We start from the raw sequence: 56568 nt of genomic DNA on the forward strand, positions 1-56568 counted from the left end.
CCATGCGAGTTCGTGCAGGAGCCGCCCCACTGGTAGAGCGTCCCGAGCTGCTGCATCGCCCAGGTGATGGCCTTGCGCGCCTTCGGATCGGCGTCCTTGGGGATCGAGTAACCCTTCGGGACGCTCCCCCCGGGGATGCGGCCGAACCCGGAACCGTCCTGGCCCGGCGCGCAGCCGGTCATGGCCGACTGCTTGTCCTGGTCCGTGTCCTTGCCGTCCGCGTCACCGCCGCCGGGGAAGCTCTTGGCGATTGTGCCCTGCAGCGCGGTGGCGAGCTTTTCCCACTGCGCGTAGGCGTCTGGCAGGCCGGACTTCTGCACGGCTTGGGCGGCCTGGGTGACGGTCATCTGCTGCCACCCGCTCACTTTGAGCAAGTGCTTGTAGAACTGCTCGCTCGCGTAGGTGGGGTCGCGGATCTGCTCGGCGCTGCCCCAGCTCTGGGAAGGGCGCTGCTGGAAGAGGCCGAGGGAGTCGCGGTCGCCGTAGGCGAGGTTGCGCAGTCGGCTCTCCTGCATCGCCGTGGCGAGCGCGATGATCTGTCCCTTCTTGGGGACGTCGAGGGAGAGGCCGGCGGCCACGACTGTCTGGGCGTTGGGGACCTGCTCGGCGGGCAGGTCCAGGCCCTCGACGTGCACGTCCTTGCCGGAGGCGCCGTCGAGGATCTTGGTGACCTGTTCGGCGACCTTGTCGCTGTCGATGTCGCTCAGGCAGCTGCTGAAGGAGCCGCTGCTCTGCACGGCGTCGGCCGAGGAGGCCAGCATCATGCCGGTGCCGGCGATCAGGATCGGGGAGAGGAAGACGACGCCGATGCCGGCGGCGAGCCCTTTCAATCCGAGCGGACCGCTCGCCGGTCAGCGGTTTCGGGCATGGGTGGGTAGCGAGACGTCATGAACGTGTCCTTGGGGGTGCGGTGTCCGGCATACCGCGTGCGCGAGGCGTCTCGGAAGGGCGCAGCAGCCGGGGTGGGCGATCGGGACGGGCCGGTGCGGGGCGAGTTGCCGCTCGCTCCGCGTGGCCGGGCCGTGAGCTAGGTGTGCCGGGGCAAGGGGTACCTCCGTGAGGCGTGGCAGGGGAGTGGCCAGCGGCGGTGTGCGCCGGGCGGTTCAAAAACAGTAGGCGCGGATCGGCGGTTGACCAAAAAGTCGGCGTGAGGTGCCGGAAACCGGTACCTCGGCAGGGCACTTCTTGGGCGTCGGCGGTTTCGCCTCTACAGTTTTTGGACTCCCCTCGCCCTCCTCGGTCTGCGGCCCTGGGCTTCTGCATGCCCACTTCCGGCCCGCGAGGACTCCTGCGCGAGGCGGCTATTTCCCTCCGCGTTTCCGCAACCCGAATCGGGGTTCCTCTTTGCCTTTTTCCCTTCACCAGGGCGACGCTCTGGCCGTTCTCTCCGGCCTTCCGGACGGCTGCGTCGACTCCGTCATCACCGACCCGCCGTACAACAGCGGAGGCCGGACCGCGAAGGAGCGCACCACGCGCTCCGCGAAGCAGAAGTACACCTCCGCCGACGCCAAGAACGACCTCGCCGACTTCACCGGCGAGAACATGGATCAGCGGTCCTACTCGTTCTGGCTGACGCAGATCATGACCGAAGCCCACCGCCTTACCAAGACCGGCGGGACGGCCCTGCTGTTCACCGACTGGCGCCAGCTCCCGACGACGACGGACGCGATCCAGGCGGCCGGATGGCTGTGGCGCGGTGTCCTGGCCTGGCACAAGCCGCAGGCCAGGCCCCAGAAGGGCCGGTTCACCCAGAACTGCGAGTTCATCGTCTGGGCCAGCAAGGGGCCGATCGACGGCTCCCGCAACCCCGTCTATCTGCCTGGCATGTACTCGGCTTCGCAGCCCTCTGGCGCGAAGCGCCAGCACATCACGCAGAAGCCGGTCGAGGTGATGCGCGAGCTGGTCAAGATCAGCCCCGAGGGCGGCACGGTCCTCGACTTCTGCGCCGGCTCCGGCTCCACGGGCGTGGCCGCCCTGCTGGAAGGCCGGGACTTCATCGGGGTGGAGAAGACCGAGCACTACGCGTCGATCGCGGCCGACCGGCTCACCGAGACGATCCGCGCAACCCTCACGCAGGACGACGTGGTTCTCACCGCCTGAGCCGCGTCCTTGCCCGTCGCCAAGGCGACCAGCTCCCACGCGCAGCCGTAGGCGAAATACCGCCCGGAGGAACGTGCAATCCGCCGGCGGCGCCGCGCGAGGGCGCCCCCGCACTTCCCTCATTCCGCGTCTCGTAGGAGGCCGAACTTCTCAATGCCCGAATCCGCAAAACCTGCCGACGATGGAGAGTTGGAGCCGATTCGTATTCCGGATCCACAGCTGGAGGGAATCGAGGCGAGCGTGCGGCGGCTCATGGAGCAGTCGGCGCAACAGGCTCAGCAGCTCGACCACCTCGCGTCCGCCCCGTCGCCGAGTGGATCACCGTTCGCCGCGTTCGGCATGCCGGGACTCGGTGGCCCGCCGGCCGCCGCTCCACCGGAGCCCCGCCCGATCCTGGAACTGGACGGCGAGGAACGCGAGGACGAACTCGACGCCCTGTCCGACTGGGTCGACGACTTCTTCCTCCCGGTCTACGGGGCGGAGGTTACCACCGCGGCGCCCTGGTGCCTGCAGTGGCAGGAGCACGACGATGTCGTGGCCTGGCTCCATGCCTTGTGGCTCGCCTACCAGCAGCACAAGGACCCCGAATCCGGGCTCTCCGGTCTGTTCGTGTGGCACCGGGATTTCCTCACCCACGCCGTCGCGGCGATCCGGGCACCGGGCGGCCCGCTGTCGGCCTGCATGACCTCTCCCGACCGGCCCGCACACCGTCTCCTGCCCGGTCCGCCGCCGTCCGTACGGACGGAGACGGCGGCCACGGCGCAAGCCGCTGACCAGGACGAGCCGGCGTCATGACCGCGGGACAGGGACAGCCCGCCTTCGGACTGAGCTTCGATCCGCGCGCGCTGACCGATCTCCTTCAGGCTCCCAGCGACATACGCGACCTCACCCTTGCCTACCTGCAGGAAGTCGTGAACGCGCAGCGCTTCGGGCTGCGCCTCGACGGTGACCTGGAGGGCTGTCGAAAGCTGTTCGTGGACTCCCGCAAGGACTGGCGCGTCGTCTACGCCGTCCGCCCGGCGCCCGCGGAGTCCGCCCACCACAAGGAGATCCACGTCGTCGCGATCCGGCCGCGCGCGGGCAACGATGTCTACGACGAGGTCGGCCGCCGTTTGGGCATGACTCGCCGGCCGCTGAGCGCCCGCACCCACGCGGCACGCTCCCGTTCCCCGCAACTGGCCGCCCGTGCGCCCGTGCCCCGGCCCGGTCCGCCGCCCACTGCGCCACCGGGTCTGCCCCGTCCCGCACCGAACCCCGCGCACCATCCCACCCGCTGAACGCACGGAGCGTCGCCTATGCCCCCTGAACCCGCGCCGACATCCTCCCGGCGTGCGGTCTCCCCGCTCGACCATCGCCTCGAAGCCGCCACCGGGCACGACATCGACACCCTGTGGGCCTACCGCGACCGCGGCGTCCTCGACGAGCAGCACGCCCAACTGGTGGACCGGCACCGGAAGCTGGCCAAGACCCAGACTGGCGTCATCTTCCATCTGCGCCTCCTCAACCGCCTGTCCAGCGGCGAGTTCGACGTCGACGGCGCTCTGTTCACGCGTATCGACCGCACCGTGGACCAGTTGGAAGAGGCTGCCGACGCGCGGGACGCCGCTGCCCGGGATGTGCTCGCCGCCCTGGAGCCCATCGAAGCCGCAACAGCGTCCGTCGCGCAGCAGCTCTCGACGGACGACCAGGCGGCGCTGCTCGCCATCGCCGGCGGCGCCAAGCTCTACGAACACCTGCTGACCGGCCGGATGTCCGTCACAGCCGCCTCCGGCACCCGCGTCCCCCACACCAAGCTACGGCGGCTGGAGGACGCCGGCCTGGTCGCCCGGGACACCGGCCACCCCGTACACGCCGGCCAGCCGGTCGCGCTCACCGACGCCGGAAGAGCCGCGCTGTCCGCCGCCCGCCGGGCCCCCACGACGCAGACGCCGAAGGTCCCAGCTCGCCCCGGCACATCGCCGTCCACTCCGGCGCGGCGGCGCTGAACTCCACCGAAAGGCCCCTTGTTGTCTCCCACCGAACCGGCGCCGGTCCGGAAGTCCATCCCCCAAGTCGACTTCGATCTGGACGACCTCGACGCCGGCGAGGAGAGGTACCTCGACTTCTACCGCAAGGTCGGCGTCCACGAGGACATGCTCGTCCCCCTCGCCGAACATCACGACGGTCCGCACAGCTACTACGTCCTGTTCGACCGCACCGCGACCTGGGGACACCCCGGCATGCCCCAGGTGCTCGCCGTGCATCTGCAACGGGACCACGAGAAGCGGACGTTCAGCTTCGAGAAGGCCCCGCTGCCGCTGCCCGCGATGGCGCAGTCCTGGCTCATCCACCGCGGCTGCCCGCACGATGCCATCGGCCTCGACCCCGAGCTGGGCCCGCCGCCGGCTGACGAGGCCACGCGAGCACTGGAGCGACGCCTCGCCGGCGACGGCGACCACTACGCCATGGGCTACTCCTACACCAGTGACGACCCGGACGACATGGTCGTCGTCGTGGCACTGCGTGCCTTGGACGAACGCGCCCCGTCGCCTTTCCGCGTTGTGGTCGAAGAGGTCGACACCGACACCTGGACGCACACCCTGCGCGAGGGCGGCTTCGACACGGTGGGCGAGGCCCTGCAGTGGTGCGACGACCGGCTCACCGGCGAGGCCGGCCCTCTCCCGCCGGTCCGCCCGGCAGCCGCCGCCAGCCGCCTGGCCGGTGTGGCGAAGGCCCCTGCCCTGCGCCCGCCCGGCCGTTCGCGCTGAGCGCTCAGCCCGACGCGGGCGGCGCAACATAGCCGACGATCGCCGGTTAGCCAAACCGGCGATTCTCCGGACTCTTATACAGCCGCCGGGACAACTCCGCGGCGCCCTTCCACACATTCCCCACGCCTTCACGGAGGCTTCTTCCGCATGCGCTCCACCCGAATTGCCATATCCGCCGCGATGCTCGGCGCACTCGCTCTGCCGGTGCTGTCCGCCACCACCGCCAACGCGGCACCGACCACCGCCTCCGCCTCCGCTCTCCCCGCGAGCACCTGCTCGTCCCTCCCGCCGCTGCCGTACGCAGTGCACGCCAAGGCCGTGACCATCCGGTCCAAGGCCAGCTCGAAGTCCACGGCGCTCGGCGTGCTCTACAAGAGCCACAAGTTCACCGTCTCCAAGAAGAGCGGCAACTGGGTCTACATCACGGACAAGACGACCGGCGTGAAGGGCTGGGTCTCCGGCACGTACGTGTACCGCGACGTCCGTATGTGCCTGGACTGACCGGACTTCAGCACGTCCCGGCAAACGGCTGATCGCCAGTACGGGGCCCCACATTCCCTACGCATCGGCCTATCCAGAACAGGAGATCCCCCTTGTCCGACGGCATGTCCGAGGATTCTGCGGATGTCGTGGGCGTGCTCACCGAACGGATCGAAGCACGCTTCGACATGGGCATGGACCAGTTGAAGGCCGCGGTCGCCGCCGCGCCGACCGCGAACCCTGACGCCACCGACGTCGTCAAGTGGCACGGCCTTCTCGTTGAGGCCCAGGCCGTGCTGGAGCGCGCGGAGGACGACCTCCTCGCTGCACTGCATACTCAGCCCAGCGAGGTCGACGACCCTACGATGGGCCTCGCTCACCGGGTGAACGCGGCCGTCACGGCCCGCGACGGCCGGGCCCTGGTCGTGCGATGGCTCCTCGACCCGGACGCCCCAGGGAAGAAGGACCTCGCCGCAGAGCGCCTCGCCCGTCTTCGGCCCCGCACCGGGCCAGCGGTGCAGACCAGCGCCCCCAACCGGCCTGCGAGTACAGCCGCACCGGCGACGGCGTGGCGGTCGACGAGGGCCGCCCGATGAGCCGGGACAAGGCCAGCACCATGGACGGCGACCTGCAGAAGGTCTTCGGGAAGCCGGTACCCGAGCTGTACGAGGCGGCTGCCGGCCACGATGCCTCGCCAGCGTTCACCCGTGCCCTGGAGCTGCGGTCCTTCCTGGCGCTCACTGAGGAGCAGGTCGCCTGTGTCCGCGACCGCGTATACGCCGACATGGATCCCGACCGCGACATGAGCGAACTGTCGGCCGACAGGCTCCGCTTCGACGCGCAGTGGCTGGACGCGGCACTGGAGGCCCGCGACGGCTACCGCGCCGCCCTCGGCGAGCTGCTGCGCACCATGCCCCCGCCTGCGCAGCAGGCCCGGTCCGTCCGCACGGCACCGCTCAGCGCCACCGCAACCCTGCCCCCGTCCGCTGCCCCGGCACCCCCGCGTGCCGGGGCGGCCCGGGCCCGCCGACCGTGAAAGCCCTCGATTGCCCCACCCCACGTCCACCGACATAGCCGGACGCATCGAGGACCTGTACGGCGCACCGCTCGCCGACCTCGAAGCCCACGCCCAGGCCCAGCCGCCCGGCATGCTCTCCGCCCTGCTCGGCATGCACGACGATCTCGCCCTCGCCGAGCGCAGCATCGACTTCCACCGCGACCACCTCGCCCGGCTCATCCACCCCGAGCGGCAGATCGGCCCGCACGAGGTCTCCCCCTTCCTCGAAGGTGCACGCCGCCTCGCCGAAGCCGTCGCCGTCCGCGAGGTCCAGGCCAAATCGGTCGCCGCCGTCCTGCAAAGCCTGGCCCGCATCCCGGCCCCGACGCCGGCCCCGCCGATTCCCTCGCCGCCTGCTCCAGCTCCGCCTCTTGCGGCGCAGAGCCCGGCGCACAGCCGCTGACCCGCAGGCCATCCCCCTTTCGTTCACCCAGGAGTTCCTCCCTTGGCCATCACCGCTCTGCCCCCTGACACCGACGCCGACATCGCCCGGGTCACCGAGGCCCTGGCCATGATCACCCCGCGCTGGAACGTGAGGATCCTCCTGGCCCTCTCCGGCCCGCCGCTGCGCTACAGCGAGCTGGCGGCCAAGGTGTCCTGGCTGCAGAACGGCCAGCTCCACCCCAAGCTCAAGGCGCTGTGCGACGCCGGACTCGTCGAACGCACCGAACACACCTCACGGCACGTGACCTACGGCCACACCAACCGTGGTGTTGCCCTGCTGCCGGTCCTGCCGATGATCGTCACCTGGGCCGAGGAACACCTGGAGAAGGCGGACCGCACGCTGCCCGCGATCGAGCAGATCGAGGACAGCCTCACCCTGCTCACCCGGCGTCACGCCGCCGCCATCCTGTGGGTGCTCAAGTCCCGCCAGGAGGTCAGCGGGCGGGCCCTGGCCCGGATCGTGATGCCCAGCAGCGACTGGACCAACATCTACCCGCCGCTGCGGCAGCTGGTCGCCGACGGCCTCGTCCACACCAAGGGCACCGGCCGACCCTACCGGCTCTCCGCAGCAGGCGACGGCTTGAGCCCCGTTCTCGGCACCCTATCCGCGTGGGCCGCCGGGCAGCCCCTCGACCAGGCGGCCCGGCACCCGGTCTGGGGGCACCCGCAGGCGAAACCCGCGCCGAGGCCGTGGATCAGCAGCCAGTCTCGGCCGGCCCCCACGGCGCTCCCACCCGCTCGGACACCCCAGTCTCCTCCGGTCTGGCACAACGGGGATCTCTTCTCGCACGCTGCGACCGCCCGCCCGAAGGCAGCCGTCCCGGCGGGAGGCCCGCGCCGATGAGCACCCCCTTTACCTCTGCCGAAGCGCAGCGCGCTGTCGAACTGCTCGCCTCGCGGCCCTTGGTCCGCCTGGTCACCGAGATCGACGACAACGGCGCCATACCGCCGCGACGGCTGGCCGGCACCCTGCCCGACCTCTCCACGCACCAACTGCGCAGCGCATCCGGCACGGCCCGCACCCACGGTCTCATCCGGATCGCGCCCGGCACCGGTCTGGAACTGACTGAGGCTGGGATGGAGTTGGCCGGCCTGTACGACGCGATGGCCCGCTGGGCCCGGCGTCACGCCGTCCCGGCCCCCGTCTGCGAGTTCAGCAGCCGCATTCGGCACGTCCTTGCCCTGTTGGCACCATCGCTCATCACTGAGCGCGCCGACGGAGCGGAGGCGGGCCTGGCCCGTCTCCGCACGCTCCTGATCCAGTGGCTGGCCGACAACCTCCAGGTGGCCAGGGTGTCCGAACCTGAGCCGGTCGCGTGAGCGAAGCGGTCACACCCCGGCACGCGCGCCACACCGACGGGCTGATGCGCAGCATCTACCTACCGCGCACGACGGACGCGTTGGCGTTCGCGATGTCCACCTACGGCATCCCGCTGCTCGTCCTGGCCACGACGCGCTCCGCCGCGCTGACGGGCGCAGCCTTCGCCCTAGAGTGGATCCCGCGGCTGGCTGCGTTCGGGTGGGCCGGATCGGTTGTCGACCGGCGCGGTGCTGCGATGGTCTTCCACCTGGCCTCCCTGGGCCGGGCGCTGGCCCTCGCCGCCGGCGCGGTCCTGCTCCACCTCCACCCATCCGGCACTGTGGCGAGCGCGACCGTGATGGTGCTGGCGGCGACGACCGGCGTGCTCACCGAGTTCAGCTATATCGCGGCCGAGACCGCGGGCGCTGCCGCTGGCCGCCGAACAGGACGGCGGGCCCACCGTGTCCAGGCCGTCCTGCTCGGTATCGACCAGACGGCGACCCTGGCCGGTCCGGCGCTCGCCGGGGTGCTCCTGCTTGCCGGTCCGCCGTTGATGCTCGCGGTGATCACCGTGCTCTCGTTGCTTGCCGCGCTGCTTGCCCTGCGAACTCCGCACTCGCCCGTGGCACCGGCCCGTGCGCCGAAGGGGAGGTTCAGGGCCGGACTGCTCACGGGGTGGCGCACCATCCGCTCGCTTCCCGCGCTCGGCTGGCTCGTGACCGGGCTGACCCTGTCGAACCTGGCCACCGGCCTTCTTCAAGCGGCCGGTCCCGTGATCGTCGTCAAGCACTTCGGGCAGTCCACCACCGCAGTCGGCCTCGTCTGGTCCGCCGCTGCCGCAGCGACGCTCCTCAGCGTCACGCTCTGCCGGTTCGCGCTCGACCGCCTCGGCCTGTGGCCGGTCGGCGCCGCCTGCGCCGCCCTCGCCTCGCTCGGCTGTCTCGCCGCTGCCCAGGCTCCCGACTACCAGTCCTACCTGGTCCTGGTCGCGGTCCTCATGGCGGGCGAAGGCGGCATGACGGTCGTCCTGCGCACCCTGCGCGCCCGCCTGATCCCTCCGGAGAAGTTCGGCAGCACCCTGTCGGCGACCATCCTCATCCTCCTGCTGCCCTTCCCCGTCGCCGGCGTGCTCACCGCGCTCACTCCGCCCGCCGCGCTGGGCCACGTCATCACCGTCTGTGCCGCGCTGCAGGCCCTCGGTCTGTTCTGCGCCTTCGCCCGCCTGCGAACCGATCCCGCCCTGCGCACCTGACCCTGCTGCGTCCCCAGCCTGTGGAGAACTTCATGTCCATTGCCGCCCTTGGATCGCACCGCGCGACTGGTCGCACCATCACCGAGCAGTTCCACGCCTTCGACGCCCACAACCCGTACGTCTACCGGGCCCTGGAGCGCATGGCCGCTCGCCGCCTGGCCGCCGGCGCAACCCGGGTCAGCTTGAAGGACCTGTTCGAGGACCTGCGCCGCCAGCTCCCTCATGGGGTCGCCGGACTGAACAACAACTACACCGCCCTCTACGCCCGCCGCCTGATCAGCGAACACCCTCACTGGGCTGCGGCGTTCGAGCTGCGCCGCCGCCGTGCCGCCTGAGACACCCCTCTCTTGCCTCGTCCCGCCGTCCACCGATACGGAGAACCTCTTCTTGTCCGCTCGTCCTCTCGTGCTCGTCGTTTCTCCTGGCGACGAGACCTACCGCGGCTACTGCCTGGAGCAGGTGGCCGCCGCGTACGACGTCGTCCTGCTCACCGGCACCGAGCCGTCGTGGGAGAAGCCGTTCATCGTCGACCACACCGTGGTCGATCTGAGCGACCCCGCAGCGGTGCTCGCCGGCGGCCGGGCGCTGGCCGAGCACCATGACCTTGCCGGCGTGGTCACCTGGGACGAGTGGCACCTCGTCTCCACCGCCCGTCTCGCCCGCGCGCTCGGTCTGTCCTCGACGTCCGTCGAGGTGATGCGGGCCTGTCGCAACAAGGCCACCGCCCGGGCTCTGTTCGCCCGCCATGGGGTGCCCTCGGCCGCCTCGATGAGGGCGCGGACTCTACTGGAGGCCGGCCTGGCGACGATAACCCTCGGCCTGCCGGCGGTCATCAAGCCCGCGGCCTTCGCGGGCAGCATCGGAGTGATCCGCGTCGACCGGCCCGAAGAACTGCCCGCCGCGTTCGCGTTCGCCTCGGCCGGTGCGAGCCGCAGTCGCGAGGACACCGGCGTCCTGGTCGAGGAGTACCTTGACGGGCCGGAATTCTCGGTCGAATGCGTCACCCACCGCGGAGCGACCACGGCGGTCGCCGTGACCCGCAAGCACCTGGGCCCCGCGCCGTACTTCGACGAGGCCGGGCACACCGTCGATGCCGCCGACCCGCTCCTGGCCCAGGTCGCCCCGGCCGCCGCTGCTGCGGTCAAGGCCCTGGGGATCACCGACGGTGTGCAGCACGTCGAGCTGCGCCTGGTGGACGGTCGGCCGCGGTTGATCGAGGTCAATGCCAGGATCGGCGGCGACATGATCGGCCACCTTGTCCGTCTGGCCACCGGCATAGACCTGCCCCGGGCCGCCGCCGACCTCGCCTGCGGCCGAGCGCCGGACCTCACCCCGACTCGCAGCGGGGCCGCGGGCATCCGCATGCTCTACCCGGATACCTCCGGCACCCTGACCGCCCGGCACATCAACCAGCCCTTCGCCGCCCACACCCCCTGGCTGCGCCAGGTGCAGTGGATCCGCGAGATCGGCGACGAGCTCGTCCTGTCGCCCGAGGGCGACCTGTTCACCGCCCGGGCCGGGTTCTACATCGTCACCGGCCGCACCACCGCCGAGGTCACCGAACGCCTCGACACCGCCGCCGACGAGATCACCGTCACCACGAGGGCAGACCGATGAACTCACAGCCCGATTCGCACCACGAGATCGACGGCGACGTCTACGTCTCCCCGCGCCACCTCGCCTCCACCACCGGAGCCGGCGACCCCGCCCTCGCCCCGTTGCTCGACCTCGGCTGGGACCTGCGGTACGACGAGGACTCCAACGTGTACGTGAGCGCTCCCGACCGGCGCGTGCGCCTGGGCTACCTGCCCGAAGGCGAGGACGACGGGCTCTGGCGCATCAACGCCTACAAGGACTCCTTCGGACCGCCGGCGTGGGGCGTCTGCTTTAACGACCGCGTTCCCACCGAGTTTGTCCAGGCGTTCACCACCATGCTGGCCACGGCGTACGAGCAGGGGCCGGATGCTTACCTTGCTCGTCCGATCTCCGGCATCGACGAGCACGATCCCTTCCTCGCGGTCGTGCCGCTTCTGAAGCAGGGTTGGGAGATCGACCGTCCGCGCTGGGGCGTCTTCGCGGTCCAGGCCCCGGATGGGCTCGCCGGCATGGAGTTCACCACCGGCGACCTCGATCCGGAAGCCGAACTGACCACGCGCGACGCGCGCTGGCAGTTGTGGGCGGGCAAGTCCATCGACCGGCCCGTCTGGTACGCCACGGCCAGCACCGACACCCCGGTCGCCCTGCTCACCGCCGTCACCGAGTGCGTCGCCGATCCGGCTCCCCTGCCCCGGTGGCGCGAGTTGACCTCCAGCTACATCAAGGGGATGGCCCAGCTCACCCCGATCCTCCCGCCGGGCCCGTCGGCTCCCACTCCGCTCGACGTGCAGCGGGCCGTCTCCTCCCGCCGTCCGGCTGCGCTGCCCGCGGCCAGCGTCCCGCGCTGGAGCACCACCAGCCGACCGGCCCTGCCCGGCCCGCGCCTGTAGGACCAGCCAGACCTCGACCGGAGCCTCTCTTGTCCCTGCAAGCCGCCGAGTTCTTCGCCGAGCTGTGCCTTCCCTTCCACGACCACACCGTTGTTGGCAACACCTACTTCGCTGTCCCGATCCCCGATGCACCGCTGCGGATGCGGATCGACTTCACCCGCACCATCCACGCGGACACCTACGGAGGGCTGCGTGTCGCCGTCGTTCACCCGGAACGCGGCGAGATCGACGCGGTGGCGCTCAGCTTCGTGGACCACGGGACCTTCCACCGCCGCGATGAAGCCACCAATACCCGGCCGAACACCAAGCAGTACGGCACCTTCGACACCTATCACCGCCCTGGCCGCCCGCCGTGGGACGGGGCCGTCACCACCGGGCTGCGCGACGCCATCGAGCAGTACACCGCCGTCTGGTTCCCCGGCGCCTGGGCCGCGTCCAAGCCCAGGCGGGCGGCTGGCCGTACCCCGCGCAGCACTCCCACCCAGCCGGCTACCCCAGTCGTCGGCCGCACCCGCTGACCTCCCCCGACCGATCAAGGAGTCCTCTTCCCCGTGCACGCATGTCTCGTCCGATCTGCTGCTGCCCTCGCTGTCGCGGCCAGCACCCTGAGCTGGGCGCCGGCCGCGAGTGCCGAGCCCTCCGAACCGACCCCCTCGGCCTCCGCCGCTCCCGCCGCGACACCGGCTTCGGACGCGGGCAGCGTCGAGATCACTACGAAGGACACGGCCGGAGACGTCTTGCCCGGCGCCGCGTTCCTGCTGCTCGACTCCGCCGGCCAGGAAGCCGCACGCGGACAGAGCGACGTCCAGGGGAGGCTGACCTTCCCCGACCTCGCGCCGGGCGTCTACCGGCTCAAGCAGACGGCTTCCGGCAGCCCGCTCCACGAGGTTGTCAGCGATCAGGACGTCATCGTCACCCCGGGCGCGACCACACGGCTGACGATCACCGACCCGTTCAAGGCCGCCAAGGTCCTCCTGCAGGCCAAGGACGACAAGACCGGAAGGCTCCTGCCCGGCGCGACCGTGAACATCGGCACCGGCACCTCCACGCTGCTCACCCTGACTACCGGCACCAAGGGCGCCGCCTCCGGAGAACTGCCCGTGTCGAGCCGCAGGACGCAGTTCTGGGTCAAGGAGATCAAGGCTCCTGCCGGCTACGACCTCCACAAGCCGACGAAGACGTTTACCGCAGGTCCCGGCGCCCCGGTGACGGTGACCGTCACCAACGCCAAGACGGCCACCGACCCGAAGCCTGACCCCTCCAGCAAGCCGACGCACAGGCCCACCGACTCCCCGTCCAGTCCGGGCAAGCCGAACAGCGGTACCGCAGGTGCCACGCCCTCCGCCTCGGGCAGCGACACACCGGAGCCCGACTCCTCACCCGTCGCCGCGACCTCGGTCAAGGACTCCACGCAGAAAACGTCGACGGGCTCCCTCGCCCACACCGGAGCCGACGCCACACCGTGGCTGATCGGTGGCGCGGCGGTGCTGATCGCAGCAGGAGGAGGCGCTCTCCTCCTGGCACGCCGCAGCCGCACGGACAGCCCCACCGACGACTCCCCCGAGAGCTGACCCGCACTCCCCCTCCACGACTCAGAGCCCCCGGATTCCACAGCCTGGAATCCGGGGGCTCTGGCGTCCACGAACGCGGGCGGACCTCGTTACGCTGCCGCAGTGATCGACCCCTCTTCGCTCCCCGGCGATCCCTTCGAGCTGCACCTGCGCACTCCTATGACGACGAACTCTGGGACACACTGCAGGCCGACACGCTGGAGCGCTGGGACGTTGCCGTCCTGCACCGCCGACGCACCTGCGCCGCGGGGCACGAACTGGTCGGCCCCAGCGGGTACGTGACGTTCTACCGGGTGCACCTCGACCGAGGCCGCAACGCCTTCTGGGCCATGGAGGAGGAGTCCGAAGAACTGTACGAGACCGCCCAGGTCCTTCTCGATCCCGAGACGGGCTCCTTCACCGACGAAGTCAGTGAAGGACTCTTACGCTGTCTCAAGTTGATGGCACAGCCGGTCCGTCTCACTTGTCGGCGGCGGCTGAATCCTGGTTCTGGATCACTTTTAGTGCCGGGGCCACGGAGGGTCACCACAAGCGCGATCATAAACGGCCGTGGGTGATGTGTTCCTCCAGGACCTGTGGTTCCACCAGGTCGAAGGCGTAGTGATCGAAAACGCAGTGGTCGACGGCGAGTTGGTGGTCGTGCGGGCCCGCGCATCAGCGGAGCGGGCCGCATGTCCCGCCTGCGGGACGGTGTCGGGCCGGGTGCACAGCCGATACGTGCGCCGCCTTGCCGATACTGCGGTCGCCGGGCGTCCCGTGTTGATCGAGTTACAGGTCCGGCGGTTCCGCTGCCGTGACCGCGCCTGCCGGCAGGCCACGTTCGTCGAGCAGGTCGACGGACTCACGTTCCGGCATGGGAGGCGAAGCTCCGGGCTGCAGACGGTGCTGCAACAGGTAGGGATGACGCTGGCGGGCCGGGCCGGCGCCCGCTTGGCGAACACGCTCGCGGTCCGGGCGAGCCGGTCGACGCTCCTGCGGCTGATACGCCGTCTGCCGGAGCCCGAAGTGCACACGCCACGGGTGCTCGGGGTGGACGAGTTCGCTCTGCGCAAGGGACACAACTACGGCACGATCCTGGTGGACATCGACACGCGCCGTCCCATCGATCTGCTGCCCGACCGGGCCACCGCGACGGTGGCCGCCTGGCTCGCCGACCACCCCGGCGTCGAGGTGATCTGCCGTGACCGGTCCACCGCATACGCCGAGGCCGGACGACTCGGCGCCCCGGACGCGATTCACGTCGCGGACCGGTGGCACATCTGGAAAAACCTGGCGGAGGCCGTCGAGAAGACGGTCATCCAGCACCGCGCCCTGCTGCGCGAGCCGGAGAACACTGCCCCGGTCCGCGCCGCCGAGCCCCTGGAGAGCCCGGAGCTTGCGCCGCCTTCCCCGGATGAACCACGGCAGTCGGGCCGTCTGTCCGACCGGGTGCGCGAGCAGCATGCGGCCGTCCACGCCCTGCTGGATGAGGGGCTCGGCCTGCGGCCGATCGCCCGCCGACTGGGCCTGGCCCGCAACACCGTCCGTCGCCTCGCCAATGCGGCCACCGCGGACGAGCTCCTGGTCGGACGGTGGACCGGCCGGACCAGCATCCTCGACCCCTACAAACCCTTCCTGCATCAGCGGTGGTCGGAGGGCTGCACCGTTGCCCGCCGCCTGTTCGAGGAAGTCCGCGAGCGCGGCTATCCCGGCGGCGAGAGCGTGGTGAAGAGGTACGTCCAACGGCTCCGCGAAGCCTTCCCACACGACGATCCGCCCCGCAAAGCGCCGTCCGTGCGCGACGTGACCAGCTGGATCACCCGCCACCCCGACCGCCTCCACGACGACCAGGCCCAGCAGCTCAAGCAGATTCTCGCCCGCTGCCCCGCCCTTGACCGAACCGCCGAACACGTCCGGGCCTTCGCCGAGTTGATGAACGACCGTCGGGGCCAGGACCTCGGTCAGTGGATGGATGGCGTGCAGGCTGACGACGTGCCCGCCCTGCACGGCTTCGTCAACGGCCTCGGCCAGGACCTCGACGCCGTCGTCGCCGGGCTCAGCCTCCGCTACAGCTCCGGCGCCGTCGAAGGCCACAACAACAAAATCAAGATGATCAAGCGGCAGATGTTCGGCCGCGCCAACTTCGACCTGCTCCGCAAGCGGGTCCTCCTCGCGGCGTGAGGCCGTTCATGATCGCGCTTGTGGTGACCCTCCGTGGCCCCGGCACTAAAAGTGATCCAGAACCACGATTCACCCGTCGCCGACACTCACGGCCGGGGCATTTTCTCAGGGTGTAGTCGGCCCGCCGGGACCGGTGGGCGGGAGGTCCAAGTTGGCGAGCTGAAGTCACGCCCGCCGGTGGCGCGATCTGCTCCACCCCGATACCTAGCCCTCTTCGCGAAGTGATCAGACCTTGGTCTTGCGCCACGGCGCGGCGGGGTCCGAGAGCGTGTCGAGGATCAGCTCGCACCAGGTCACTGCAGCATTGACCGTCAGGCGGGCATGACGCACTCCAAGCCCAGACGGTGCGCTCGCCTGACCGTGACCGCTGCCGAAGCCCTGGTTGCGCAGTTCGGCGACGCCGACTGCGATGTTCACCGAGCCCGAAAGGATTCTCTTCACGGCCTTGCTGCCGTCGGGCCCATCAGGAGCCGAGCCAGCGTCGAGCTTCAGCGCATTCTGGACCGTGCTGATCAGGGCTGGGAGCGCCGCCTTCCGGTCGACCTCGATGTTCAGCTCCCCAAGAGCGGTCTTCGCCGTTGCCTCGATGAGCTGCTTGGCCGCGGCGATGGCCCCATGGGGATCGGTGGTCAGGTCCCTCCGAATGCGCTCCAACTCAATCGTGATGCCGGAGGCGTCGCTCAGGGTGCTGAGGTCGCGGACCAGCACTGGCGGGTTGGACCAGGAGATCCTCCCCTCCTTATCGAGAGTGCAGCCGTCCCGCTCCAAGCGGACCCTGATGTCGTCAAGCCACTTCGGAGTTCCCTGATCGTCCGGGTTTCGGTACGCGCGGATGAAGTCCTCGAAGACCAGGAGTACACGTCGAACCTGGTTCGGATCCGACCAGTCCACGCCCTCCGCGTAGAGCATGAATTCAGTCCGCCGCTGGCCTGAGTCCTGGTACTTCAGCTCATCTGGCGGGATGGGCGCGAATCCGTGGTCCTCCCACAGTTCGGCGACAATCCGGACGGTCAGGTCCGTGGCCAGAGAGCGGAAGGCGTTGCGGGTCGCCGGGCTCACCAGCTCCCGCCGTGCGGTGACGGTCATGGTCTGAAGATAGGAGCAGACCCTGACACCGTCACTGTCTTTTCCCAAGGTGACGTCTGATCCATGCCGCGCCCGTCTAACCAACCAGTCTCTGGTTGCGGCTGATCGGCCACTGGGTGGCCGTTGGTCGTGAACTTCGGCCACGGAATCTGAGATCCCACACGAGGTGGTGATCGGGCAGTTCACCGGGGGCAGACAGGAAAGATCCCGGAAAGACTGGCCAACGAGTGCGAGGGCATGTCAACGTAGACGACCTTGCAAGAAACCCCAGGTCAGAGAGGTGATTGCCCGTGACTGTAGCCCCTTCGGGCCCTGGTTTCTCCACCACCGTCGAAGCCCTGCGACTGCGGGAGTGGCAGCTCGGCCCCGGTCAGCCGACCTTGGTCATGGACCAGTTCTCCGCCGAGGACTTCCACCTGATCGTCGATGACCGCGCGGACGTGCACGTCAGCAGCAAGGACGGCAGGTTCTACCTCGGCTGGTTCCCGCTCGGCCGCCCCGACACGGACGGCGAGGGATGGAAGATCGCCGTCACCGGCACCGCCAAGGTCCGCGGCTACCACCTGTCGTTCGATACCGAGACGCCGGCCGACATTGTTGCCGCCGCCGTAGCGCGCGTGCTGGAGACCTCACGCCGCCTCTGACAGCGCGGACACCGACAGATAATGCCCGCCCTGTGAGCGAGCTGGCCGTCCGAACGGCGCCCGCTCCACCGCCCCGTTTCCCCGCACCCCAGGAGGCTGTTCGTGACGTCCCCGGAGATGACCGTCGGCGATCTCATCGACCTGCTGTCCGGCTGCGACCCGAATGCTCCGGTCCGCCAGGCCATGAACCCGTTCTTCCCGATGGCCCACCGCTTGGCGCAGGTCCTGCAGTCGGTCGACGAGACCGGCCGGACCGTCGTCTACCTCGCTGAAGGGCGTGACGAGGACGCACAGCTCGGACACCTGCCACCGGAGGTCGCCATCGAGCTGACGTGGCAGGGCCCAATTCAGGCACCCCCGCGCCGCCCCCGCCGCCGCGCCAGCGGCAACTAGATACGCACCGAGCGCTTGGAGGCGCCCCTGTATCCCGACTTCCCACTCGACTCGTCCACGCCGCGCGGCGGCCAGCCCGCGTTCTGGGTCGGCCCCCGGCACCTGGCTGGTGACGATGGGCGCCTCTACGACGTCGTCGCCGACACGCTCGCCGGCCTTGGCTGGACGAGCCTGACGATCGTCCGCGGACGTCATGAGCTGGACGAGGCCCCGGAGGACCGCCAGGTCCTGCGCAGCACCGTCCTGCACATCAGCCCAGATGCCCTGCGATGGGCCCAGTGGGGCCTGGCGGACGAGCCGTTCCACCTGGGCGAGCTGCCGATCGCCTGGCAGATCTCCGCCCGCGCCGAGGCGAGCAGCCCGCTCGCCCAGTGGTCGGCCTACTTCACCCGCGAGGTCCCCGGCGAGGCGGTGGCCGACTTCCTCGTCGCGCTCGACGCAAGCGACCAGCCCACGGTGCCCCTCGCCGGAGCCGAGCTGGTCCTGGACGCCGTCGCCGCCCACGGATGGTTCCGCGACGTCGACCAGCCCCAGGCGGCAGCGACGGACCCGACGTTCACCTCGCACATCAGCCTCGGCGAGGTCCCGCCCCTCATCCAGGACGCCGACCCGCGTGTCCTATCCGCCGAGGACGACGAGACGGGGCCGGCCGGATGGCAGGCGTGGGCCGAGCCCGCGCTCGGCGCACCGTGTCTGTGGGCGGCATCGTTCGCCGCCAGCGTCCCGCACGATCTCGTCGCCGCCTTCGCCGCCTCCATCAGTTCGACCGCACCGGTCCTGCGGCGGGTGGTGCCCGAGGCCACCCAGGAGCGCCTTCTGCGCGCGCCGGCCACCTAACGTCCCGCTCGTATCTCTCGACGATCCCAGTCCGGCACCCTCCCAGTTCGGGGTGCCGGACCTTCTTGCTTCCTGGGTGAAGGGCCGTTGGGTCTTCGATGCCCAGGATGGATTGCCGCCCTGTGACGGAACGATGCAGGATGCGACAATGCTCCCCGGCCCCGGCGCCTTTATGGTCATCGCTCTCATTGCTGCCGTGCCGATCGCGTTGACGGTCCCTTCACGCCGCAAGCGCACGGCTGCCCTCGCGGCGCAGTGGCAGGCTTTCCAGCAGCACTGCAGCTCCGGGCAGGGGCAACTCCTTCAGGTGACGCGGGGCTACCAGGACGGCCGCCGTGGCTCAAAAGCCGTCGTGACAGTGCGATACCGGGCGGCAGCAGGACGCCTGGTTGGACCTGGCACGTTCCCCAGGGCGCGTACCTGCTCGTGAACGCCTCCAGCGGCTATGGGTCGCACAGTCACAACCCGAACGTGCTCTACGTATAGCCCGGCCAGGTCCGTGCCCTGGGTACCGGGCCGAGCCGCTCGCGCCGCTCAGCGCGTCAGCCAGTGACGCGCTGCTGCCCCCGACCCATGGCGGTCGGAGGCAGCAGCGCAGGGGGGCAGGCGGGCAGGTCAGCTCGTTGCCGTGGCCTTGTCGAGGGCCTTGTCGAGGTGGCGGTCGACGAGGGCCGGGGAGCCGGAGACGACCAGCAGCAGGTTGCCGTCGCGGATCGCGGTCTGCTTGACCACGGTGCTCCGTCCCCCGGCGTTGAACGTCAGGAGCTGGCTCCACTGCTCGTCACCGCCGACGTGGGGTGCGGGCAGCTTCTGCGAGGTCACGTCAACCGGGGTGCCGCCCGCGACGACCTGATAGGTCGGGCAGCCGGTCATGGCGTCGAAGATCCGGTCGATGCCGTCGGAGAGCTTCTTCACGCTGTCGCTGTACAGCTCCTCGGAGATCTCCGAGGAGCTGCCGCCGTAGGTGAAGTCCGCCTTCGCCTTGTGCGGGAAGGCGAGCGTGCCGGCAGTCGCCGCGTCGCCGCCCAGCTCGCTCAGGGCCGGGCAGCCGATGACGCTGACGTCGTCGTGCTGGGCCGGACGCTCCGGCTTGGGAAGGTAGCCGCTGCCGAGGTCGCGCGGGTCGAGCAGGCGGGACTCGAGTGCGGCCGAGGAGAGCGCGGTCGGCTTCTGGACGGCGTCGGCCGGCTTTCCCGTACGGGAGGAGGGGGTCTGGTGCTCGGCCCCGGTGGTGTCGGTGGCGCAGGCGGGCAGGGCGAGGAGGGCGGCGGTGATGCCGAGTGCGGTGGTGGCGACGCGAACGCGCATGACGGAACTGACCCCTTGGTGCTAGGCGACGGGTGGTCAGTGCGGGCCTGCGGGCCCGGTGGGGTCGTAGGAGTGGTGGTCAGTGCCCGAGGTGGCGCAGGCAGTCCTCGAACGTGGCGTGCGTCGCGTCCGCCGGTCCGGAGTGCCGGTTGTACCAGGCGGTGTCGATGCGGGTCTCCTGCTGCTGGTGGCCTGCCCGGCAGCGCAGCCAGATCTCGCCACGGGTGGAGAGGATGAGCCAGTCCCGGTATGCGCCGCACTCGGTGCAGGCGGCCATCTCGCCTTCGAGAACGAGGGGTTGCTTCCACGGCATCATCTTGCCGTCGACCTGGTCGTGGCTCGGCACGCGCAGTTCCGGCGGGAGGAAGTCGTCCACGACGGCGGCCGGCTCGGCGGGCTCCGGCTCAGGTGCCGGCACTCCGAAGCCGGGCGGGACCTGGCCCTGCAGCCGTGCATGTAGCTCGGCGAACTGCCTCTGAGCTTCGCTCGGCTCCTCGGCCCGGCGGCGTATCCGGTGAAACACCCTGGTGTCCTCCTTTACCTCGTCACCTCGTCTTGCGCGCTTCATGATCGTGCCCCACGTCTCCGGCGGTTTCAATTCACAAAGTCCACAGTCACCTCCGGCCAGGTCGGCAGGGGTACTCGGGCTTCTCGGCTGCCCATATGACGAGTTGGCCACGATGCGTGTCTTGGTACGGAGCGGCGGCGGTGCAACGGTGTGCCCGATCACGCGTCATCGTTTCCCCCGAGCGCTCAACTTCGCGACGCCTACTGGCTCGATTCGCCTCACCTGCACCATGCCCGTCCGTCCTGCGGGTGCACGGATGCCGACGGCATCCGCATCGGATCTGGTCGCCACCGAGGTTCGATGTGGCGTACGACCATGCCGTGGATTGCGGGCGGAACGGTGGCGCTGTCCCTTCTCTCGGTGATGCGCTGAGGCCGCGTGCCGGCATCCAGCGGCCTTACCGGGCCTTACGTGATGTGTCCTCTCCGCTGCGCTGCCTGCCGGGCGCGGAGCGCCCGGTGGTCGTCCCGCGCGTTGCGGACCGGCGCCCTGCGGTGCTGGTCTCGGGCAGGTGGGAGGCGTCGGCGGGAAGGTCGGCGGTCCGCCGCATCCGCCACACGAGCACGTCGCTGACGGAGTCCGCGGTGCCGAGTTCGCGGCGGCCGGCGACGTCGGACAGAAGGACGGGCGTGTCGTGGCCGGCGGCTTCGGCTTCCGCGAGGGTCGCCGCCAGGGCGTACCAGCCGGGCTCGGCGAGGATCTGCTCGGCCAGCTCCGGCAGCGCCTCGCGCAGCAGCACGGTCTGCCGCTGGAGCATCGGTCGGCTCAGGCGTCGGCCGCGCTGGTAGAGCACGCCCAGGGGCTGGGCGGCGGCGGCCTGGTAGGCGGTGCGCAGGTGCGTGGCGGCCCGGGTAGCGGCCTCGGCCTGCTGGGCGTGTCCTTTCCTGGCGTGCCAGTGCGCGGCGGCAGTGATGAGGAAGAACAGCATGTCGATGGCCATGGCCGTGGTGGCTCCGTCCTCGCCGCGGCCGAGGGCCGGGCCGCCTTGAACGAGGTCGCGGGCGGCCTGCCGCAGGGCTCGATCGTTCCCGCGCACGGCGCGGACGTGAGCGCGCGAGGCCCGTTCGAAAGCCGTTGCAGCGTCGCGCAGTTCGCGGCGGGTGTGGGCGGCGGAGGTCTTCGCGAGGGCATCCAGGACCTCGCCGGCTGCTGCGATGTGGGCGGCGGCGACCGCGTCCTCGCCGTGCTCGACGACGAGCACGGCCTGCCACACGGCCGAGGCCGTCCCGCGGCGTGCGGCGGCCGGACTGCCCGGCCCCGTACGGATCGCATCCTCTCGCCGGGCAGCCGGAACGTCCTGCGCGTCACCGGCCCAGCGCTCGCGGATGCGGGGCAGCGACAGGTCGGGGGCCAGGCGCGCGCCGGGGTAGAACACCGGCTCGCCGTCCTTGTTCAGGTCATCGGGCAGGGCGACCTTGTATCCGAGAAGGTCGCCAGAGGGAGCGGCGCGCTTGCGGATCAGGAGGCCGGCGGCGGCGAGCCGGTCGAAGAACTCCTCGTCGCTCCTCGCGCCGGCCACCGCCCGTCGTACGGTTTCGCGCAGTTCCTCGCGGGCGGTGCGCTCGCGACCCTGCCGCTCGGCTTTGTGGCGTTCGGCGCTGGTGGGCCGTTGGGCTGCGGTGCCGTCGCCGGGTGCGACCTGGTGGAGGCCGAGTTCCTTCTCGATGAGCCGGGCTTCTGCCTGGGCGCGGGCGCCGGAGCGGTAGTCGTCGGGGCGGTGGCCGTCCTCGGTGACGAGGGTGGCGACGATGTGGATGTGGTCGTCGGCGTGGCGTACAGCGGCCCAGCGGCAGCCGGGCTGTCCGTCGCCGGGGTCGATGCCGGTGGCGGCGACGATGCGGCGGGCGATGTCGGCCCACTCCTCGTCGGACAGGATCCGGTCGCCGGGGTCGGCGCGTACGGAGGTGTGCCACACGTGCTTGGCCGGGCGGGCGTGCTTGGCGAGGGCCATCACGGGCTGGTCCAGGAGCTGCTGGAGGTCTGTGAGGGTGGCGCTCGGGTCGCGGCCGGGGTCGGGGGACATGCCGTCGAAGGAGGCGACGAGATGGGGGTCGGTGTGATCCTCGTACTTGCCGGTCTCGTAGAGGTAGTAGAGGAGACCTCTGGTGTCCGACCCGGACGGGTTGACGCTGGGGATCATGAGCCGTGGTGCTCGATCAGCCGTGTGGCGGCTTCGTGGGCGGTGTCGGCAGCACGCCGTACGGCGGCGACGGCCGCTTCGAGTTGAGGAACGTCTGCACCGGAGTTGAGCGCCTTGACTGCCTGGTTGAGATTGCTGCCGGCCCAGCCGAGCCGACGTCGGCTGTCGAACAGGGCTGTGATGACTTCGCGTTCGTCGGCGATCTCGGCGCTGGTGCGGTTGACGTCGCGGGCGGCGGCGAGCGCGGAGCGGGCGAGGAACCCGGCGACGGACAGATTGCACTGGGCGGCGGCGGACTTGATCATGGCGAACTCATCATCATTGAAACGTGTGTTGGGCTGGTGGAGGCGCTTCTTCTCGGGCGACTGGCGCGGACGCTGACGGGCGCGAGGAGCGCGCTGTCGGCGTACACGCGGCTCAGTCTGCTTCTCCTCCTGCCCTGGCTTCGATCCGCCCCCGGTCGAAGCCTCAAGGACCTGCGCCCCCCGGTGCAGGTCCTCTCCCGCTCCCGAGGGGGCGGGTTCGGCGGAAGCTACGCTTCCGCCCCAACTTGCTCGCCTCGAGACCGAGCTGGAGTCGGGATCAGGTTCCGGGGTGGTGCCGTTCTTGCGTGCGTTCGTCATCGGGATTCGGGCCTCGTGGGGCGGGTGCGCTGCTGGATGGTTGCGGCCAGCGCGAGGACATCGGCTGGGCTGGCAAGGACGCCGACCGGTCCGTCGGGGCGGTCCTGGACGAGCCAATGCCCGGTCGGCGTGAGGACGATGGCGTGTAGGAGTTGGCGGCGCACCAAGACGTCCGCCCAGGCATCGGCCTCGGCGGCCGTGGGCTCGGAAGAACGAGGTGGACGCGGAATCACGGCGTACCTCCTAAGCGGGGCGGTGGCCCGGCGTGGAACCGGGCCACCTTTATGGGAACGGGCTTTGAGCTGGGGTTTTTCCGGTTCAGCCGCACTCGGGGCAGCGCCCGACGTGGCTGTTGAGCGCGCGGGCCATTCGCTGTTTCGCCGAGGCAGCTTGCTTCGCACTGGACTTCGCCGCCGGCCTGCCCGCGTGCCGCTCAGAGTGAGCGAGCATGAATCCGATCTCTCGCTCGTACTCCGCGCGGACGGTGTCGAACTGGTGGCAGGTCTTCATCGGGCGGTGCTCCTCGTCGTCGTGATGTCCTCGTTCCGCAGCTCCTGGAGGACGAGGCCGAGTCGGTCGTTCCCGACACCAGTCAGGCCCTGGCGGCGGATGATTTCGCGCAGCTGCACCCGGGTGATCGCTCCATTGCCGTCCCGTTCGAGCAGGGCGGGAACATGGGGGCGTACCTCGTGGACAAGCTGGAGCTCGGTCTCGCCCAGCTCGCGTGCCGGGCGCTCCGTCTGCGGAGTGCGGGACCGGGCACGCTTGTCCTTGTTCTTCGTCCGGGACTTCCCGGCCGGCTTCCGACGGAGTGGGACCTTGTGTCCTCGGTCCTGGGTGGTCTCGGTCCCGGACTCGGTGGCTGTCGGTCCTCGGTCCTCGGTGCTCTCGGTCCCCGACTTCGCGAGGCTCGGTCCCCGATGAGAATCTGGGTCCTGAGCTGCTACTTCTCGCGCGTTGCGGTCGGTCCTCGTGGCCGCTGTGTCCCGCGCTGTGGCTTCTGGATCGGCGGGACCGGTCCCCGGGACCGCGCCGTCTTCAGGGGGCTTGGTCCCCGCGGTCGTTCCCGTTTCGTCACCCTTGGTCCCCGCGCCGACCTCGGCTTCAGAGTCCGCCTCCTCGGGAACCGGTCCCCGAGGAGTCCTCGGTCCTCGGCCCGGGACCGGCTCGTGGGAACCGTCGGGACCGGGGACGGGGACCGGCACATTCGATGTCGGCTGTGCGGGGACCGTGGCCGCCGATGCGCTGCTGTGCGCCAGGGACCAGGGGGAGGGGAGCGGGACCGTGGCGAGCGCGAGCGCGTGTCGCCGGGCGGCGAGCTGGTCGAGCAGCTGTGCCCGCTGGAGGGGGTCGGTGCCGACCGAGGCCCTGCCGACCGCCTTCGACAGGCGTCGCGTCAGCCGCCGGCCTCGCCGGTTCTGCTGCTGCTCGGGTGTGCGCTCGGCGAGGCGGGCGGCGAGGGTGACCGCACGGGCGGTGGCTCGGTCCCGGGTGATCTGCGCGGCGTCGCGGTCTCGCGCGGCGATGCCCAGGCGGGACAGCAGCCTTTCGCGTGCCTCGCGGCCCAGGACGGCGATCAGTCCTTTTGAGGCAGCGCCGGGTGTGCGCAGGCGCAGTTCGATGCCCATGGCCAGGTGCCACAGCATCGCCGCCATGACTGGTCCGACGAAGGCGCGGACCGTGCCGCCGATGGGGCCGCTCTCTGCGTAGGCGGGGATCACCTGCACCGTGGTGATCACCCAGACCAGCGTGCCCGGCAGGCCGGGGGCGCCCTGGACGGCGAGGTTCTGCCGTGCCATCAGCGCGGTGGCGAACAGGGCGAGTTCGGCGGCGGCGAACATGCCGGCGCGCTCGGCGGCGCCGGCCATGTCGAGGTAGTCGGCGGCGAACCGCCACGAGGTGTCGGCGCTGTAGGCGGTGCAGCCGAGGGCTGCGACGGCGGCAACCTTGACCGCCGGGCCGCCGAGACGTTTCTGCGAGCGAGATCCCCGGCGCCGGATGGTCCAGGCGGTCAGCACGAGCGCGAGGGTGGCGGGCACGACGGCGGCGAGGAGAAGAGGGAGGTCCGAAGTAGCACCGAAGGCGAGGACGGGGTGGGTCATGCTGCCTTTCCGAGAAGGGCGTGCGTCGGGGGCGACGCTGCCGGGCGGCCTGCCGGCTGCTGCGTGCCGGGAGCTGCGGGCGCGGGGGTGCCCTTGGCCTTGGAGGTCTTCTTCCGCTTCTTCTTGAGGCGGGGCACGCCGTAATTACGGTCGCGGTCGAGGACCTTGTTGGCGGCTTGCCGGAGCAGGTCTCGGGCGTGCTTGTGGCTGATCTGCAGGGCGGCGGCGAGCCGGTCGGGCTGCCAGCCCCGGACGTAGGCGTGGTCGATGACGACCTGCCGCTCGGCCTCGGTCAGGTGCACGTCGCGTCCCTGGAAGAAGGCGGTCACGCGCCGGTAGTCCAGGCGCTGGTGCAGTCCGTCGTGCAGCGGGCGCCGCTCGGCTTCGGTGAGGCCGCCCCAGACGCCCTCCTTGAGGACGTTCTCCAGGGCGAAATCCAGGCACTCGCGGCGTACGGGGCACCAGCCGCACAGCTCCTTCGCCTCTGCGATCTCCTCGTGGTCCCGGGGCCCGGGGAAGAACACGGCGTCGGCGTCTTCGACGTCCATGCCGTGGCACGCTGCGCGGGTGTGCCAGCTGGTGTCTGCGATGCCGCGCAGGCCGGTGGCCGGCGCGTCGTGGGTGGTGATGTGGCGCAAGGCGGGTCTCCGATGTGCTGCCGCGGCGGCCGGCTAGGGCGGTGCTCGGCGGGTGCGGCGTCGGGTGCCGGCTGCGGCGCGGGGCGTGCGTCGCAGCCGGTGCGGGCGGTGTCGGGTGGCGGTGCAGCGGACGGGGGTGCACGCGCCGGGTGCGCCGGTCAGGCCAGGGCGGGCTGCTGGGCCTGCTCGGCGTGTTGGGCCTGCTGGGCGGTGGCGAGATCGAGGCGGCCGGGGTGCGGGGTGGCGCGCGGGGCGGTTCCGCGGGCTCCGCCGTCGGGGCCGATCCTTCGGCGGCGGCATGGTTCGCCGGGCTGGGCCAGGCACCACTCGCACCGCACGCTCAGGGCCTCGGGCATTCCCTGCGCGACAGCGGCCTCACGGGCTGCGCGGGCGGGTCGGTAGGGCGCGAGGGCTGCTCGGGCGGCGGGCGGTATGCAGGAGCCGATCTCCCGCAGCCGCGCCTCCAGCTTCGGGTCGACTCCGTCGCGACCGCTGGTGATTGCTCGGGCCTGCGCGGGCTGGGCGGTGCCAGCGGCGACGGCGCGGCGGGTGCCGGCCAGCTCTGCGGTCCAGGCGGCCTGATCGTCTGGGTCGACGGACGGCGTGGGATCGGAGTGCCTCGCCAGGCGGTCGCGCCGGTAGCTCTCCCAGGGGCGGGCCACGTCCGCGGGCAGGATCTGGTACGGCGAGGTGCGGATGTGCTGGCGGGCAGCGACGCGGACGTCCCAGCCGTACGGGGTGGCCATCGGCACGTCGCCCAGCAGCTCGTGCCACTGGGCGAGCTGGTCGCGCGCCTCGCCTTGGTCGGTGCGGATGGTGCGGGGGTCGAGTCGGCCGATGTAGGCCAGCAGGGCTGCGATTTCGCGGCGATCCACGGTCAGCCCTCCGTTCCGGTCGGCTCGTCGAGGGCGGCAAGCAGGGCGGCGGTGTGGGCCTCCGTCCGCGTCATGCCCCCCGGTACGGCGGTGTTCTTGCCGGGCACGGCGTAGAGGTTCGGTCGGCTGGGAGCGTGCTCCCGGGCGACCCAGGAGCGCCAGTCGGCAGCCCAGGCTTCCGCCGCCCTCGGAGCATGGCCCGCCCGGTGTGCACGCCACTTCGTGTCGGCAGCCCGCAGGCCCTGCTCGCCGAGGCGATCGAGGTGTCCCTGCTGGCGGGCCCAGGTGTGGGTGGCGGAGTCGACCTGCCACTCGGCAGCCGGGAGGACGGCAGCACCACTACTGCTGTACCTCCGGTTCAAATCAGGTTCACTACGGTTCTGTGTGCCGGTAGCCGGTACATCGCTGTGCCGGTGGCCGGTACGTCGCTGCGCCGGTTTCCGCCTCGACCTGCCGGTTTCCGGTACTGCCGGATTCCGGACCCTCGCGGGGGATTCCGGCACCTCACGCGGGCGGATTCCGTACCGCCGCAGAGCCGAGAGCCGAAGCTTCGCAGGGCCCGCGGGCTCGTCTGCTGCTGTATCGCTGTCTTCCTGCTCCTGCTGCTCGCGCTGGGCCTCGGCGACCACTTCGGCGGCGAGAGGCATCCGGTAGACCGTGCTGCGCTGCGGGCCTACGAGGTCATCGAGCTGTTCCAGCTCGCCGGCCAGGAGCAGGCGCTCGACGGCTTCGCGCACCGTGGAGACCGAGGCACGGGTGCGCTTGGCCAGGCTGGACAGCGAGGCCCAGGAGATGCACTGCTCGTCGGCCACCCGGTCAGCGATCGACAGCAGGACCAGGCGCGCGGCCCCTCGGCTGGAGCTGTGCTCCCACACCCACTCGCGGGCTTCGCTGCTCATCGGCCGCTCCAGACGAGCGGGCGGGTCCGGCTGCTCGCCGGGGCCAGGGTGGTGCGGTCCGGCTCGGGGCGCTGAGGCGCCGAGGCGATGGTGGCTGCCGCGCAGGCCAGGCGGAAGCGCCTTTTGCGCAGGGCAGGAGGCATGCGATACTCCCCTTTGCAGTGTTGCCACGCTGACGCGCCCCTCGGAAGGACTCAGCGTGGTGATGGTGGGCAATCTCCGCCCTTGCCGGGGCGGGTATGCCGCTTAGTGTTCGGCGTCCGCGAGTTACCGCTCTCGGGCGCCGTCGCTAATTGCGGACCTTCGCGGTCCGGTCCGTGCTCGCGGTCTCCTCACGTTCGTCGCCGCAGGCGGGCTGCCCGGGGACGACGAACATACGCACGGACCGGTGTCAAGATCCAGACTTGGTTCTTAAACTCTGTACTGGTTGCAGAGAGTCGCCGAACGGTCGTGTGCCGCAGCCGTCCGCACAGGGCCTGGCGGGGTCCGTCCTCGCGTCGAAGCGCACCGTTGCCGCGGTTGCCCCGTACGCCGAGAGCGTGCCATTGTGTCCGAATTGGAGCGGGAATCCGGTATTCCCTGCAGCGGAAATGCGATGTGGATGAGGTGTTTCCACGGTCGCCTCCGCGCTTTCCGATCGAAGATCAAATACGGCCTGCCAGACGTGACTTATGTCGCTGGGTGAATGTGGCTTGTGCCACGTCGCCCGGCGTACTCCTGTCGGCAGAAACGGACAGGTCGCCCTGAAACAGGCGGTACGCGCCACACGGAAACGTGCTGGTGGGGAAGAACTTTCCATACGTGTGATCGGCGCGTCAAACTGGTGTTTATGGCGAGGTAGGGTGGCTGAAGTTGCGAGGAAGCCCGCCCTGGAAAGGATCATGAAAGAGTGACCGAAGGTCAGGTGAGCCCCAAGGGGCTCATGGATCGCCTAAACCGCCTGTTCGACACTGTGCACCCGCCCGATCGCGGCCCTTACAGCAACGCTGAAGTGGCCGAACTGATGGAGAAGCGAGGGCTGGGCAAGCTGTCGGGGCAGTACCTGTGGCTCTTGCGGACCGGGCAGCGCGATAACCCGACGAAGCGTCATCTCGAAGCGCTCGCAGGGTTCTTCGGCGTGGATCCCGCCTATTGGTTCGACGATGCTGTCGCCGAAAAGACCGTGCAGGAACTTGAGTTGCTCGCGCTGCTTCGCGATGCGAAGATCAAGAACGTTCTTCTTCGCCTATCCGACGTCTCTGCAGACGGAAAGGATGCCGTCCTGGGGATCGTTGAGAGCGTACGAAAATCCGAGGGGTTGCCGCCCTCAACTGGCGCGTAAACGGCTGCAGTTCAGTAAATGATCAAGGAAAGCAATGTGGTCTGCACGTAGGCTGCGCCGGCCTGACCTCTTGGCCGAGCTGAAGCTCCCGCACGTCACCAATATTCGCGACCTCAGCGACGAGATCTCTCGCCGCACGGGACGGACGGTGGTCCTAGAGCCCCGGGAGCAGGCGCCCTCAGTATGCGGGGCATGTGCCGTTACAGAGAGTGCCGTCCACGTTTTTTACGACCCGTGGACCAGCGTCCTGCACCAGGACCACATCATCGCCCACGAGTTCAGCCACCTACTGCTCGGCCACCACGAGAACCGACCGGTCTCCGCGCTGGCTCCGGCCTTCATCACCAGCGTGGACCCGGCCACCGTGCAGATGATGTTGGGGCGCACCAAGTACGACGAGGACGAGGAGCGAGACACCGAACTCCTAGCATCGCTGCTCCAGCGCCGGATCATCGACCGGTGGTTGCGCAGCGACGAGTCCTCCGGGGACGAAGTGCAGGATCGGGTGACGCACACGCTGCTGCGCCGACGGGAGGCCCGGCCGTGAAGGACCTGCTCCACCCGATCAGCCTCGTCGTCGCGACGCTCGGCTTCCTCTGCCTCCTGCGGGACGTGCCCACCCGGCGCCGCGACCCCGCCTCCGCCGCGCTGGCCGCTGTCTTCCTGCTGTCAGGGCTCTCGTTCCTGTTCTCCATCACGCCGATGTGGAACTACCTCGACCGCGTGCTCGGCACCGTCAACATCTCCGTGCCCCTCGCGCAGGGCTGCGTGGTCGCGCTCCTGGCCTGCCAACAGGTGGTCCTCACCTACTGGGGATCCCCGCCCGAGGTAGCCCGCCGGCGCAGTCGCCGCTGGCTCTGGGCCGGCTTCGCGGTGATCGCCGGGCTGCTGGTGCTGTTCGCCCTGCTGACGCCCAACGCGCCGCACCCGATCGACTTCACGCTCTACTACGCGCACGACGACTGGTACGCCGCGTACCTCACCCTGTACGTCACGGCCTACACCATCGGCGAAGTCTTTCTCGCCCGCGCCTGCTGGCGCCTGGCCCGCCGCAGCATTCGCGGGTCCGTCCGCGTCGGCCTGCGCATCGTCGCCCTCGGCGCGACCGTCACCCTCGGATACAGCGCCGTCCGCATCGGCAACGTGATCGCCGGCGCCTTCGACACCTCCCTCGCGGAATGGGAGGGCTTTGCCTGGACCTGCGGCGATGTCGGCGCCATGCTCACGCTGATCGGCTGGCTCGTGCCCACCATCAGCGACCAGGCCCAGAGCGTCCGGTACCGCATCAAGCAGTACCGCAGCTACTACGGCCTGCGCCCCCTATGGCTGGCCTTCTACAGCGAGGCACCCGAGATCGAACTGCCGATCGACAGGGTCGACCCGGCCCAGCGGCGCCGCTTCCGTCGCATCTCGATCCGGCTCTACCGCCGAGCCGTCGAGATCCGGGACGGCCGGTTCGTGATTCGCCAGTACCTCGACGCCGCCGTCCGCGAGGCCAGCGAAGCCCGTCACCGGGCCCGAGGGCTTCACGGAAAGGATCTGTCCGCGGCCGTCACGGCGGACCAGATCCTCGCCGGAATCGCTGCCAGGGCCGCCGGCGCCCGCCCGGAGCCCGACCAGCTCACCGAGTTCGCCGACTTCGAACGCCAGACCACCAGGCCCATGGACGACATCGACGCCCTCCTTGACGTCGCGCGCCACCTGCCCCGCCAGCCCGCACGGGCCCCCCACCTTGAGCGAGTCTCCGCATGACGAACGACCTCACCCACCAGCCCGCCCACGTCCAGCTCCGGGCCCTGGACCGCGGCGAGATCTCCAGCCGCGAACTGCTCGACCTACACCTCGCCCAGATAGACGCCAGCCAGATCAACGCCGTTGTCACGCGCGACGACAGCGTGGCCCGAGCCGCCGCGCACGCAGCCGACGAACGCCGCGCCCGCAGCGAGAGCACCGGCGTCCTCAACGGCCTTCCCCTCACGGTCAAGGACAGCTTCGAGACGGCCGGCCTGCGCACCACCAGCGGCGCCGAAGACCTCGCCGACCACGTCCCCACACGCGACGCCGACGCGGTCGCCCGGCTCCGCCACCAAGGTGCCGTCATCATGGGCAAGACCAACACCCCGGCGTACTGCCAGGACCTGCACACCGACAACGTCCTGTTCGGCCCCACGCTCAACCCGCACGACCCCAAGCGCACCACCGGCGGCTCTTCCGGAGGCCCCGCCGCAGCAGTCGCCGCCCACCTGACCCCCGCTGACCTCGGCAGCGACCTCGCCGGCTCCCTGCGGCTCCCCGCCCACTACTGCGGCGTCTACGGCCTGCGCCCCACCCACGGACTCATCCCAGCCCGCGGCCACATCCCCCGCCCGCCGGGATGGATCAGCAGCAGCGACATGGTCACCCCCGGCCCCCTGGCCCGCGATCCCCGCGACCTCGACCTGCTCCTCGCCGCACTGACGACGCCGTCACTCGACGAAAACAACCCCTGGAGCGTCACGCTGCCCACGGCGCAGCGCCAGATCGGCCAGCTCCGCGTGGCGGTGTGGGCCGACGACGCGAGCTGCCCCGTCGACCGCAACATCGCCGATGCTGTCGCCGCCCTCGAAGGGACACTCGCCTCCGTCGGCGCCAGTGTCCACCGCACTGCGGGGCCGGTCGGCTTCGCCGAATCCCTCCGCCTCTTCGAGCAGCTCCTCCACGCCACCACGACGGCCGCCACCGACGATGCCGCCGGCGAGGCCGAACTCGCCGCCGCCCGTGACCTGCACACGGACGACGCGAGCCCACGGGCCGCCATCCTCCGCCACCGCACGCAGACACACCGCGCCTGGCTCCGCGCCAACGAGGAGCGCCTCCGGCTCCAGCAGACGTGGCACCGGTTCTTCGCCGACGGTCAGTACGACGTCCTCATTACGCCCGCCGCTCCCACCGCGGCGATCCCGGCCGGGAGCCGTTCTCTCACGGTCGACGGCGTCGAACGGAGCTTCTTCGACCAGACCGGCTGGGCCAACCTCACCAGCCACGTCGGTCTGCCCAGCCTGGTCATGCCTATTGCGCACGGCGCTGACGGCCTCCCGATCGGTGTGCAGCTCGTAGGACCGGCCTATTCGGACCGGACCCTGCTCGTGATGGCCGAGCACCTGGCGCCCCTGCTCGGAGGGACGGCCGAGGGCGTCATCACACCATGGAGCGGATGACCTCTACGTCACCGGTGGCGCATGTCGTTTGGTGCCGGCGCGAGGCAGTGCCGCCGGAAGGTCACTTCAGTTCCATGAGGATGTCGGCGCGTGCGTAATAGTCGGCCACCGGGAGACAGTCGCGGGTGATCCTGACGAACCCCGCGTCCTCGTAGAGGTGAATGGCTGGAGCCAGCTTGGTGTTCGTCCCGAGGAACAGCCGGGCCGCACCGAGTGCCTGGGCGCGGTCGATCGCTGCGGCTATGAGTTGGCGGCCGATGCCGCGTCCTTGCGCGGCGGGGGCCACGGCCATCTTCGCCAGCTCGAACACGGCGTCCGGGTAAGCCAGAAGTGCGATGCACCCGACTGCGGTGTCGCTGCCCGGCTCGCGGGCCACGAGCATGTCGCCGCCCGGGCCCATGATGCGGCCGAACGGGTGCGGGGCGCGGTCGGGGAGCCGGTGACCGCGCCCACGATCGCGTCCTCGGTATGCCGCACCTTGTACTTCAACCACCCACGCGACGCCTGATACGGGCTGTCCAGTGTGAGCGACGTTCCGCCGTTGGGCGGCCCTGAGTCACCGGGTGGGGCGCCCACCTGTGTGGACGGCGGGGATACGTGCGGGTTGCAGGGCCCGTCAGGCGGTTCCGCAGCGGAGGATTTCGGCCCGCGTCGGACGTGGTGTGTGGTGCGGTTTCGGGGGTATTCGAGAGGCCTTAGCCGTGTTGCTCAGGACGAGGGTGGCGGTGTGGTCCAGTGGTGCCCGAAAACGACGATCTGCCACTGGCCAGCCGCCCGATCCTGTCGGCTCTGGCCTTCGCCGGCAGTGAGCCGGTGGCTGAGGCCCGGGATGCTGCCCGTGGCTTCCTGAGCGAGGTGCAGGCCGTGCACGGAGTCCCGGTGTCGGACCGTGCGATGGGCATGGTGCAGCTGGTGGTCAGCGAGCTGGTGACGAACGCGCACAAGTACGCGCCCGGCCCGTGCCTGCTGGATCTGGAGATCAGTGACGGTGCCGTGGAGGTCAGCGTGTGGGACACCGATCCGACGCTGCCGGTGGCCCAGAGCCCTGATCCGGGCCGGGTCGGGCAGCATGGCCTGGAAATCGTGATCGGCGTGTGCTGCAGCTTCGAGATGCGGCGCGAGCCGGTGGGCAAGCGCATCATGGCCGCCATCGTGCTGGCCGACGATCCCGGCGGGAACCCGGCAGGCCGCCTGATGTGACGCTGCAAGGTGTCGTGCCGGGGTGCTGCCGTGGGACAGTGTCCGAGCCGCGATCGTGGTGAAACCGGGGCGGCGATGGTCCGGGTGAACGTCCTGCTGTTCGAACCGCGCTCGGTTCTGCTGCGCGGCAACATCTCCTGCGCCAACTCTTGCGTCTTCTCCTGCACCATCTCTTGCGACCTCTCTTGCGCGAGCCTCGCCGACGCCGCCGCATCCGTGCAGGTCACCCCTAGCGTACGGGCGTGGTCGGGCTGCTGACATCCCCGTTGCGACCCCCTTTCGCCCATGCCCTGGCTGGAGTTGAGGGAGTGGGAGGGCGGGATGGGCGGCGCGGACGCTGCCGGGGATCGGGGCGCGCTCGCGGGTGTTGCGCGCCGGGCGGGCCGCCGCGCCAAGGCCGCCGACGGTGCGGCGGCCGGGGTCAGGAGTCGTCGGGGGCGGAGTCGGTGATGTGGTCGAAGCCGCGAATCATGGGGGTCAGCTCCTGCGCGGCTCCGCACAGCGTGCACAGCCGGGTGCCCGGGTGCTCTGCCGCGTCCAGGGCGCGGTCCACATCGAGCAGCGCCGCACCCTGTGGCGCTTCCTCGCAGTCCGGTGCGTGAAGGACGGAGTGGGCCGGGCCGCGTCCGTCGCGCACCTTGGCAAAGACCCACCCCGAAGGCCGGCGCTCCCCGAGGACCTCACGGACCGCCGACTGCGGCGTCTTCTCCAGGCGCTCGGTTGCGACCCGGTCGTAGTCGACGCCGTCGACGGGGCGCACGTGATCCGGGGCGCGCACCCACACCCGGTACTCGGCTGCCTCTACACCGCCGTCCTCGCGATCTCGGTACGACGGCAACCCCACGAGGTAGGCCCAACCTGTCTCTGTTTGCCGCCGCTTCCACAACCGCGCGACGACTTCCTGCAACTCGGTCCCGAGCAGGGGATCGGCGGGCAGCACGACCCGGACCGGCACAGGCTTGGGTTCGGCGTCGGAAGGCGGTGTCACCGCACCACCGTAGGCAGTGAGCCGGTCCTCCAGCGCGTCCGCGCGGGCAGCAGCTCGCCGCACAGGCCCGGTCGAGAGCACCGCCGCGACGCCTGCGGCCACTGTCAGGCCATCGGCATGCGGCTGATGGCGCTGGGCGTGGACTTCCACCAGTACCAGCGGTTCACCCAACTCACTCCGTCTGTGGGCTACTACGGCAATTCGCCGGAGCTCCGCTATTCGGTGGAGACCGGATACGCACCCAACCGGGAAGAGTTCGACTTCTGCCGCCAGTTCGTCATCACGGTGGCACTCCGCCTGACCGAGATCAATGCGCGCGCCGTACCCCCGTCGTGGAAATGACATCGGCCCGCGTGGCTGCGGTTGGTGCCGCGCCGGCGGACAAGGCGCCGGGGGAAGCTGAGGGACGGCGCCCGGGACGCCCGGCATGTCTTCGGCGACCTCGAAGTGAGCCGCGGAGATACCCTCACCCTCGAAGCCCGCTGAGTGACTGGTCCGAGGAACTGCGCCGCTGCTGAGCGAGGCGCCTGACGAGGCCCGGGCCCGCGCGGACGCGCGGGTAGCGTCTCGCTTCCCGGCGGCGCCATTCCCCGGCCGAGTGGCTGTCTGGCGTCTGCGCCGGGGACGATGGGGCGCGAGCTCGAAGAAAGGCCACAATTGTCAGTGACCCTCGATACCTTTGGGCTGATCGGGGCTTCCTGCGCCACTTCCGCAGTGACGCCGCTCAAGAGCTGTGGATGGTGAACGGTGAGCGAAGAGCAAGCTGCGGGTCACAGCCATGTCGTGCGTCCCGAACCTGTCAGGGACGTGTACCTGATGATGATCCTCGCGATGCTGGAAGAGGACTCGACTAACAAGTCGGCGCTGAGCGTGACTCTGCAAGTGGGGGGCGCCCTTGTGACTGGAGAGCTGATCAGCCACGGCAGGTGGCAAGACGAGTTCAGGGCATGGCTGGCGACCATTGGCGGTAGCTCCGACGTTCTCGCGACTGTGATCGACGCCGTCAATCGGGAGCTACAGGATCAGGATGAGGACGAGCTGATGCAGTTCCTGCACCTGAGGGACGCCAAGTTCATCACCAACTATGCAGGCAGCATGGAGGGGATCACACCGCAAGGACCTGAACGGCCGCTCTGGCGCACACGCATTGCTGAAGTCCAAGGATGGTCACTGGGGAGGCCCCAGTGACGGACACCCTTCGCATGCAATTGGCTGAGTATGACTGGGCCCTGGCCTTGGCGAGCGAGACGTATCGCGGAATGTCCTCTGACGAGCGCACGGTCCGCGCTGTCGCTGGGAAGCAACTCACCGAGCACCCTCCGAGTAACCGCACTGAGTCGACGTGTAACGGATGCGACGGGGCTCCATGGCCGTGCAGCATGGTCGAAGGCGCCATTGTCTACGTCGACCCCCACTACAACTGAGCCGCCGTAACATGCCAGTCGCGCGTGACCTCGACGGGCGAATGATCCTTCCCCATGCACGACTTGAGGCTCTCGACCGAATTGTGCGTTTGCGCTCACAAGCCATGGACGCCGGGGACCTCCCTTATCCGAACGACTGGCCGCTTCCTAGATGTATCGAGTGCCGGGGCGCGGTGGACCGGTGGGTGCGCAGTGGTGGCAACGGGTATCCCCTCACGTACTGGTTCGGTCCGTGTGGACACGGCTTCGTTGCCGAAGGGCCCTGAGCTGGTTGGCACCATCCATTGGGTGGCGCCCCCATCACCGGTGAGGTCCGCTGTCACGCGCTTGTTCCAGCTGACCGGTACGGACCTGTGCTGCTGGAGCGTGAGGCTGCCTGACGGAGCTCGAGTAGGCGGTTGGCGCAGTCGGCGCTGTGGGTGTGATACTTGCGGCGGCCGGTGCGCTGTCACCGGTGGGGCCGTGGCTACGGGCCCACAAGGCCCGCTTTCCCCCCGTGAGCGGGTCGTGCCCCACGGGGCCAGCAGGTGCACCCCCCCGTCGCCTGCCGGCCCCGTGGCCCCACGCCCGTTCTTGTCACGACTCAACCCCGGTCACCGGGCCTGGGCGGCAGTGCGGCCACGAGCGGACGACGGCACGGCTGACGTCAGGCTTGCGGTTCCGTGGCCTCGGACACTCGCTTGGCCACGTGACTTGATGCTGGGAGATGCGGCGCAGCACAGGGAAGGCGTCGTTGTCGTTGAGCTCGTTCCCTGAGGATGCCCCTGGCCTCACCGACGGCGTGCCGCGTGTCCATGGCGTGTTGCGGCCGGTCCATGGTGCGGGCACTGGTGTTGCCGCCGCTCCCACAGCCGCGCGACTACTTTGTGCTGCCCATGTCCTGGCACAGGGAGGGCGGGGGCAGCGGACCCGCACCGGCACAGGCGTGGCGGCGTCCCCGGAAGGCGTCGTCACTCTGTGACTGAATCTTGCGGATCCAGAGGACACGTGGCCGTCCGGGGGTGATGTTGCTTTTTGGGGGGCAGGCGCACGGGTGTTCGTCGTGGCGAGGCGCTGGAGGCGCTGTGGTGGATTCACCTGAGGAGGACTACGAGAGCCTGTCCGGTCACAGGCAGGAGACCCCGGAGCGGACGTGGAACATGACGCGTGGGTTCTTGTCCGTGGCCCTGCCCGAAGGCGGCGCTGAGGCGGAGGCGGTGCTGCTGGTAGTTGCAGAACTGGTCACCAACGCGGTGCGCCATGGCGGGGGTGTGGCGGGCTTCCAGCTGGCGGCCGGCCCCGGGACGGTCACGGTGTCGGTGAAGGACGCCAGTCCCGTTCCGCCGCAGCCCCGGCCCTTTGACGCGAGAGAACCGGGCGGGCTCGGCTGGCACTTGGTGCAGGAGCTGGCACTGGAAGTGCGCGTCGACATCGGCCCGGGCGGGAAGACGGTGTCCGCCGTTTTGCCCGTGCCTCGTTGACGGAGGTCACGCGAGCGGCCTGACCTGCACCTCACCAGTGTCGAGAACCACCTGTACGGCGTGACCGGCCTGAGTGAGGACCGCTGATAACGCCTGCCGCAGAGCGGCACGGATGCCCTCGTACTCTGAGTCGTGGCGTCCGGCAGGACCGAGGTCACTGCCGGGCACCCATCCCACCCTGATGGAGTCTGTATCCTGCCGCACCCGCGCAGCCCAGGGCTGTCCTTGTCGCCGGCTGATGCGACATCGAAGCCGGCGCGGGTCAGGGTCCGGCTGACATCAGCGAGCAGCGTGCCCTCAGCGTCAGCGGTCATGGCGAAAGCCTCCGTAGATCAGTGACGGCTTCAGACGCAGATACTGAAGGTCAACGCGGCCGGCGGGGGATCGTTTCGTTGTTGAGGATCGTGCGGGCGACGTCGCGGAGTTTGATGTTCAGGTCCTGTGAGGTTTTCTTCAGCACATCGAAGGCCGCCTGGTCGTCGTCGAGGTGGAAGCGTTCCATCACGATGCCGGTGGCCGTCCCGATCTCGTGGCGCGTCTGCAGGGCAGTGGTGAGCTGTTCCTCGGTGCGTGCGTAGGCGAAGGCGACCGCCGCGTGGGAGGCCAGCAGCCACCCGAGGTGTTCGCCGGCCTCGGTGAAGGCGCGGGGACGGAACGAGTACAGATTCAGCGCGCCCAGGGTCTCGTGGCGTGTGAAGAGCCTAAATCCCAGAGCGCTGCGGATACCCAGGGCGCGGGCCTGGGGCGCGTAGCGGGGCCAGCTGTCCACGCCGGTGGTGAGGTCGGGGATGCGCTGGACGGGCTGGTCGTCGGTGACCGCGTTGAAGCACGGGCCTTCGCCCAGCTCGCCCTGGATCCGGTCGCAGGAACGGACCACGTCCGCGCTGGCGGCCAGGGTCTGCACCTGGCCCCGGCGCAGGGTGAGGATGCCGGCGGCGTCGCACCCGTGGACGAGGTCCACCGCGTGGGCGGCGATCCGGTCCACGGTGGCCTGCAGCGAGTCCTGTTCGAGCAGGTCGCGGGCCATGGCGGCCAGCCGGTCGGCCATCGTCTCCCCTGTTGCGGGTGGGGAGGGACGCGGTACGCGGTCGATGGAAGTCGGTCGGGTGCTCAAGGCAGCTCGATCTCTGCCCGGACCCGTTTGCCCGCCGGGTGGGCGTCCACGGTGAGGCGGCTGACGGCCTGGACGATCCTCAGGCCCTGTCCGCCGATCCGCTGAGGATTGGGAGGCTGGGGAGCGGGCGGGTGGGGTGAGGTGTCCCAGACCGTGATCCGGGCCAGGCGGCCTGCAGCGGACCGGTCCAGTTCCAGGTGCAGGCCGCAGGGACCCGGCGCGTGCTGGCGGGCGTTGGTCACCAGCTCGCTGACGACCAGCTGCACCGTCTCGCAGGCGGAATCCATTGGACGGGCCAAGCCTGCGGATCCGGCTTCGTCAAGCAACGCGAGGGCTGCCTGGCGGGCTGCCGCGCTGGTTACCGCGCCGTCGTGCCAGATCAGGCGCCGAGGCAGCGGATCGCGGTCATCCGAGCGGTGGTGCCCATCCGACGCCTGCTTCATAAGCGGGATGGTCATGCGTGGTACCCCTTTTCGTGGATCAGAGCGCCACGTCCGGTACCTCATGTGCGCGCCCATGCCGCCGCGTCTACCCGCTCCGGCAGTCGGTAGGCCCGGCCCGTTCAGGATCGCCCCGACGCCGACGCCGACGCCGACGCCGACGCCGACGCCGACGCCGACGGCCGCGTGTGCCGCTGGCGCTCGGGTGCTGCGGGGTCGGCTGGAGACTCGCGCCGGCCGTGGGGCAGGCGCCGGGCGCGGATGAGCTGCTGGATGACCGTGGCGCTGTTGTCGGGGTGCGGTAGCAGGTCGATGGCCTCGACGCGGAAGCCGTACTCGATGAGCAGGTCCTCCCACAGCTGCGGTGCCAGGACCCACATCTGTGTCGGCAGGGGTGGGTCGTCGCGCAGCATGATCATCTGCTCGCGCGGGGCCACTTCCGTGAACGGACCGCGGCCGTGCAGGTCGGTGTGCAGGAGCGAGAGGATCAAGGGGGCGCCCGGACGCAGGCCGTCGCGCAGTGCCGGTAGCGAGCGGTGCGGGTCGATGAAGGCGAGCGTCCCGATCGCGTACGCGGCGTCGAACGGCTCGGCTCCGGCCAGGTACTCGGCCACGTCTGCTTGGACGAACTCCACGCCGTCAACGTCCGCGTGGGCGGAGACGGCGCGTTCATGCTGGGTCGGGGACAGCTCGATGCCGGTGACGCGGGCTCCGTGAGCCTGGACGAGGTGGACGGCGTGGTGGCCGGCTCCGGACCCGATGTCCAGGACCCGGCGGCCGGCGACGTCACCGAGGACTTCTGCACCCGGTCCGATCCCTTCCCAGGGCGTCCAGCCGAGCCGGTCGGGGATGGGCGGGGTGTAGGCGCGGGCCAGTTGGCGCTGGCCGTAGATCTGCCAGGCCCGGGTGTTGGTGTCCTCGGCGGGCACGGTTGCCTCCTGGGTGGGGGTGCTGGGGAGATCAGGTGTGCGTGATCAGGTAGGCGGGGCCCTCGCCGCGCCGGGCTCGTTCGAGGGCGTCGAGGCGGGCGAAGGCGCGCGGCGCCATCAGCTCCTGCCAGGTCGCGAGGTTGTGGACGGCCCACATGTCGTGCTCTGCGGGATCGAGTCGGATCCGGCCGAACTGGTCGGCGGTCAGCTGGCCTCCGTCGAAGATGAGCCCCACCTTGTTCAGTGGCAGGCGCGGCCCGGCGCGAAGGAAGTGCGTCAGGAGCAGCTTCGGCGTGTCCAGACCGAGTTCGAGGCCCGTCTCCTCGACCGCCTCTCGCCGTGCGGTCTGCAGCGGGTCTTCGCCTGGGACGTCCAGGTTGCCGCCCGGGAACTGCCAGAGTCTCGAGCCGTAGACCGAGCGGAGCTGGATCGGCCGGTCGTGTTCGTCGCGGATGTACAGGCAGCCGTACACCGTGTGGTGGGGGACGGTCTGCGCGTACTGCGTGGGCGTCATCGGCATGGGGCGGCCAGGCCGGGCAGGGCGGTGGTCGAAGGCGAGGGCGAGAACGCCGAGCGCTTCCTTGGCCGGCGGGTAGATGCTGCGGAGGTTGGCGAGCAGCTCTCCGGGCGGCCCGTCCGGGTCGATGCGCACGGTGTCCTCCGAGCTGAGCAGATCCTCGAAGGAGGGGTATGGGGTGATCCGCTGCACGATGACGTCGAGTTCCCGCCCGGTGTCCCGGTCGTGGAAGACGACCGTGTCGCCGACTGCGACGGCGCGCTTCTGCGAGGTGGCCACCCTCACTTCGATCGTCTTGCGGCCTGCTTGCACTTGGCGGTAGTACCGCCCGAGCAGGTGCATGTGGTGCTCTTGTGGTTCACCTCCGGTCGCCGGACTCGGGGCGGCTGGGATCGCCTGCTGGGTCTCGTCAGGCACGCGTGCCTCCGTTCGATGCGGTCCGTCCGTTGCGGCTTTGGGATCGCAGGCGCGCCAGGGTGCGGTAGCCGCGCTCCTGTGTTTCCGCGTCGGCTTGGGTGGCGCCGTACTGGATTCCAGAGAGGGCGTCGAGCGTGGAGTCGACGACGAAGCGTTCTTCTTCGGCTGGGGTAAGTGCGCGGCCGTAGCCGGACATGAAGGCGTCGTGGAGGCGCGGCTGTGTGGCCCAGGCGTCCGAGAGGCGGACCAGGTCGCGGATGGCCGGGCCGGGCTCGCTGCGTTCGAAGTCGATCACGGCGAGGCTGCCGTTGTCGTCCAGCAGCAGATTGCGCAGCTGGAAGTCCCCGTGTGTCGGCACGCGGTCCAGGGGCGGAACGTCTTCGGCGCGCGCCACGATCTGGCGGATGAACTCCTCGTCCCCCGGGTGCAGGTAGGGGCGGGCTGCTTCCAGGTGCCTCCCGACCTTCGCGAGAGCGGGCACTCCTTCATCCGCGGGGAGCGGTGCTGCGCTGCGGTGGATGGCCGCGGCCAGGGCGCCGATCTGGTGGAAGAGGAGCTGTTGCTGCTCGGGCGGGTGGTCGAGACCGTGCAGAGGATGGCCGGGCACCGCGGTGATGACGACGGCCCGCAACGCGCTGTCGGCGGTCACGAGGGTGGGAGTCGCTGGTCCGAGGCTCGGTACCCAGCTGCGGTACGCGCCCACCTCACGGTAGTGGAACCGCGTGTTCTGGTGGATCTTGACGTACCAGATTCCCGTTTGTGCTCCGTCGGCCCTCCATACCCGGCTGCTGTCGCGGGCCCAGGAGGCGTCCGTCCAGGTGACGATGCGCCCCACCACCTGCTCGGCGAGCTGTCGCACTTCCTCGGGCGGGAGGTCCGGGTGCGGGGACGCGGCCGTGCTCATGCCCAGCCCGTTTCGGAGTAGAGGCGGCCGGCGCGGATGCCCTCGATGGCCACCCGGGTGTAGGGGATAAGGTCGTCGGGGAGGGCGACCGGGTCCCAGAACTTCCACTGGGTGCACTTGTCCGGCTCGCGCAGTTCCGGCTCGCCGCTCCAGGTCCGGGCGCGGACGAACAGGCCCATGCGGGGCCGGTCCCCGGCGCGGTCGATGTGGTGGACGACGTGGACGAGTTCGACGTCCTGTCGCTCGATGTGCAGGCCGGCCTCCTCCTGTGCCTCCCTGAGCAGGCAGGTGATGGCGCTCTCCTGCTCGCAGTGGCCGGCTAGGACGTGCCAGGTGGACGGCGCGAACGCGGAGTCGGGGTGGCGCAGCCCGAGCAGCACCGTCCCGTCGGGCCGCTCCAGGTAGAGGTGGACGCCGATGACGTTGAGGACCGTGCCGTGCGGCGAAGCTGGGCGGCGCTCCTCGTGCGATGAGGGCCCGCTCTGCGGCGCGGTGCTGGCCGGGAGGCTGGCCGCGTGGCGCCGTACGAGGTCGCTGGTGATGTCTGCGATGCGCAGGCGGTGGAGGTCGTCGGGGGCGAACCAGGCCAGCATCACCCCTTCCGTCAGGCGAAGTTCGCGGGGATCACCGTTCCAGCGGCCGGCGTAGATGGCGATGGGCACGCTCCCGCCGGCGTCGTCGGAGGCGTACTCGGTGCCGAACGGGGTCAGGTCGGCGATGTCGAGGCCGGCTTCCTCGGCCAGTTCGCGCCGCACGGTGTGTTCCAGGGTGGCGTCCTGGGGCTCTCGGCCGCCGCCCAGCAGGGACCACATGCCCGGCTCCCAGATCCGGCCGGGGAAGTAGTCGCGCAGGTGGAGCAGGTACTCGCCGCGGTCGTTGTAGATCAGGGCGGAGGCATTGGCGGTCTGCGGTTCGGTCTCCGGCGTGAGCTTGAGCAGCTTCGCGCGCAGGGAGGGGGAGGTCACCCTGTCCACGGGCCGCCACTCGATGCCACCGACCTCTTCTTCCTGCAGCACCACCGGCGCCTCGGTCGCGGCGTGCAGGTGGAAGAGAAACCGGAGGTCGAAGTGCTGGTGGCCGGGTTCGCCTTTGCCCGGGTGGGCGTCGATGTCGTGGATGTCGATGTCGAAAAACGGGATGAGTTGCATTGGATGCAACAATCCGTCCGGCAGGGAGGACGTCATTCTGGCTGCTCCGGTGGGTCGACGAAAGGGGAGCGGTAGAAGCGGCACGGCATTGACCTGGGGTGCTGCGTATTGATTCAACAATGTTGCACCTGATACAACAGCGGCGTGAGTGCGACAGCGCCGGGTTCGGCCTCCCTTGTCCTCGCCCGGAACGTGGTTCATCTGGACCCGGCGGCCGCGGTGTTCAAGGCCATGCTCGATGGGTGGGCGAGGCAGCAGTCGGCTCGCCTTCTGAAGAGCTCGACGATCGACCCGCGGCGGCGGCTGATCGAGCGGTTCGAGGAGTTCACCGGGCTCTACCCGTGGCAATGGACGCCAGCGGAGGGCGAGGCATTCATCGCCGACTTGCGAGGTGGTCAGACGCCGATCCAGATGTCCACCGCCCGTGGCTACGAGGTCATCATCAGCCTCTTCGTCGAGTACCTGAGGGACAGTCGCTACGACTGGCTCAAGGTCTGCGAGGAGCGGTTCGGCGAGGTGCCTCAAGAGGTCTTCCACGAAGGCAACTCGGTGATGCACACGGTCGAGTACGAGGGAGACCCTCGGCGCCGACCGCTGACATACGACGAGGTCCAGGCCCTGTTCGACGCCGCTGACGCCCTGCCGTCCAAGATCCGCGGGCAGGGACGCAAGGGCGCTCTGACAGCGATGCGGGACGCGGCCGTCATCAAAACCGTCTACGCCTTCGGCATACGGCGAACCGAAGCGTCGCGTCTGGACCTCGTAGACCTGCGGCGCAACAGACAAGCGCCGGACTTCGGGAACTTCGGCTCGATGATGGTGCGCTTTGGCAAGTCGTCGAAGGGCGCTCCGCCGAAGCGGCGGATGGTCCTGACTGTCCCGGAAATGGACTGGGTGGTCGAGGTCCTGAAGCACTGGCAGGCCGAGATACGCCCACATCTGGTCCCGGGACGCCACCCGGCACTGTGGGTCACCGAGCGCGCGGGGCGTCTGTCGCCTCGGTCGATCAACTCCGCCTTCACCGCCGCGCGCGAGGCGGCCGGACTGGATCCGGATCTGGATCTGCACTGCCTTCGCCACAGCTACATCACCCATCTCACTGAGTTCGGATATCCGGCGCGATTCGTCCAAGAGCAGGTCGGGCACTCTCACGCATCCACGACGGCGATCTATATGGGAGTGTCGAACGAGTACCGCAACAATCTGCTGGAGGCGGCGTTGAAGAACCGGCTGGGCGACGTCTGGGACGTGACCGCGTGATCAAGAAGATGGGATACCACTGGCAGCTGCGTCAGCTGATGGCCGCACGCGGCATGTTCCAGACCACCGACCTGGTTCCCTTGCTTGCCGAACGCGGCATCCAGCTCTCGCGCGAACAGGTCTACCGCCTGGTCACCCAGGCCCCGCAGCGCATGAGCATGGACACCCTGGTGGCCCTCTGCGACATCCTCGACTGCACGCCCAACGACCTCATCAAGCCCGAAGTCGTCAACGTTCAGGTCCGCAAGACCGCGGGCGGTGACTCCGACGTCGCCCCGCCCGCGCAACCGCGCCGGACGGTCGTCCGCCGCCCGGGCACGTGAGTGCTCCAGTGAGCCGGCCCAGCCGGGCCAACACGCGAGTGCGTCGCCACCAGGCCGAACTGGCAAGCTGCAGAGCCGACTTGGTACGACACGTCCAGACCGTTGCCGGATCACAAATCACCTCCAGTGACGCTCAGCGCATCCTGGAGGCAGCCAACGCCTGGGAGCCTCGGCCCGCCCGAGCTCTGGCCGCCCACCTGGCCGAGCACCCTGACGCGCTCACCGCACCGATATCGCACAGCCCGGCAGCTCTTCCCAGGCTCCTGCTGGAACTGGCCGCGGCAGGGTTCGCCGTCACGAGGCTCGCCTGCGCACGCTGCGGACGCACCGACGACCCGTTGCCTCGCAACTCGCCCGTCGGGCGTCTCTGTAACTGGTGCGTCGAACGTGACCGCCTTCAGCAGTGCACCCGATGCGAACGTCAAACTCGCATCCATAGCCGTACGGCAGACGGCCCGGTTTGCCGCTCCTGCTTTCAGAAGGACCCCGTCAACCACCGTCAGTGCGACCGCTGCCAGCGACTTCGCCCCACCAGCCGGCGTCCGGACGGCACGAACCTCTGTTCCTCCTGCAGTCCTCGACCCAAACGCTCCTGCATCCACTGCGGCACCGTCGCCCGCGCCAGCACCATCACAGACGCTGGCCCGATCTGCCCCCGCTGCTACGAGCGGCCGACGCGCCCATGCGGCATCTGCGGACAGACCACGACCATCAAGATCCGCGCCACGGACACGAGCCCGGACATCTGCGAGCCGTGCTCGCGCCAGCGCATCGCGGTCTGTGAGGCGTGCGGCCATCAACGCCGAGGTGCTGTTCGCAGAGGCGGCACCTTCCTCTGTCACAGCTGCCAGCCACGGACGCCTCGGACTTGCGCTGACTGCGAGAAGTCCAAGCCTGTGACCGCGACCTACCCGGTCGGCGTCCTCTGCAGCACCTGCTACCACCACCGCCGGCGCAACCCCCGAACCTGCGTCGAATGCGGCAACACCCGCATAGCCGCGGGACGCACCTCGGAGGGCGGGGACCTCTGCGGCCCCTGCAGTGGACGCCCTGACCTGCATACGACCTGCAGACAATGTGACTACCCCGGAGACATCTATGCCAACGGCCGATGTACCCGCTGTGCTATCACCGATCGAGTCACCCAACTCCTCGCAGGAGCCGATGGCACGATCGCCCCACCGTTCCAACCCCTTGCCGATGCACTCACCCAAGCGGAGAAGCCCTGGTCGGTCATGAGCTGGCTGCGGACCAGCGCCGCGGCTGGACTCCTCGACGAACTCACCACGGAGCACACCGAGATCAGTCATGGGCTCCTCGATCGGCTGCCTCAGAGCACGGTCACCCGCAACGTCCGGCACCACCTCGTCATGACCGGAGCCCTTCCCGAACGCCACGAGACCTTCGCCCGGCTCGAACTGTGGGCAAGAGCCACCCTCGACGCCCTGCCCCCACACCAGTCCCGGATCGTCAGTCCCTTCGCAGAATGGCACGTCATCAGAGACGCACGCCGCCGAGCGGAACGCGGACGCTACACCCCAGGCGCCGCCACCGCAGACCGCGGCAACATCCGAGCCGCCATCCTCCTGCTGAACTGGCTCGACCAGCACCAGCTCACACTCCCGGACCTGCGCCAGGAGGACCTGGATCTGTGGCTTGCGCAGAACTCCACCCGACGAAATGCCGTCCACTCCTTCGTCCGCTGGCTCACGAAGCGAAGACTGACCCGGCCGCTCGAGGCGCAGCTCGTTCGTAAGGGGTTCCCTGCGAATTTCCAGACGGACGACGAGCATGAGCAACAGCTGCGGAGATGCCTTACCGACGAGGCTCTGCCCCGAGAACTCCGCATCGTGGGAGCCCTGATCCGTCTCTACGCGCTTCCCATCTCGCGCATCAAGGGGCTCACTACTTCCCAGTTCCACCAGAACGACGCGGGTGCCTTCCTCACCATCGATCGCCACCCCGTGCTGCTGCCGCCGACGCTGGCCCGGCTCATCAAAGCCCACATAGCCAGCCCGCAGGCCAGCTCGATGCTCAAGCCCCGTGCGTCTTCCGGGCCCGACTACCTTCTCCCTGGTCGACACGCAGGTCGGCCCCTGAGCGCCAGTTACCTCATCAAACGGCTGCGGAACCACGATCTGCCCACCCTTGCGGCACGCAACACGGCGATGATCACCGCCATCACCGAGCTGCCGCCGATCGTGGTCAGCGACCTGTTCGGGCTTTCGGCCTCCACGACCTTCCAGTGGGCCAAATTCGCCCAACAGAACTGGACCGACTACCTCGCGCTCCAGGAGTAGTGCAGCCATCACGTCCCTTGTGACCTTTAGCGGTAGTTGACCAGGTGTGTTCAAAGACATTTAGCCAGTTTGCTCAGAATTGGCCACCGCAGCTCGACGTCATTGCGGAGTTGCGCTGAAGCAGCCGCGGCGTTCCACCTCCTCTCGTGGGTAGCGTTGCCACGACTCAAGGAGGGGATGGCCATGGCTTCGAAGCAGAGCCGTTGGGGTGTGCTGGTGAAGCGGGATTTCCGCCTGCTTTGGATCGGCGAGACAACGAGTGGCCTGGGAAACGGCATCACCACGGTCGCTCTGCCTCTCGTGGCCGTCCTCGCATTGGGAGCAGACGCCCTGGATGTTGGCCTGCTCGCCGCGGCCGTATGGCTTCCCTGGCTGATCGTCGGGTTACCGGCTGGCGCCTGGGTCGACCGGCTATCCAGACGCCCCATCATGATCGTCTGCAATCTCGTGTCCGCGGCAATGTACGCGAGTGTGCCGGTCGCGGCCTGGCTCGACCAACTCACGCTCGCCCACCTCTATATCGCGGCACTGACATGTGGCACCTCGGCCGTGTTCTTCAACACCGCATCCCACGCATTCGTGCCCACCGTCCTCGGCGGCCAGGACCTCGCGGATGGAAACGCCAAGCTGCAAGTCAGCGAGGCTGCGACACGCGTGCTGGGGCGCAGTGTGGCTGGCTTCGTCGCCCAGGCCCTTGGTGCGGCGACGGGGCTGCTCATGGACGCTCTCACCTTCCTCGTCTCCACGGCCTGCCTGCTCAGGCTCAGAACGCATGAGGACAGGCCCGTACGCCAGGAGAAAGGGGCCAGCCTGATCCGAGAGATCGGCGTCGGCCTGCGCTTCCTCGCTCACGATCCCTACCTGCGCCCCATAGTGATCTATGGAGCCACCCTCAATCTCCTGCTCATGGGCTACCAGGCCGTGCAGGTCATCTTTCTCGTTCGGACGGTAGGCGTAGGCGCCAGCGCCGTGGGCGTGCTGGTGATGTGCGCAAGCCTTGGCGGGACACTGGGCGCCGTGATCGCAACGCGTCTGTGCCGTCGCTGGGGAACGGGACGGACGATGATGATCACGCAGGCGCTCGCCTGCCCGTTTGCGCTGCTGTTGCCACTCACCACGGCCGGCGCCGGCTTGTTGCTGTTCAGCGCAGGAGCCTTCGTGCTCGGCGTAGGCGTTGGAGTGGGCAACGTCGTCGTGGGCACCTTTCGCCAGAACTACTGTCCGCCAGATATTCTCGGCCGCGTCGCTTCCGCCTCCATGGCCACCAACCAGGGCACTATCGCCATCGGCTCTGCATTGGGCGGCCTTCTGGGCTCGGCCATTGGCATTCGTCCCACGATGTGGGTGATGACGGTACCCCTGGCCGCCTCCTGGCTGCTCCTTGCGTTGAGCCCCGCAGGCAAGGTGCGCGAACTGCCGCTCACCGTTGCTGCAGGCCGTCCTGGCCGGACAGGTGATACAGCTCCGCTGCCGGAGGTAGCCGGAGGATAGCCCGACGGCCGCTTCCCTCACTTGCCCGCGGAAGTCGGAGAGGATTTGAGAGTCGATCACGTCACCTCGCCCCCGAATACTGCAGGGTTGGAACACTGCCTCTTCCCCAGTCCGGCACGGCCTCGTAGCCGGGCCACGGTGCCACGGCCTGGGGCGGGATCCCGGTCTCCTCGTGCAGCTCCCGCAGCGCTGCTGCTGCCAGGGACTCGTCGACGGGCTCGGTGTGTCCGCCGGGGGCGAGGACCTTCCCGCTCGCCAGGTGCAGCACGTGCAGGACGCGGCCGAGCGGGTCGACGACGATCGCGCCGCAGGTGACGTGCCCGGTGAAGGTGGAGCGGCTGGCGATGTCGGCGGGCCGGTCTAGGGCCAATGCCGTTGCGTTACGGGTTTGCGGGTTGGGGTCGTTGAATGGTGATGGCCCGGGTGCCGGTTCGGGTGGGCTGGGGCCAGGTGTGGTGTCCGGCCCGTTTGAGCCGGTAGTTGGACATCTTGCGTTTGACGACGCGGGGCTGGCTGCGCAGGCGCCTGATCGGCAGGAGTCGTTCCAGCAGGTCGTGCTGGAGCAGGACGAGGGTTCTGACCAGGAGGTCAGGGGGAAAAGCTGCCCGGCGTGACGGTCACACTGCGCCGGGCGGAGCGCAGGGTCTCGGTGAAGGAGATCCGGTCGGGGTCCAGGCACCGGGTCGCGGCCGTTCTCACCATCAGCTCGCGCAGGGCTCGGTGGACCAGGAGGTGTGCCCAGATCTGCTGCAGGACGCCGTCGGGGGTCTTGCTGCTGAGGACGACGTGGGCTCCGCGTTGATGGGTCTTGATCTCGGCGAAGACGGTCTCCACTTCCCAGCGCTCCTGGTAGAGCGCGGCCAGCTGGCGGGCGGGATAGCGGCGGGCGTCGAGCAGGCTGGTCACCAGCCGGTAGCCCTCGGCGGCATGGCCGGTGCCGTCCAGCTGGTAGGCCATCACCCGCACGGTGACCGGGTCTGTGTGGGCGGGATCGGTGTGGGCGTGGATGCGGGAGAGCCAGGATCCGTCCCGCAACTGCCGGTCGACGGGCAGGATCCGGTTGGCGGGCACCCGCCACAGCAGCTGGGCGCCGGTGGCGGTGAAGGACCGCCACAACGGCACACCGAGGAACTCGCGGTCGGCCAGGACCAGTTGGCCAGGGCCGCACGAACGAGGCAGACGGCCCACCAGGGTCACTTCCCCGGTCCGGCAGCCGGCCAGCTCGGCGTCCAGTACAAGGTGTGTGCCGACCTCCACCAGGCAGGCCATCCGCACCTGGGGAAACGAGCTCTTGTCGCTGCCGCGGCTGTTTCCGGGGCGGGCGAAGGCCGCCTCATTGGCCGGGCTGTCGGCGACGTCCCAGCAGGTCCCGTCCACCGCCAGCAGCCGCAGCCCGTGCCAGAAGGAGCCCGGGGTGGCTTCGGTACCCATCGGTTTCGCGGTCGTCGTGAACAGCACCCGCAGCGGCTCCGGGCCCAGCCGCTGCCGGGCCCTGAACAGCGACGACTTCGCCGGGACATGCCAGGCGCCCAGCAGTCCCAGGCCCCGCAGCCCCTCGACCAGATGCCGCATCACTTCCAGGTACGGAGCCGGCGAGAACAACGCCAGCCCCAACACGAAATACACCACCAGCCGGGCCGGAAGCAGGCGCTTGCGTTGCTCCGCACGACCGCACGCAGCCACCACCCGATCCACCAGACCTGGCGGATACACCCAGGTCAGCAGACCTAAACCCGATAACTCAGAGACACTTGCAGCCACCCGAACCACCCCCGGGACACTGCACAGCAGCGTACGCCCGCAAGCTAACGCAACGGCATTGGGTCTAGGGCGTCCAGGAGGCCGCCGAGCTGCTCGCGCTCGTGAGGGTGGCGAGCGAGGTAGGTCTCGACGGTGGTGCGGATGTGGTCGTGCGACAACGGCATGGGGCTACCTCAGAGGTGCGTGGAGCGGGACGAGTCGAGGCGGGGTGGTCGTTCGTGTCAGCTCAGCCGCATCCCCTCCGGCGGGACTTCCTCGATGGCGGCGGCGCGAGCCGTGGGCAGGCGCCACCGCTTCCGGGCTGTCTCCGCGGCGAGCAGGGCTTGCCGCGCTCCGGGCGGGCCCCATCCCAGGAGAGCGGCTGTCTGGGCGGGGGTGGCGAGCAGGCGGGCGAAAGGGCGCCTGGTGGCGGGGTCGACGGTCGCAGGCCCGATGGCGGTGACCCGGGCGGCAAGGCGGAGCCGGGCGTTAGGCCCCACTCCGCCGTAGACTTCGCCGGTCTCGTCCAGCACCCAGCCCAGTCGTACCGGATCGGCCAGGGTGAGTTGGGCTTCCTCGGCGGCTTCGCGGTGCAGGGTGTCCTCGGGCGTCAGGTCGGTCGTCTCCACGGTGCCGCCGGGCAGCATCGGCAGCGCGCCACGGGGGCCGGGGTCGGCCACGAGGACGACCCGGCCGTCCGGGACGAAGCACCACGCCCAGGCTTGCTGCATGGGGAGCCGCTCGGGGACGGGGCCGCGGTTGAGAGGGCTGTCCCACAAAGGCCGGTAGCGGACGTGCACGTCGTGGCGGTCCAGCGCCGGGACGTCGAGGATGTGTCGGCCGTCGGCGAGTTGGGCGGTGGCCGTGTTCCCGAGCCGGGCACGGTAGGCGGCGAGCATGATCTGCCCGTCCACAGGGCGCAGCCGCTGTACCGCATCCCGGGTCTCCAGGAAGGTGAACTCGGACAGCTCCTCGCGCGGCAGGCGGATGGCCTCGACCTGGTCGGGGCAGAGGGTTCCCCCGTCGAAGACGAACCGGATCTCCCCGGGGAAGGGAGTGCCGGGCTGAATGTCGGGGTGGTGCGGGGAGAGGGAGTGGACGGCGAGCACGCCCGCCAGGGGCAGGTTTGCCAGGCCCAGTTCCTCGGTGATCTCGCGGCGGCAAGTGACGTCCGGATGTTCGCCGGGTTCGACGACGCCTCCGGGCAGCAGCCACGAGCCGTCCTCGCGGTAGGTGGGGTGCACCAGCAGGACCCGGCCGACCTCGTCGGTGATGATCGCGGCGGCGCCGACCCATACTGCGTGCCGGGATGCGGCGTGCTGTCCCGTGGACAGGGCGGCACGTGGTGTGACGTGATCCGAAGGGGAGACGGGAGAGGTCACGTAGCTCTGCCTTCCGAGACGGTGGACGGGCGAGTGCAGCGCGGGCGGGCGAGCGGTGATCAGGAGGCATCGACGTTCATCGGGCGCTGCAGCTCCCCGGGTTGGTGAGCAGGTCAGTGCTGCTGGGAACGATCGGCCAGTCCACGGTCATACGGGTGTGCTTCTTGGCGAACACGTGCGGTTCGTGGTCCGTGCCTGCCGGAGCACAGTCGGCTGTCGGACGGGCGGTGATGAGGGGGCAGCGGGCGCCGCGGTGGTTGCGCTGCCAGTGGCGTACCTGCTTGGCCATCTCCTGCGCGGCGACGTGTCCTTGGGCGCCATGGCCGTGGACGACGAACTCGTACAGGCCCTTGCCATCGTCTCCATCGCTGATGCGCTCAGTGGCCAGCCGGGCGAGGGAGGCCCCGCGGACGATGGCGGCGCCGGGCCAATGCCGGGGCGGCGGGTTCAGGACCCCGTTGTCGCCGTCGGAGTCGACCTCCAGGCGGCAGAAGCCGGGCAGGGCGCCGGCGAGGTAGAGGGTGAGGGCGTCGAAGGGTTCCTGGCCGCCGACGGTGACGTGGGTGCGTGTCACGGTCGGCTTGCTGGTGAGGGCTGAGGCGAGTTGATCAACGGGCAGCGGGGTGCCGTCTTCCCAAGACAGGTGGACTCCGGTGCCGGGGACGGTGCGACGGTTCGTCTGCCAGGCGCCGTCGCCCTGCATGGCGACGAAGCCGCAGACGATGAGCGGCTCGTCGCTGTGCAGCGTCCCCTCATCTTTGGAGAAGCCGATGGCCCAGTGGTAGCCGTGCAGACGCAGCGGTGCGATGAGACGGCCGCCCTCGGCCAGGGCGCCGATCCAGGGCAGATCCCAGGTGTCGACGGTGACCACGATGGCGTCGAATCCGCCGTCCGGAACCACACCGGCGGGCAGGTGCTCGGCGTCCGCAGTGACCACGCGGACGCGGTCGTACCCGGCCTCGGTGAGGAAGCGGGCGGCCCTCTCGGAGACGGCAGGGTCGATGTCGAGGGTGGTGACGTGCCCGGCCGGGCCGACGAGTTCGGCCATGAGGGCGGCGTTGTAGCCCCCGGAGCCAATCTCCAGGACACGGTGGCCAGGCCGAATGCGAGCGGCTTCGAGCATGTCGGCCTGTAGCCACGGTGCGGAAACGGAGCTGATCACCCGGCCGTCGGGCGCGTGGCGGGTGGGGATGATGTCGTTGGCGTACGCCGCTTCCACAGCGACGTCGGGAGCGAAGACGTGCCGGGGCACGGTGCGGAAGGCGCGCTCGACAGCGGCGGTGCGGATGTGGTTGTCGGCGCGGAGCTGCTCGACGAACTGGTGGCGAAGCTCGCTCACGCCGCTGACTTCCGTAGCCGGCGGAGTCGTCACGGCATTCCTTCCGGGGCTAGTTGGGGGTTCGGACGTGGAGCGGAGGGAGCATCGGGAGCGGCCCTGTGTCTCTGCCCGGCAGAACGGTGGCCTCGCACGGGCCGGGTGATCAGGGGGTGTCGCCGCTCATCCGGCGCTGCAGCTCCCACAGGGTCCGGAAGAGTCCTGGCTCCTGGGTGAGCTGGGCGTAGGTGCCCTCCTGGACGATCCGCCCTTCGTCCAGGACCACGATCCGGTCGGCGACGGCCACGTTGGTGAGGCGGTGCGTGATCAGCAGGATGGCGCGGTCCTTGGCCAGTTCGCGCAGGCCGGCGAAGATCCGGTGCTCTGCGCGGGCGTCGAGGGCGGCCGTGGGTTCATCCATCACCAGCAGCGCCGCCTGCCGGTGGAACGCGCGAGTGAGGACCAGGCGCTGCCACTGCCCGCCGGAGAGCTGCTGTCCGCCGAACCACTCGCTGGTCAGGAGGGTGTTCAGGCCGGAGCGGAGGCCCGGCAGGATCTCCGCGGCGCCGGACGCCTCGCAGGCGGCTAGCAGGGCCGCGTCGCTGGTGTCGCCCTGCCCGAACGTGATGTTGTCGCGCATCGTCAGCGGCAGGTACGTGAACTTCTGCGGGACCAGCGCGACGTGCTCCCACGACCCCCACGGGTGCAAGTCCGCGGTGGAGGCGTGGTCCCAGGCCACGTCGCCCTCGGTGGGCAGCAGCAGTCCGCACAGCAGGCGCGAGAGGGTTGTCTTGCCGGAGCCGTTCTCCCCGACGAGCGCCACGATCTCCCCGCGTCGCACGTGCAGGGAGACGTTGCTCAGGCTGTCCTTGGGGGCGCCGTCGTAGCGGTAGATGACGTCGCGGACCTCGAAGCGCTCCGGGGCCGTGGTCACGGGCGCGGTGCCGCGGGAGTCGGTCATGGCCTGGCCGTGGGCGTTGTCGAGGAAGTTCTGCCAGTCCTGTACGTACCAGCCGGTGCGCACCAGGCGGGCCCCGCCGTTGATGATGCCGCGCACTGAGCCGGTGGCGGTCTGGAGAGCGAATACGGCGCCGCCGCCGGCCGCCAGGCTCATCCGCCCGGAGGCCAGGAGCCACAGCAGCGCCGCCCACACCGCGGTCGAGGCGATCCCGCCGGCCACTGCTCCGGCCAGTCCCATCCAGGCACCGGTGTTCGCGGCTTGGCGTTCGGCGGCGTTGACCGAGGCGGCCAGCCGCCGGTACCGGCCGATCAGGAAAGGGCCGGCCAGGCAGGCGCGCATCTCCTCACTGGACTCCTGATAGGCCATGTGCCAGCGCAGCTTCCCCAGCATCCGGCGCCGCCCGGAGGTCTCCAGCCCGGCGAGGTAGATGAGGCGGGCGGAGCGGACGTAGGCGGCGGCAGGCAGGCGAGGAAGAGCAGGGGAAGGAGCAGAGGGTGCAGGACGGTCAGGACGGTGGCGCCTGCCGCGAGCGTGGCGGTGGCCGCGAGGACGTCCTGCGCTTCTTCGACGAGGTCGGGGGTGACCTGGGCGCCGCGGTCGGCGATGTCGTAAGCGTCGTTGTAGCCGGGCTTGTTGTTGGCGGCCAATTCCGCGCCGAGCGCGGCCTCGATCATCGTCAGCTCCGCTGCCCGGCCGAGCACCGGGCGCAGACGGCCGGTCAGCCAGACGACGGTGATGCCCAGCAGGGTGCGCAGGCCGGTGGCGGCGGCGATCACGGCCAGTTGCGGGGCGGCGTCCCACAGCCGCTCAGTGATGTCGCCCGAGGAGATCAGCGCGGTGATCGTGCCCGTGACGGCCAGGAGGCTGAGGGCAGCGAGGAGGCCGGTCCCGATCTGGCACACCAGCAGGCCGATGGTCGCGCCGCGGTCCACGCGCCAGGCCATCTGCACCGAGCGCCGCACGAGCGAGGGAAGGCGCCGCGCCATGGTGCGGGAGGTCAGCAGGGAGCCGGCCTGGAGCCTCGACTCGTCGCGGTAGAGGTATTCCTCCTCTCGAACACCGGCCTCCTGCGGTTCGTCGTCCGGCGCGGTCTTCTTGGGCGGTTGCGGCGGCTGGTCCTGCGTAATGGCCGAGCATCGTTCCCCCTAGGACGGTCGCTGCGGCAGAGTCGTGAGGTCTAACGACACGGCTGCGATATCGAACACACGTCATTCGGTCGTGCTGGGGAGCCCGCTATTTCCTGCGTCAGGAACCCCGCGGGCGCGGGATCCCTGGTCTGGCTTGGAGCGGCTGCGGGCAGGAAATGGCCGAAACGCCGACACCGCCAAACAGCGTGGGCAGCACGGGGGCATCCCGGGGCGTCCCCTCTTAGCTGGGATCTGGTTCGGCCTGCAGCAGCCTTTCCAGTTCTGTCTCGGCGTGGCCGACCGCGCCCGTCAGAGCCTCATGGTGGTGGGCGGACAGGACGCCGGATCCCAGTCCGGCCGCGGCGATCACCGCGTTGAGCGCGTCTGTCGCCCCGTCGTCCAGGGCGGACGCGGCGACGGGGTGGTGCAGTGCGTCTCGTGCGGCGTAGGCGTCGAGTCGGGCGACGCTGATGAGGGAGTCGAGTATGGGGGCGGCATGTCGTCCGGTGCGGTCCAGTTCCAGGGCTGACAGGCCCGTCCGGGTCTGGAAGGCGGCAGTCGGCGGATCGGGGTGGGCAAGGAGCTGGACGGCCTCATCAAGGGTGCGGTCGAGGTCGGGTTCAGGGACGGGGGTGTCTACGGGCCGGCAGTGGGCGTGCAGGAGGAGGGCGATGGCTCCCTCCCAAGGCTCCGTGGGCTGGGTGGTGTCGATCAGGTCGCGGGCCTGTTGGTCCAGACCCTGTTCCATCAGGGCCATGATCTTGATCTGGCGGCCGTCGAGGAGCCGGTTGCCGATGCCGCGGTGCTGGGTCATGGCGTCGGCGGCCTCGGCCCACCGGCCGATGCAGGCGAGGGCGCGGGCGCCGTCCACGAGGAGGGTGACGTACAGCTCCTGGCACACCGCGCGGTGATCCTCGTCCGTGCCGGTCAGGGTCGAGAGGTCGACGGTGTGGCCATCGATCTCGGTCTTCTCCCGCTGCCGCGCGGCGCGGTTGAGGCGGACCAGCAGGTCGTAGGCGGCCTCGCCCTGGCCGTCCCGGGTCAGCAGCCGGGAGAGGTTGACCAGCGGCATCAGCGACATGACTGCGATCGGTCCGCTCAGGCGTCCGGCGTCGGCGAAGACCTGGTGCTGGCGCCGGCACAGGTCGGCGGCCAGGTTGGGCAGGCCGACGTCGGAGGCGATGAGCGCGGCGTAGTTGAGGACCCCGCAGGCGCGGGCCACCAGGTCGTGGTGGCTCGCACCTGCGGGCGCGACGGTCAGCCCGGTGAGGTGGTTGATGCGCTCCTCCAAGGGGAGCGCGGGCGCCTTGGTGCGGCGGACCAGGGGGATGCGGCTGGCTATCGCGGGGATCATCGGCTCAGCCCTTGCGCGCCCAGTCGATGACGAGTCGGCTGTAGGGCTTGTCGACGAGGAAGCGGGCGTCGTCCGCCGTCAGCCGGTCACGCGAGTCCGCGACGGCCATCCGGAAGCCCGGCTCGGGGGCGTCGTTGCCGCCGGTCGCGTCCCAGGCGCGGATCTCGCTCACGACGCGCTCGGCGAGATCGGCGCTGCCCTCGCCGTGGCCGATCACGCCGACTTCCCAGTACCGGCCCTGCTCGTCCTCGCCCTCCCGGATGGTCAGGTATGCCAGCGACCCGCCGTCGAGGGCGGCCATGGAGCCCCACCCGAAGTGCGGGGTGAACCCGGGGCGCTGGCCCGGCAGCCGGGACAGGCCGTTGGGCAGCACGCAGGCCAGGTACAGGTACAGCCACTCCCAGGCTGAGCCCTGCCGGAACTTCACCCCGGTGTAGAGCTTGGTCTGCTGCTGGTCGAGGACGGAGCGCAGCGCGTCGCGGTCGACGTCCTGCTCGCTGAACGTCTCCAGGCGCACGTTGCCCTCGCCTGCCATCGGTACGAGGG

Annotated in this window: 59 protein-coding genes and 1 pseudogene (2 of these 60 only partly in view); 33 read left to right on the plus strand and 27 right to left on the minus strand. The window is 69.8% G+C overall.

Going from position 1 to position 56568, the window contains the following annotated elements; all coding sequences use genetic code 11:
- Positions 1-830: the 5' portion of a C40 family peptidase gene (locus OG381_RS37025; protein ID WP_327720335.1), read on the minus strand. Its footprint begins 295 nt before the window's first position; the window shows 830 of its 1125 coding nt (coding positions 1-830); the start codon lies at positions 828-830; the stop codon falls past the left edge of the window.
- Positions 831-1344: 514 nt separating this feature from the next.
- Here OG381_RS37025 and OG381_RS37030 point away from each other — a divergent pair.
- The 18 genes from OG381_RS37030 to OG381_RS37115 all read left to right on the plus strand — a co-directional run bounded on the left by OG381_RS37030 (position 1345) and on the right by OG381_RS37115 (position 15597).
- A complete protein-coding gene (locus tag OG381_RS37030; protein ID WP_112438327.1) occupies positions 1345-2100 on the plus strand; it encodes a DNA-methyltransferase in 756 nt (251 codons plus the stop codon).
- 252 nt (positions 2101-2352) lie between these two features.
- Positions 2353-2895, plus strand: a complete 543-nt coding sequence (locus OG381_RS37035; protein WP_327722641.1) for a DUF4913 domain-containing protein — start codon at positions 2353-2355, stop codon at positions 2893-2895.
- Positions 2892-3377: a hypothetical protein gene (locus OG381_RS37040; protein WP_020271124.1), complete on the plus strand. Its 486-nt coding sequence runs from the start codon at positions 2892-2894 to the stop codon at positions 3375-3377. Before OG381_RS37035 ends, OG381_RS37040 begins: the two co-directional genes overlap by 4 nt.
- Before the next feature lie 18 nt (positions 3378-3395).
- Positions 3396-4085: a hypothetical protein gene (locus tag OG381_RS37045; protein ID WP_327720336.1), complete on the plus strand. Its 690-nt coding sequence runs from the start codon at positions 3396-3398 to the stop codon at positions 4083-4085.
- Between the two features lie 18 nt (positions 4086-4103).
- On the plus strand, positions 4104-4847 hold the full coding sequence (locus OG381_RS37050; RefSeq protein WP_327720337.1) for a hypothetical protein: 744 nt from the start codon (positions 4104-4106) through the stop codon (positions 4845-4847).
- Between the two features lie 147 nt (positions 4848-4994).
- Positions 4995-5348 (plus strand): SH3 domain-containing protein, encoded by a 354-nt coding sequence (locus tag OG381_RS37055; protein WP_242436140.1) that lies wholly within the window; start codon positions 4995-4997, stop codon positions 5346-5348.
- 92 nt (positions 5349-5440) lie between these two features.
- Positions 5441-5923 (plus strand): hypothetical protein, encoded by a 483-nt coding sequence (locus OG381_RS37060; protein ID WP_327720338.1) that lies wholly within the window; start codon positions 5441-5443, stop codon positions 5921-5923.
- Entirely contained in the window at positions 5920-6363 is a 444-nt protein-coding gene (locus OG381_RS37065) for a hypothetical protein (RefSeq protein ID WP_057617377.1), read from the plus strand. The genes OG381_RS37060 and OG381_RS37065 overlap by 4 nt, the downstream gene beginning before the upstream one ends.
- 10 nt (positions 6364-6373) lie before the next feature.
- On the plus strand, positions 6374-6787 hold the full coding sequence (locus OG381_RS37070; protein ID WP_327720339.1) for a hypothetical protein: 414 nt from the start codon (positions 6374-6376) through the stop codon (positions 6785-6787).
- A 42-nt stretch (positions 6788-6829) separates the two neighbouring features.
- On the plus strand, positions 6830-7672 hold the full coding sequence (locus OG381_RS37075; RefSeq protein ID WP_327720340.1) for a winged helix-turn-helix transcriptional regulator: 843 nt from the start codon (positions 6830-6832) through the stop codon (positions 7670-7672).
- Complete coding sequence (locus tag OG381_RS37080; protein WP_327720341.1) at positions 7669-8148, plus strand: regulator; 480 nt, start codon at positions 7669-7671, stop codon at positions 8146-8148. The genes OG381_RS37075 and OG381_RS37080 overlap by 4 nt, the downstream gene beginning before the upstream one ends.
- The gene (locus OG381_RS37085; RefSeq protein ID WP_327720342.1) at positions 8145-9380 is read left to right on the plus strand and encodes an MFS transporter; all 1236 of its coding nucleotides are present in this window, start codon (positions 8145-8147) and stop codon (positions 9378-9380) included. The genes OG381_RS37080 and OG381_RS37085 overlap by 4 nt, the downstream gene beginning before the upstream one ends.
- 32 nt (positions 9381-9412) lie before the next feature.
- Positions 9413-9715, plus strand: a complete 303-nt coding sequence (locus tag OG381_RS37090) for a hypothetical protein (protein WP_327720343.1) — start codon at positions 9413-9415, stop codon at positions 9713-9715.
- Positions 9716-9767: 52 nt separating this feature from the next.
- Positions 9768-10997, plus strand: coding sequence for an ATP-grasp domain-containing protein (locus OG381_RS37095; protein WP_327720344.1), 1230 nt, complete (start codon positions 9768-9770; stop codon positions 10995-10997).
- Positions 10994-11866 (plus strand): DUF317 domain-containing protein, encoded by an 873-nt coding sequence (locus OG381_RS37100; RefSeq protein WP_327720345.1) that lies wholly within the window; start codon positions 10994-10996, stop codon positions 11864-11866. Before OG381_RS37095 ends, OG381_RS37100 begins: the two co-directional genes overlap by 4 nt.
- 29 nt (positions 11867-11895) lie before the next feature.
- Positions 11896-12384 (plus strand): hypothetical protein, encoded by a 489-nt coding sequence (locus tag OG381_RS37105; RefSeq protein WP_327720346.1) that lies wholly within the window; start codon positions 11896-11898, stop codon positions 12382-12384.
- A 33-nt stretch (positions 12385-12417) separates the two neighbouring features.
- Positions 12418-13437: a SpaA isopeptide-forming pilin-related protein gene (locus OG381_RS37110; protein WP_327720347.1), complete on the plus strand. Its 1020-nt coding sequence runs from the start codon at positions 12418-12420 to the stop codon at positions 13435-13437.
- 549 nt (positions 13438-13986) lie between these two features.
- Positions 13987-15597, plus strand: a complete 1611-nt coding sequence (locus OG381_RS37115) for an ISL3 family transposase (protein WP_327720348.1) — start codon at positions 13987-13989, stop codon at positions 15595-15597.
- A gap of 225 nt (positions 15598-15822) precedes the next feature.
- Here the strand turns inward: OG381_RS37115 and OG381_RS37120 are convergent, their stop codons facing one another.
- Positions 15823-16683 (minus strand): abortive infection family protein, encoded by an 861-nt coding sequence (locus OG381_RS37120; protein WP_327720349.1) that lies wholly within the window; start codon positions 16681-16683, stop codon positions 15823-15825.
- Between the two features lie 290 nt (positions 16684-16973).
- Here OG381_RS37120 and OG381_RS37125 point away from each other — a divergent pair, with 290 nt between their 5' ends.
- The 3 genes from OG381_RS37125 (at position 16974) to OG381_RS37135 (ending at position 18557) form a co-directional block, all read left to right on the plus strand.
- Positions 16974-17327 (plus strand): DUF317 domain-containing protein, encoded by a 354-nt coding sequence (locus tag OG381_RS37125; RefSeq protein ID WP_327720350.1) that lies wholly within the window; start codon positions 16974-16976, stop codon positions 17325-17327.
- A 102-nt stretch (positions 17328-17429) separates the two neighbouring features.
- The gene (locus OG381_RS37130) at positions 17430-17720 is read left to right on the plus strand and encodes a hypothetical protein (protein ID WP_327720351.1); all 291 of its coding nucleotides are present in this window, start codon (positions 17430-17432) and stop codon (positions 17718-17720) included.
- Between the two features lie 15 nt (positions 17721-17735).
- A complete protein-coding gene (locus tag OG381_RS37135) occupies positions 17736-18557 on the plus strand; it encodes a DUF317 domain-containing protein (RefSeq protein WP_327720352.1) in 822 nt (273 codons plus the stop codon).
- A gap of 615 nt (positions 18558-19172) precedes the next feature.
- Here OG381_RS37135 and OG381_RS37140 read toward each other — a convergent pair.
- The 10 genes from OG381_RS37140 to OG381_RS37185 all read right to left on the minus strand — a co-directional run bounded on the left by OG381_RS37140 (position 19173) and on the right by OG381_RS37185 (position 27853).
- Positions 19173-19865, minus strand: a complete 693-nt coding sequence (locus OG381_RS37140) for a hypothetical protein (RefSeq protein ID WP_327720353.1) — start codon at positions 19863-19865, stop codon at positions 19173-19175.
- A 79-nt stretch (positions 19866-19944) separates the two neighbouring features.
- Positions 19945-20388: a hypothetical protein gene (locus OG381_RS37145; RefSeq protein ID WP_327720354.1), complete on the minus strand. Its 444-nt coding sequence runs from the start codon at positions 20386-20388 to the stop codon at positions 19945-19947.
- 442 nt (positions 20389-20830) lie between these two features.
- A complete protein-coding gene (locus OG381_RS37150) occupies positions 20831-22573 on the minus strand; it encodes a relaxase/mobilization nuclease domain-containing protein (RefSeq protein ID WP_327720355.1) in 1743 nt (580 codons plus the stop codon).
- Positions 22570-23196: a plasmid mobilization protein gene (locus tag OG381_RS49710; RefSeq protein WP_443061961.1), complete on the minus strand. Its 627-nt coding sequence runs from the start codon at positions 23194-23196 to the stop codon at positions 22570-22572. Before OG381_RS49710 ends, OG381_RS37150 begins: the two co-directional genes overlap by 4 nt.
- Before the next feature lie 318 nt (positions 23197-23514).
- The gene (locus OG381_RS37160) at positions 23515-23706 is read right to left on the minus strand and encodes a hypothetical protein (protein ID WP_057608355.1); all 192 of its coding nucleotides are present in this window, start codon (positions 23704-23706) and stop codon (positions 23515-23517) included.
- On the minus strand, positions 23703-25298 hold the full coding sequence (locus tag OG381_RS37165) for a hypothetical protein (RefSeq protein WP_327720357.1): 1596 nt from the start codon (positions 25296-25298) through the stop codon (positions 23703-23705). Before OG381_RS37165 ends, OG381_RS37160 begins: the two co-directional genes overlap by 4 nt.
- On the minus strand, positions 25295-25936 hold the full coding sequence (locus OG381_RS37170; RefSeq protein WP_327720358.1) for a WhiB family transcriptional regulator: 642 nt from the start codon (positions 25934-25936) through the stop codon (positions 25295-25297). Before OG381_RS37170 ends, OG381_RS37165 begins: the two co-directional genes overlap by 4 nt.
- A gap of 158 nt (positions 25937-26094) precedes the next feature.
- Entirely contained in the window at positions 26095-26811 is a 717-nt protein-coding gene (locus OG381_RS37175; protein WP_327720359.1) for a zinc finger domain-containing protein, read from the minus strand.
- Between the two features lie 2 nt (positions 26812-26813).
- Positions 26814-27710: a helix-turn-helix domain-containing protein gene (locus OG381_RS37180; protein ID WP_327720360.1), complete on the minus strand. Its 897-nt coding sequence runs from the start codon at positions 27708-27710 to the stop codon at positions 26814-26816.
- Positions 27707-27853 (minus strand): hypothetical protein, encoded by a 147-nt coding sequence (locus tag OG381_RS37185; RefSeq protein WP_327720361.1) that lies wholly within the window; start codon positions 27851-27853, stop codon positions 27707-27709. The genes OG381_RS37180 and OG381_RS37185 overlap by 4 nt, the downstream gene beginning before the upstream one ends.
- 746 nt (positions 27854-28599) lie before the next feature.
- Here OG381_RS37185 and OG381_RS37190 point away from each other — a divergent pair.
- From OG381_RS37190 to OG381_RS37205, 4 genes are all read left to right on the plus strand, one after another.
- The gene (locus OG381_RS37190; protein WP_327720362.1) at positions 28600-29031 is read left to right on the plus strand and encodes an XRE family transcriptional regulator; all 432 of its coding nucleotides are present in this window, start codon (positions 28600-28602) and stop codon (positions 29029-29031) included.
- A 70-nt stretch (positions 29032-29101) separates the two neighbouring features.
- On the plus strand, positions 29102-29578 hold the full coding sequence (locus tag OG381_RS37195) for a hypothetical protein (protein ID WP_327720363.1): 477 nt from the start codon (positions 29102-29104) through the stop codon (positions 29576-29578).
- A complete protein-coding gene (locus OG381_RS37200) occupies positions 29575-30783 on the plus strand; it encodes an MAB_1171c family putative transporter (protein WP_327720364.1) in 1209 nt (402 codons plus the stop codon). The genes OG381_RS37195 and OG381_RS37200 overlap by 4 nt, the downstream gene beginning before the upstream one ends.
- Positions 30780-32228: an amidase family protein gene (locus OG381_RS37205; RefSeq protein ID WP_327720365.1), complete on the plus strand. Its 1449-nt coding sequence runs from the start codon at positions 30780-30782 to the stop codon at positions 32226-32228. The genes OG381_RS37200 and OG381_RS37205 overlap by 4 nt, the downstream gene beginning before the upstream one ends.
- Before the next feature lie 61 nt (positions 32229-32289).
- Here the strand turns inward: OG381_RS37205 and OG381_RS37210 are convergent, their stop codons facing one another.
- A complete protein-coding gene (locus OG381_RS37210; protein ID WP_327720367.1) occupies positions 32290-32721 on the minus strand; it encodes a GNAT family N-acetyltransferase in 432 nt (143 codons plus the stop codon).
- Between the two features lie 245 nt (positions 32722-32966).
- Here OG381_RS37210 and OG381_RS37215 point away from each other — a divergent pair, with 245 nt between their 5' ends.
- On the plus strand, positions 32967-33428 hold the full coding sequence (locus OG381_RS37215; RefSeq protein WP_327720368.1) for an ATP-binding protein: 462 nt from the start codon (positions 32967-32969) through the stop codon (positions 33426-33428).
- A gap of 421 nt (positions 33429-33849) precedes the next feature.
- Here the strand turns inward: OG381_RS37215 and OG381_RS37220 are convergent, their stop codons facing one another.
- On the minus strand, positions 33850-34416 hold the full coding sequence (locus OG381_RS37220) for a DUF6233 domain-containing protein (RefSeq protein ID WP_443061962.1): 567 nt from the start codon (positions 34414-34416) through the stop codon (positions 33850-33852).
- 117 nt (positions 34417-34533) lie between these two features.
- Here OG381_RS37220 and OG381_RS37225 point away from each other — a divergent pair, with 117 nt between their 5' ends.
- The 3 genes from OG381_RS37225 (at position 34534) to OG381_RS37235 (ending at position 37300) form a co-directional block, all read left to right on the plus strand.
- Complete coding sequence (locus OG381_RS37225) at positions 34534-34758, plus strand: hypothetical protein (protein ID WP_327720369.1); 225 nt, start codon at positions 34534-34536, stop codon at positions 34756-34758.
- A gap of 405 nt (positions 34759-35163) precedes the next feature.
- Complete coding sequence (locus tag OG381_RS37230; protein WP_327720370.1) at positions 35164-35604, plus strand: hypothetical protein; 441 nt, start codon at positions 35164-35166, stop codon at positions 35602-35604.
- 1300 nt (positions 35605-36904) lie between these two features.
- Positions 36905-37300 (plus strand): ATP-binding protein, encoded by a 396-nt coding sequence (locus OG381_RS37235; protein ID WP_327720371.1) that lies wholly within the window; start codon positions 36905-36907, stop codon positions 37298-37300.
- Positions 37301-37664: 364 nt separating this feature from the next.
- Here OG381_RS37235 and OG381_RS37240 read toward each other — a convergent pair whose 3' ends face one another.
- The 6 genes from OG381_RS37240 to OG381_RS37265 form a co-directional block, all read right to left on the minus strand.
- Positions 37665-38348, minus strand: coding sequence for a GAF and ANTAR domain-containing protein (locus OG381_RS37240; protein ID WP_327720372.1), 684 nt, complete (start codon positions 38346-38348; stop codon positions 37665-37667).
- Positions 38349-38410: 62 nt separating this feature from the next.
- Positions 38411-38872, minus strand: coding sequence for an ATP-binding protein (locus OG381_RS37245; RefSeq protein ID WP_327720373.1), 462 nt, complete (start codon positions 38870-38872; stop codon positions 38411-38413).
- A gap of 104 nt (positions 38873-38976) precedes the next feature.
- Entirely contained in the window at positions 38977-39783 is an 807-nt protein-coding gene (locus OG381_RS37250; protein ID WP_327720374.1) for a class I SAM-dependent methyltransferase, read from the minus strand.
- Positions 39784-39814: 31 nt separating this feature from the next.
- Positions 39815-40717: an NUDIX domain-containing protein gene (locus OG381_RS37255; protein WP_327720375.1), complete on the minus strand. Its 903-nt coding sequence runs from the start codon at positions 40715-40717 to the stop codon at positions 39815-39817.
- Complete coding sequence (locus OG381_RS37260) at positions 40710-41621, minus strand: phosphotransferase enzyme family protein (RefSeq protein ID WP_327720376.1); 912 nt, start codon at positions 41619-41621, stop codon at positions 40710-40712. The genes OG381_RS37255 and OG381_RS37260 overlap by 8 nt, the downstream gene beginning before the upstream one ends.
- Complete coding sequence (locus OG381_RS37265; protein ID WP_327720377.1) at positions 41618-42769, minus strand: NUDIX hydrolase; 1152 nt, start codon at positions 42767-42769, stop codon at positions 41618-41620. The genes OG381_RS37260 and OG381_RS37265 overlap by 4 nt, the downstream gene beginning before the upstream one ends.
- Before the next feature lie 231 nt (positions 42770-43000).
- Between OG381_RS37265 and OG381_RS37270 the strand changes: the two genes are divergently transcribed.
- The 4 genes from OG381_RS37270 (at position 43001) to OG381_RS37285 (ending at position 48143) form a co-directional block, all read left to right on the plus strand.
- Complete coding sequence (locus tag OG381_RS37270) at positions 43001-44029, plus strand: tyrosine-type recombinase/integrase (RefSeq protein WP_327722644.1); 1029 nt, start codon at positions 43001-43003, stop codon at positions 44027-44029.
- Positions 44026-44352, plus strand: a complete 327-nt coding sequence (locus OG381_RS37275; protein WP_327720378.1) for a helix-turn-helix domain-containing protein — start codon at positions 44026-44028, stop codon at positions 44350-44352. Before OG381_RS37270 ends, OG381_RS37275 begins: the two co-directional genes overlap by 4 nt.
- Before the next feature lie 1235 nt (positions 44353-45587).
- Positions 45588-46652 (plus strand): hypothetical protein, encoded by a 1065-nt coding sequence (locus tag OG381_RS37280; protein WP_327720379.1) that lies wholly within the window; start codon positions 45588-45590, stop codon positions 46650-46652.
- A 183-nt stretch (positions 46653-46835) separates the two neighbouring features.
- Positions 46836-48143, plus strand: a complete 1308-nt coding sequence (locus OG381_RS37285) for an MFS transporter (RefSeq protein WP_327720380.1) — start codon at positions 46836-46838, stop codon at positions 48141-48143.
- 61 nt (positions 48144-48204) lie between these two features.
- On the opposite strand, the gene OG381_RS37290 is transcribed toward OG381_RS37285, so the two are convergent.
- From OG381_RS37290 to fxlM (OG381_RS37320), 7 genes and pseudogenes are all read right to left on the minus strand, one after another.
- Entirely contained in the window at positions 48205-48513 is a 309-nt protein-coding gene (locus OG381_RS37290) for an NUDIX domain-containing protein (protein WP_327720381.1), read from the minus strand.
- Between the two features lie 218 nt (positions 48514-48731).
- Positions 48732-49913, minus strand: coding sequence for an IS4 family transposase (locus OG381_RS37295; protein ID WP_327720382.1), 1182 nt, complete (start codon positions 49911-49913; stop codon positions 48732-48734).
- Between the two features lie 212 nt (positions 49914-50125).
- A complete protein-coding gene (locus OG381_RS37300) occupies positions 50126-51265 on the minus strand; it encodes an NUDIX hydrolase (RefSeq protein ID WP_327720383.1) in 1140 nt (379 codons plus the stop codon).
- Positions 51266-51341: 76 nt separating this feature from the next.
- Entirely contained in the window at positions 51342-52604 is a 1263-nt protein-coding gene (gene fxlM, locus OG381_RS37305) for a methyltransferase, FxLD system (protein WP_327720384.1), read from the minus strand.
- 142 nt (positions 52605-52746) lie between these two features.
- Positions 52747-54668, minus strand: a pseudogene (locus OG381_RS37310) (ATP-binding cassette domain-containing protein).
- Between the two features lie 241 nt (positions 54669-54909).
- Entirely contained in the window at positions 54910-56022 is a 1113-nt protein-coding gene (locus OG381_RS37315; protein ID WP_327720385.1) for a hypothetical protein, read from the minus strand.
- A 4-nt stretch (positions 56023-56026) separates the two neighbouring features.
- Positions 56027-56568 carry the final stretch of a methyltransferase, FxLD system gene (fxlM, locus tag OG381_RS37320; protein WP_327720386.1) on the minus strand. Its footprint extends 1504 nt past the window's final position, so the window shows 542 of its 2046 coding nt (coding positions 1505-2046); its start codon lies off the right edge, out of view; its stop codon occupies positions 56027-56029.

Origin of the sequence: Streptomyces sp. NBC_00490 (assembly GCF_036013645.1) — a bacterium.
GTDB classification, from domain to species: Bacteria; Actinomycetota; Actinomycetes; order Streptomycetales; family Streptomycetaceae; genus Streptomyces; species Streptomyces canus_F.

Excerpts from the sequence above, each read along its gene's own strand:
- OG381_RS37035 (WP_327722641.1), top strand. The coding sequence starts at position 2,353 with ATGGAGCAGTCGGCGCAACAGGCTCAGCAGCTCGACCACCTCGCGTCC.
- OG381_RS37040 (WP_020271124.1), top strand. The coding sequence starts at position 2,892 with ATGACCGCGGGACAGGGACAGCCCGCCTTCGGACTGAGCTTCGATCCG.
- OG381_RS37045 (WP_327720336.1), top strand. The coding sequence starts at position 3,396 with ATGCCCCCTGAACCCGCGCCGACATCCTCCCGGCGTGCGGTCTCCCCG.
- OG381_RS37055 (WP_242436140.1), top strand. The coding sequence starts at position 4,995 with ATGCGCTCCACCCGAATTGCCATATCCGCCGCGATGCTCGGCGCACTC.
- OG381_RS37065 (WP_057617377.1), top strand. The coding sequence starts at position 5,920 with ATGAGCCGGGACAAGGCCAGCACCATGGACGGCGACCTGCAGAAGGTC.
- OG381_RS37080 (WP_327720341.1), top strand. The coding sequence starts at position 7,669 with ATGAGCACCCCCTTTACCTCTGCCGAAGCGCAGCGCGCTGTCGAACTG.
- OG381_RS37090 (WP_327720343.1), top strand. The coding sequence starts at position 9,413 with ATGTCCATTGCCGCCCTTGGATCGCACCGCGCGACTGGTCGCACCATC.
- OG381_RS37100 (WP_327720345.1), top strand. The coding sequence starts at position 10,994 with ATGAACTCACAGCCCGATTCGCACCACGAGATCGACGGCGACGTCTAC.
- OG381_RS37120 (WP_327720349.1), bottom strand. The coding sequence starts at position 16,683 with ATGACCGTCACCGCACGGCGGGAGCTGGTGAGCCCGGCGACCCGCAAC.
- OG381_RS37140 (WP_327720353.1), bottom strand. The coding sequence starts at position 19,865 with ATGCGCGTTCGCGTCGCCACCACCGCACTCGGCATCACCGCCGCCCTC.
- OG381_RS37150 (WP_327720355.1), bottom strand. The coding sequence starts at position 22,573 with ATGATCCCCAGCGTCAACCCGTCCGGGTCGGACACCAGAGGTCTCCTC.
- OG381_RS49710 (WP_443061961.1), bottom strand. The coding sequence starts at position 23,196 with ATGACGAACGCACGCAAGAACGGCACCACCCCGGAACCTGATCCCGAC.
- OG381_RS37160 (WP_057608355.1), bottom strand. The coding sequence starts at position 23,706 with ATGAAGACCTGCCACCAGTTCGACACCGTCCGCGCGGAGTACGAGCGA.
- OG381_RS37165 (WP_327720357.1), bottom strand. The coding sequence starts at position 25,298 with ATGACCCACCCCGTCCTCGCCTTCGGTGCTACTTCGGACCTCCCTCTT.
- OG381_RS37180 (WP_327720360.1), bottom strand. The coding sequence starts at position 27,710 with ATGAGCAGCGAAGCCCGCGAGTGGGTGTGGGAGCACAGCTCCAGCCGA.
- OG381_RS37185 (WP_327720361.1), bottom strand. The coding sequence starts at position 27,853 with ATGCCTCCTGCCCTGCGCAAAAGGCGCTTCCGCCTGGCCTGCGCGGCA.
- OG381_RS37205 (WP_327720365.1), top strand. The coding sequence starts at position 30,780 with ATGACGAACGACCTCACCCACCAGCCCGCCCACGTCCAGCTCCGGGCC.
- OG381_RS37225 (WP_327720369.1), top strand. The coding sequence starts at position 34,534 with ATGCGGCTGATGGCGCTGGGCGTGGACTTCCACCAGTACCAGCGGTTC.
- OG381_RS37240 (WP_327720372.1), bottom strand. The coding sequence starts at position 38,348 with ATGGCCGACCGGCTGGCCGCCATGGCCCGCGACCTGCTCGAACAGGAC.
- OG381_RS37245 (WP_327720373.1), bottom strand. The coding sequence starts at position 38,872 with ATGACCATCCCGCTTATGAAGCAGGCGTCGGATGGGCACCACCGCTCG.
- OG381_RS37260 (WP_327720376.1), bottom strand. The coding sequence starts at position 41,621 with ATGAGCACGGCCGCGTCCCCGCACCCGGACCTCCCGCCCGAGGAAGTG.
- OG381_RS37265 (WP_327720377.1), bottom strand. The coding sequence starts at position 42,769 with ATGCAACTCATCCCGTTTTTCGACATCGACATCCACGACATCGACGCC.
- OG381_RS37270 (WP_327722644.1), top strand. The coding sequence starts at position 43,001 with ATGCTCGATGGGTGGGCGAGGCAGCAGTCGGCTCGCCTTCTGAAGAGC.
- OG381_RS37280 (WP_327720379.1), top strand. The coding sequence starts at position 45,588 with ATGAGCTGGCTGCGGACCAGCGCCGCGGCTGGACTCCTCGACGAACTC.
- OG381_RS37285 (WP_327720380.1), top strand. The coding sequence starts at position 46,836 with ATGGCTTCGAAGCAGAGCCGTTGGGGTGTGCTGGTGAAGCGGGATTTC.
- OG381_RS37315 (WP_327720385.1), bottom strand. The coding sequence starts at position 56,022 with ATGATCCCCGCGATAGCCAGCCGCATCCCCCTGGTCCGCCGCACCAAG.